General features: G+C 69.6%; 48 protein-coding genes (2 of these 48 running past the window's edge). 17 read left to right on the top strand and 31 right to left on the bottom strand.

What is annotated here, in order from left to right; translation table 11 throughout:
* The 4 genes from ACFY0T_RS13640 to atzF form a co-directional block, all read left to right on the top strand.
* On the top strand, positions 1–27 hold the 3' portion of the coding sequence (locus ACFY0T_RS13640; RefSeq protein ID WP_388868658.1) for an urea amidolyase associated protein UAAP1. The gene continues 798 nt to the left of window position 1, outside the view; the window shows 27 of its 825 coding nt (coding positions 799–825); its start codon lies off the left edge, out of view; it ends in the stop codon at positions 25–27.
* Positions 24–644, top strand: a complete 621-nt coding sequence (locus tag ACFY0T_RS13635; protein WP_388868655.1) for an urea amidolyase associated protein UAAP2 — start codon at positions 24–26, stop codon at positions 642–644. Before ACFY0T_RS13640 ends, ACFY0T_RS13635 begins: the two co-directional genes overlap by 4 nt.
* Complete coding sequence (locus ACFY0T_RS13630) at positions 641–4,165, top strand: 5-oxoprolinase/urea amidolyase family protein (protein ID WP_388868652.1); 3,525 nt, start codon at positions 641–643, stop codon at positions 4,163–4,165. The genes ACFY0T_RS13635 and ACFY0T_RS13630 overlap by 4 nt, the downstream gene beginning before the upstream one ends.
* Before the next feature lie 149 nt (positions 4,166–4,314).
* A complete protein-coding gene (gene atzF / locus ACFY0T_RS13625) occupies positions 4,315–5,991 on the top strand; it encodes an allophanate hydrolase (RefSeq protein ID WP_388868649.1) in 1,677 nt (558 codons plus the stop codon).
* 399 nt (positions 5,992–6,390) lie between these two features.
* On the opposite strand, the gene ACFY0T_RS13620 is transcribed toward atzF, so the two are convergent.
* From ACFY0T_RS13620 to ACFY0T_RS13565, 12 genes are all read right to left on the bottom strand, one after another.
* Positions 6,391–9,270, bottom strand: a complete 2,880-nt coding sequence (locus ACFY0T_RS13620) for a DEAD/DEAH box helicase (RefSeq protein ID WP_388868646.1) — start codon at positions 9,268–9,270, stop codon at positions 6,391–6,393.
* 40 nt (positions 9,271–9,310) lie between these two features.
* The gene (locus tag ACFY0T_RS13615; RefSeq protein WP_388868643.1) at positions 9,311–10,201 is read right to left on the bottom strand and encodes a diacylglycerol kinase; all 891 of its coding nucleotides are present in this window, start codon (positions 10,199–10,201) and stop codon (positions 9,311–9,313) included.
* Positions 10,202–10,232: 31 nt separating this feature from the next.
* Positions 10,233–11,177: a twin-arginine translocase subunit TatC gene (gene tatC, locus ACFY0T_RS13610; protein WP_388868641.1), complete on the bottom strand. Its 945-nt coding sequence runs from the start codon at positions 11,175–11,177 to the stop codon at positions 10,233–10,235.
* Between the two features lie 47 nt (positions 11,178–11,224).
* A complete protein-coding gene (gene tatA / locus ACFY0T_RS13605; protein WP_388868638.1) occupies positions 11,225–11,515 on the bottom strand; it encodes a Sec-independent protein translocase subunit TatA in 291 nt (96 codons plus the stop codon).
* A 238-nt stretch (positions 11,516–11,753) separates the two neighbouring features.
* Positions 11,754–11,948, bottom strand: coding sequence for a hypothetical protein (locus ACFY0T_RS13600; RefSeq protein ID WP_369245378.1), 195 nt, complete (start codon positions 11,946–11,948; stop codon positions 11,754–11,756).
* A 10-nt stretch (positions 11,949–11,958) separates the two neighbouring features.
* Positions 11,959–12,219, bottom strand: coding sequence for a hypothetical protein (locus ACFY0T_RS13595; protein ID WP_388868635.1), 261 nt, complete (start codon positions 12,217–12,219; stop codon positions 11,959–11,961).
* Between the two features lie 113 nt (positions 12,220–12,332).
* Positions 12,333–13,358: a helix-turn-helix transcriptional regulator gene (locus ACFY0T_RS13590; protein ID WP_388868633.1), complete on the bottom strand. Its 1,026-nt coding sequence runs from the start codon at positions 13,356–13,358 to the stop codon at positions 12,333–12,335.
* A 15-nt stretch (positions 13,359–13,373) separates the two neighbouring features.
* Positions 13,374–14,327 (bottom strand): helix-turn-helix transcriptional regulator, encoded by a 954-nt coding sequence (locus ACFY0T_RS13585; protein WP_388868630.1) that lies wholly within the window; start codon positions 14,325–14,327, stop codon positions 13,374–13,376.
* 199 nt (positions 14,328–14,526) lie between these two features.
* Complete coding sequence (locus ACFY0T_RS13580; protein ID WP_369245382.1) at positions 14,527–14,898, bottom strand: FKBP-type peptidyl-prolyl cis-trans isomerase; 372 nt, start codon at positions 14,896–14,898, stop codon at positions 14,527–14,529.
* Between the two features lie 55 nt (positions 14,899–14,953).
* Entirely contained in the window at positions 14,954–15,934 is a 981-nt protein-coding gene (locus ACFY0T_RS13575; protein WP_388868627.1) for an FKBP-type peptidyl-prolyl cis-trans isomerase, read from the bottom strand.
* Positions 15,935–16,164: 230 nt separating this feature from the next.
* The gene (gene pafA / locus ACFY0T_RS13570) at positions 16,165–17,526 is read right to left on the bottom strand and encodes a Pup--protein ligase (RefSeq protein WP_059196529.1); all 1,362 of its coding nucleotides are present in this window, start codon (positions 17,524–17,526) and stop codon (positions 16,165–16,167) included.
* 9 nt (positions 17,527–17,535) lie between these two features.
* Positions 17,536–18,795, bottom strand: a complete 1,260-nt coding sequence (locus ACFY0T_RS13565; RefSeq protein ID WP_388868624.1) for an MFS transporter — start codon at positions 18,793–18,795, stop codon at positions 17,536–17,538.
* A 121-nt stretch (positions 18,796–18,916) separates the two neighbouring features.
* On the opposite strand from ACFY0T_RS13565, the gene ACFY0T_RS13560 reads away from it, so the two are divergent.
* Positions 18,917–19,945: a LacI family DNA-binding transcriptional regulator gene (locus ACFY0T_RS13560; protein WP_388868622.1), complete on the top strand. Its 1,029-nt coding sequence runs from the start codon at positions 18,917–18,919 to the stop codon at positions 19,943–19,945.
* 375 nt (positions 19,946–20,320) lie between these two features.
* Here ACFY0T_RS13560 and prcA read toward each other — a convergent pair whose 3' ends face one another.
* From prcA to arc, 6 genes are all read right to left on the bottom strand, one after another.
* On the bottom strand, positions 20,321–21,079 hold the full coding sequence (prcA, locus tag ACFY0T_RS13555; RefSeq protein ID WP_388868620.1) for a proteasome subunit alpha: 759 nt from the start codon (positions 21,077–21,079) through the stop codon (positions 20,321–20,323).
* A 56-nt stretch (positions 21,080–21,135) separates the two neighbouring features.
* On the bottom strand, positions 21,136–21,981 hold the full coding sequence (gene prcB / locus ACFY0T_RS13550) for a proteasome subunit beta (RefSeq protein ID WP_388868617.1): 846 nt from the start codon (positions 21,979–21,981) through the stop codon (positions 21,136–21,138).
* Complete coding sequence (locus tag ACFY0T_RS13545; RefSeq protein WP_388869381.1) at positions 21,933–22,151, bottom strand: endonuclease VII domain-containing protein; 219 nt, start codon at positions 22,149–22,151, stop codon at positions 21,933–21,935. The genes prcB and ACFY0T_RS13545 overlap by 49 nt, the downstream gene beginning before the upstream one ends.
* A gap of 160 nt (positions 22,152–22,311) precedes the next feature.
* Complete coding sequence (locus tag ACFY0T_RS13540; RefSeq protein WP_060902297.1) at positions 22,312–22,530, bottom strand: ubiquitin-like protein Pup; 219 nt, start codon at positions 22,528–22,530, stop codon at positions 22,312–22,314.
* 156 nt (positions 22,531–22,686) lie between these two features.
* Positions 22,687–24,198, bottom strand: coding sequence for a depupylase/deamidase Dop (gene dop, locus ACFY0T_RS13535; protein WP_388868615.1), 1,512 nt, complete (start codon positions 24,196–24,198; stop codon positions 22,687–22,689).
* A gap of 234 nt (positions 24,199–24,432) precedes the next feature.
* Positions 24,433–26,199 carry a proteasome ATPase gene (gene arc / locus ACFY0T_RS13530; RefSeq protein WP_388868612.1) on the bottom strand — a complete coding sequence of 589 codons (1,767 nt, stop codon included), beginning with the start codon at positions 26,197–26,199 and terminating at the stop codon, positions 24,433–24,435.
* A 253-nt stretch (positions 26,200–26,452) separates the two neighbouring features.
* Here arc and ACFY0T_RS13525 point away from each other — a divergent pair, with 253 nt between their 5' ends.
* Positions 26,453–26,758 (top strand): ferredoxin, encoded by a 306-nt coding sequence (locus tag ACFY0T_RS13525; RefSeq protein ID WP_388868610.1) that lies wholly within the window; start codon positions 26,453–26,455, stop codon positions 26,756–26,758.
* A 94-nt stretch (positions 26,759–26,852) separates the two neighbouring features.
* Here ACFY0T_RS13525 and ACFY0T_RS13520 read toward each other — a convergent pair whose 3' ends face one another.
* The 3 genes from ACFY0T_RS13520 to ACFY0T_RS13510 form a co-directional block, all read right to left on the bottom strand.
* Positions 26,853–27,425, bottom strand: a complete 573-nt coding sequence (locus ACFY0T_RS13520) for a hypothetical protein (RefSeq protein WP_388868607.1) — start codon at positions 27,423–27,425, stop codon at positions 26,853–26,855.
* Between the two features lie 206 nt (positions 27,426–27,631).
* Positions 27,632–28,534: a tRNA (adenine-N1)-methyltransferase gene (locus tag ACFY0T_RS13515; protein WP_388868605.1), complete on the bottom strand. Its 903-nt coding sequence runs from the start codon at positions 28,532–28,534 to the stop codon at positions 27,632–27,634.
* 62 nt (positions 28,535–28,596) lie between these two features.
* On the bottom strand, positions 28,597–30,168 hold the full coding sequence (locus ACFY0T_RS13510) for a site-2 protease family protein (RefSeq protein WP_388868602.1): 1,572 nt from the start codon (positions 30,166–30,168) through the stop codon (positions 28,597–28,599).
* A gap of 175 nt (positions 30,169–30,343) precedes the next feature.
* On the opposite strand from ACFY0T_RS13510, the gene ACFY0T_RS13505 reads away from it, so the two are divergent.
* Positions 30,344–31,414 (top strand): RecB family exonuclease, encoded by a 1,071-nt coding sequence (locus ACFY0T_RS13505; RefSeq protein ID WP_388868600.1) that lies wholly within the window; start codon positions 30,344–30,346, stop codon positions 31,412–31,414.
* 83 nt (positions 31,415–31,497) lie between these two features.
* Complete coding sequence (locus ACFY0T_RS13500; protein WP_010988071.1) at positions 31,498–32,169, top strand: response regulator transcription factor; 672 nt, start codon at positions 31,498–31,500, stop codon at positions 32,167–32,169.
* Between the two features lie 71 nt (positions 32,170–32,240).
* Here the strand turns inward: ACFY0T_RS13500 and ACFY0T_RS13495 are convergent, their stop codons facing one another.
* From ACFY0T_RS13495 to metH, 4 genes are all read right to left on the bottom strand, one after another.
* Positions 32,241–33,824 (bottom strand): ABC transporter substrate-binding protein, encoded by a 1,584-nt coding sequence (locus ACFY0T_RS13495; protein WP_388869379.1) that lies wholly within the window; start codon positions 33,822–33,824, stop codon positions 32,241–32,243.
* Between the two features lie 67 nt (positions 33,825–33,891).
* Positions 33,892–35,496, bottom strand: a complete 1,605-nt coding sequence (locus tag ACFY0T_RS13490; RefSeq protein WP_388868597.1) for an ABC transporter substrate-binding protein — start codon at positions 35,494–35,496, stop codon at positions 33,892–33,894.
* Between the two features lie 420 nt (positions 35,497–35,916).
* Complete coding sequence (locus ACFY0T_RS13485; protein WP_388868594.1) at positions 35,917–36,618, bottom strand: HAD family hydrolase; 702 nt, start codon at positions 36,616–36,618, stop codon at positions 35,917–35,919.
* Positions 36,619–36,781: 163 nt separating this feature from the next.
* The gene (gene metH / locus ACFY0T_RS13480) at positions 36,782–40,309 is read right to left on the bottom strand and encodes a methionine synthase (RefSeq protein ID WP_388868591.1); all 3,528 of its coding nucleotides are present in this window, start codon (positions 40,307–40,309) and stop codon (positions 36,782–36,784) included.
* A gap of 268 nt (positions 40,310–40,577) precedes the next feature.
* Between metH and ACFY0T_RS13475 the strand changes: the two genes are divergently transcribed.
* From ACFY0T_RS13475 to ACFY0T_RS13450, 6 genes are all read left to right on the top strand, one after another.
* Entirely contained in the window at positions 40,578–41,342 is a 765-nt protein-coding gene (locus tag ACFY0T_RS13475) for an IclR family transcriptional regulator (RefSeq protein WP_388868588.1), read from the top strand.
* A 326-nt stretch (positions 41,343–41,668) separates the two neighbouring features.
* Positions 41,669–42,463, top strand: a complete 795-nt coding sequence (locus tag ACFY0T_RS13470; RefSeq protein WP_388868585.1) for an MIP/aquaporin family protein — start codon at positions 41,669–41,671, stop codon at positions 42,461–42,463.
* Between the two features lie 112 nt (positions 42,464–42,575).
* Positions 42,576–44,114, top strand: a complete 1,539-nt coding sequence (glpK, locus tag ACFY0T_RS13465) for a glycerol kinase GlpK (protein ID WP_388868582.1) — start codon at positions 42,576–42,578, stop codon at positions 44,112–44,114.
* A gap of 8 nt (positions 44,115–44,122) precedes the next feature.
* Positions 44,123–45,739 carry an FAD-dependent oxidoreductase gene (locus ACFY0T_RS13460; RefSeq protein WP_388868579.1) on the top strand — a complete coding sequence of 539 codons (1,617 nt, stop codon included), beginning with the start codon at positions 44,123–44,125 and terminating at the stop codon, positions 45,737–45,739.
* A 165-nt stretch (positions 45,740–45,904) separates the two neighbouring features.
* Positions 45,905–46,576, top strand: a complete 672-nt coding sequence (locus ACFY0T_RS13455) for a FadR/GntR family transcriptional regulator (protein ID WP_388868576.1) — start codon at positions 45,905–45,907, stop codon at positions 46,574–46,576.
* Positions 46,577–46,933: 357 nt separating this feature from the next.
* A complete protein-coding gene (locus ACFY0T_RS13450) occupies positions 46,934–48,112 on the top strand; it encodes a PAC2 family protein (RefSeq protein ID WP_388868573.1) in 1,179 nt (392 codons plus the stop codon).
* A 42-nt stretch (positions 48,113–48,154) separates the two neighbouring features.
* Here the strand turns inward: ACFY0T_RS13450 and ACFY0T_RS13445 are convergent, their stop codons facing one another.
* Positions 48,155–49,090, bottom strand: coding sequence for an SMP-30/gluconolactonase/LRE family protein (locus tag ACFY0T_RS13445; RefSeq protein ID WP_388868570.1), 936 nt, complete (start codon positions 49,088–49,090; stop codon positions 48,155–48,157).
* A gap of 377 nt (positions 49,091–49,467) precedes the next feature.
* Between ACFY0T_RS13445 and ACFY0T_RS13440 the strand changes: the two genes are divergently transcribed.
* Together ACFY0T_RS13440 and ACFY0T_RS13435 are read left to right on the top strand one after the other, a co-directional pair.
* Entirely contained in the window at positions 49,468–51,207 is a 1,740-nt protein-coding gene (locus ACFY0T_RS13440) for a S8 family peptidase (protein ID WP_388868567.1), read from the top strand.
* Between the two features lie 60 nt (positions 51,208–51,267).
* Complete coding sequence (locus tag ACFY0T_RS13435) at positions 51,268–51,846, top strand: hypothetical protein (protein ID WP_388868564.1); 579 nt, start codon at positions 51,268–51,270, stop codon at positions 51,844–51,846.
* A gap of 76 nt (positions 51,847–51,922) precedes the next feature.
* On the opposite strand, the gene mshC is transcribed toward ACFY0T_RS13435, so the two are convergent.
* From mshC to ACFY0T_RS13415, 4 genes are all read right to left on the bottom strand, one after another.
* Positions 51,923–53,152, bottom strand: a complete 1,230-nt coding sequence (gene mshC, locus ACFY0T_RS13430) for a cysteine--1-D-myo-inosityl 2-amino-2-deoxy-alpha-D-glucopyranoside ligase (RefSeq protein WP_388868562.1) — start codon at positions 53,150–53,152, stop codon at positions 51,923–51,925.
* Positions 53,153–53,615: 463 nt separating this feature from the next.
* The gene (locus ACFY0T_RS13425) at positions 53,616–54,434 is read right to left on the bottom strand and encodes an SCO1664 family protein (protein ID WP_388868559.1); all 819 of its coding nucleotides are present in this window, start codon (positions 54,432–54,434) and stop codon (positions 53,616–53,618) included.
* A complete protein-coding gene (locus tag ACFY0T_RS13420; protein ID WP_388868557.1) occupies positions 54,398–54,988 on the bottom strand; it encodes a DUF3090 domain-containing protein in 591 nt (196 codons plus the stop codon). Before ACFY0T_RS13420 ends, ACFY0T_RS13425 begins: the two co-directional genes overlap by 37 nt.
* A gap of 120 nt (positions 54,989–55,108) precedes the next feature.
* Positions 55,109–55,795 carry a histidine phosphatase family protein gene (locus tag ACFY0T_RS13415; RefSeq protein ID WP_388868554.1) on the bottom strand — a complete coding sequence of 229 codons (687 nt, stop codon included), beginning with the start codon at positions 55,793–55,795 and terminating at the stop codon, positions 55,109–55,111.
* A gap of 62 nt (positions 55,796–55,857) precedes the next feature.
* Between ACFY0T_RS13415 and corA the strand changes: the two genes are divergently transcribed.
* The gene (gene corA, locus ACFY0T_RS13410) at positions 55,858–56,856 is read left to right on the top strand and encodes a magnesium/cobalt transporter CorA (RefSeq protein ID WP_388868551.1); all 999 of its coding nucleotides are present in this window, start codon (positions 55,858–55,860) and stop codon (positions 56,854–56,856) included.
* Positions 56,857–56,899: 43 nt separating this feature from the next.
* Here corA and ACFY0T_RS13405 read toward each other — a convergent pair whose 3' ends face one another.
* Positions 56,900–57,671 carry the 3' portion of a ferritin-like domain-containing protein gene (locus ACFY0T_RS13405; protein ID WP_388868548.1) on the bottom strand. 17 nt of this gene lie beyond the right edge of the window, so 772 of the gene's 789 nt are visible here — the last part of the coding sequence; its start codon lies beyond the right edge, outside the window — the gene reads right to left on this strand; it ends in the stop codon at positions 56,900–56,902.

Genomic DNA, 57,671 nt, shown 5'->3' with positions numbered 1-57,671 from the left:
TTCCTTGCCGCGAGGGGGATCGCATGAGCACGACCACCAGCACGAGCACGACTGTCGTACCCGCCCGCGCCGCCTGGTCGGCCGTCGTCCGCGCCGGCGAGACGCTCACGCTCACCGATCTGCACGGCAACCAGGCCGTCGACTTCCTGGTGTACGACGCCCACGACACGTCCGTCCGCTACAGCGCGCCCGACACCATCCACGCGCAGGGCAACCTCTTCCTGACCACGGGCAGCGTGCTGATGTCGAACGAGCACACCCCGCTGATGACCGTCCTGGAGGACGAGGTCGGCCGGCACGACACGGTCGGCGGCGCCTGCTCCAAGGAGTCGAACACGCTGCGGTACGGGCACCACACCTGGTCCCAGCACGCCTGCGTGGACAACTTCCTAGCGGAGGGCGCCAAGTACGGCCTCGGCAAGCGGGATCTCGTCTCGAACATCAACTGGTACATGAACGTGCCGGTCGAGAAGGACGGCACCCTCGGCATCGTCGACGGCATCTCGGCCCCGGGGCTGAAGCTGACGCTGCGCGCCGAGCGCGATGTGCTCGTGCTGGTCTCCAACTGCCCGCAGATCAACAACCCCTGCAACGGCTTCGAACCGACGGCGGTCGAGATGACCATCCGCGGGGCGGGCGCATGAGCTTCGACACGCTGCTGGTCGCCAACCGGGGCGAGATCGCGGTACGGATCATCCGCACGGCCCGCGAACTCGGCCTGCGCACGGTCGCCGTGTACTCCGACCCCGACCGCTCCGCACCCCACGTCCGGCTCGCCGACGAGGCGGTACGGCTGGGCCCGGCGCCCGCCAAGGAGTCGTACCTCGACGCCGACCTCGTCCTCAAGGCGGCCAAGGACACCGGCGCCGGGGCGATCCACCCGGGCTACGGCTTCCTGTCCGAGGACGCGGCGTTCGCGCGGCGCTGCGAGGACGCCGGGATCGTGTTCGTGGGGCCGACGCCGCAGCAGCTGGAGCTGTTCGGCGCGAAGCACACGGCGCGGGCGGCGGCGGAGGCGGCGGGAGTGCCACTGGCGCCGGGTACGGGTCTGCTGGCCACCGTCGAGGAAGCGCTCGAAGCGGCCTCCCGTATCGGCTATCCCGTCATGCTCAAGGCCACCGGCGGTGGCGGCGGCATCGGTATGTCGGCATGTCGATCAGCCGATGAGTTGACCGAGGCCTGGGAGCGGGTGCAGCGCGTCGCCGCGGCCTCCTTCTCCTCGGCGGGGGTCTTCCTGGAGCGCCTTGTCGAGCATGCCCGCCATGTCGAGGTGCAGGTCTTCGGCGACGGCCGGGGCCGCGTGGTCACCTTCGGCGACCGCGACTGCTCGCTCCAGCGCCGCAACCAGAAGGTGCTGGAGGAGGCCCCGGCCCCCGGACTGCCCTCACGCGTGCGCGATCAACTCGCCTCCTCGGCCCGCGACTTGTGCGCCTCCGTGGACTACCGTTCGGCCGGAACCGTCGAGTTCGTCTACGACGCGGCGCGCGAGGAGGCGTACTTCCTGGAGGTCAACACCCGTCTCCAGGTGGAGCATCCGGTCACCGAGGAGATCTACGGGGTCGACCTCGTCGCCTGGATGCTGCGGCTGGCACGCGGGGAATCGGATGTCGTACGGGATCCGGGGGCGCCCCGCGGACACGCCGTCGAGGCCCGCGTGTACGCCGAGGATCCCTCGCGCGAACACCGGCCGAGCGCGGGCCTGTTGACGCGGGTCGAGTTCCCCGGAGGTGTCCGCGTGGACGGCTGGGTCGAGACGGGCACCGAGGTGACCACGTCGTACGACCCGATGCTCGCGAAGGTCATCGCCTACGGCCCGGACCGGGCGCACGCACTCGAACGTCTCGACGAGGCGCTGGCCAGGACCCGGGTCGACGGCATCGAGACGAACCTGGGGCTGGTGCGGGCGGCGCTCGGCTCCGACGACTTCCGGGCAGCGGTGCACTCCACGGCGACACTCGCGCAGGTCACCGACCCGACACCGCGTATCGAGGTCGTCGCCGGCGGGACCCTCACCACCGTCCAGGACTGGCCGGGCCGCACCGGCTACTGGCAGGTGGGCGTGCCACCGTGCGGCCCGATGGACGACCTGTCGTTCCGCCTCGGCAACCGCGCGCTCGGCAACCAGGAGGGCGCGCCGGGACTCGAATGCACCTTGCAGGGACCGACGTTGCGGTTCACCCATGCCACCACGGTGTGCGTCACGGGTGCGCCCGCGCCGGTCTCGGTGGACGGCGCCGCGGTCGCGCAGTGGGAGCCGGTGACGGTTCCGGCGGGGGCGGTGCTGGAGGTGGGCGCCCCCGCCGAGCATGGCTTGCGGACGTATGTGCTGTTCGCGGGCGGCGGCCTGGACGTGCCGGCGTTCCTGGGCAGCGCGGCCACCTTCACGCTGGGCCGGTTCGGCGGGCACGGAGGGCGGACGCTGCGGACCGGGGATGTGCTGCACGGGGGGTCGGTCGCCTCCGGTACTCCCGTGGCGATCGCCGACCGGCCGGTCTTCGGCTCGCGGTGGCACGTCGGCGCCCTCGAAGGCCCGCACGCGGCACCCGAGTTCTTCACCGAGGACGACATCCACGACTTCTACGCCGCCGACTGGAAGGTCCACTTCAACTCGGCGCGCACGGGTGTGCGGCTGATCGGGCCGAAGCCTCGCTGGGCGCGTACGGACGGCGGCGAGGCGGGCCTGCACCCGTCCAACATCCACGACACGCCCTACTCGGTGGGCGCGGTCGACTACACGGGCGACATGCCGGTACTGCTCGGCCCGGACGGCCCCTCGCTCGGCGGCTTCGTCTGCCCGGCGACAGTCATCAGCACCGAGCGCTGGAAGCTCGGGCAGTTCCGCCCGGGCGACACGGTGCGCTTCACCCCGCTCGCCGACGACGGCTCGGCGCGGGCCGCGATCGTGGACGGCGGGGTGCTCGCCCGGGACGGCGATGTGACCTTCCGCCGCAGCGGCGACGACAACCTGCTGGTCGAGTTCGGGCCCATGCAGCTCGACCTGGCGCTGCGGATGCGCGTCCACGCGCTGATGGAGGCGGTCGCCGAGGCCGCGCCGGACGGCGTCACGGATCTCACCCCGGGGATCCGTTCGCTGCAGATCCAGGCCGACCCGCACAGGCTGGAGCAGCGCGAACTCCTCGCCACGGTCAGGGAGATCGCCGCGGCGCTCCCCCCTTCCGACCAGTTGGTGGTCCCCTCCCGCACGGTCCACCTCCCGCTCTCCTGGGACGACCCGGCCACCCGCGAGGCGATCGCCCGCTACATGGCGGGCGTCCGCGACGACGCGCCCTGGTGCCCGTGGAACATCGAGTTCATCCGCCGGGTGAACGGCCTGGACTCGGTGGAGGACGTGTACCGCACGGTCTTCGACGCGGAGTACCTCGTTCTGGGCCTGGGCGACGTGTACCTGGGCGCCCCGGTGGCCACACCGCTGGACCCGCGCCACCGCCTGGTGACGACGAAGTACAACCCGGCGCGCACCTGGACCGCCGAGAACTCGGTCGGCATCGGCGGCGCGTACCTCTGCATCTACGGTATGGAGGGCCCCGGCGGCTACCAGTTCGTCGGCCGTACGACCCAGGTGTGGTCGGGCTGGCAGCAGCGCGGCGCGTTCGAGCCCGGCTCGCCGTGGCTGCTGCGCTTCTTCGACCGCATCAAGTGGTATCCGGTGGAGCCCGAGGAGCTGTTGGAACTGCGGGCGGACATCGTCTCGGGCCGCTTCGTCCCGCGGATCGAGGAGGGCGAGTTCTCACTGGCCGAGTACGAGGCCTTCCTCACCGAGAACGCCGCCTCGATCGAGGAGTTCCGGTCCCGGCAGGGCGCCGCCTTCTCGGCGGAGCGGGACGCCTGGGAGGCGGCGGGCGAGTTCACCCGGGCGGAGGCGGCGTCCGCGCCGACGGCTCCCGCGACCGAGGTGACCGTCCCGAAGGGCGGCCACTTGGTGGAGGCCGAATTCGCCGCATCCGTATGGCAGCTAAATGTCCGGCCGGGCGACGAGGTGACCGCCGGCCAGCCCCTCCTCGCCCTGGAGGCCATGAAGATGGAGTCCAGGGTCCCCGCCCCGATGAACGGCATAGTGAAGGAGATCCTCGCGAAACCGGGCGACCAGGTGGAGGCAGGCACAGCACTGCTGGTACTTGCGCCAGCGGGTCCAACAGAACCCTGAAACCACCCGGTGGTGTGTGGGCAGCCGTTCCGCAGGCCACCTGGAAACCCCCTTGGTGGTGTGTGGGCAGGCGTTCCGCAGGGCGGAACGGGTGGGCACACACCACCCACGGTCCGCAGTCGACGACCCACCCCAGGCAAGGAGCACCGATGTCGTCCCCCACTCTCACCCGAGCCCGCAGGGCATACGCCCGCATCGAGGCCGTAGACCGCCCCGAGGTCTGGATCGACCTGCGTCCCCAGGCGGAGGTCGAGGACGAAGCCCGCGCCATCGACGAGCGCGTCACCGCCGGCGAGCGCCTCCCCCTCGCCGGCAAGCTCTTCGCCGCGAAGGGCAACATCGACGTGCGCGGCCTGCCCACCACCGCCGGGTGCCCGGCGTACGCGTACGCGCCGGAGGCCGACGCCCCCGCAGTCGCCCGCCTCCGCGCGGCCGGCGCGATCGTCCTCGGCACCACGAACCTGGACCAGTTCGCCACCGGCCTGGTCGGCACCCGTTCCCCCCACGGCGCCGTCCGCAACGCCCTCGACCCGGCCAGGGTCAGCGGCGGCTCCAGCTCAGGATCGGCCGTGGCCGTAGCCCTCGGCATCGTCGACTTCGCCCTCGGCACGGACACCGCCGGCTCGGGCCGCGTCCCCGCCGCCTTCAACGGCATCGTCGGCCTGAAGCCGACCCGCGGCCTGGTGCCGACGACCGGCGTCGTCCCGGCCTGCGCCTCACTCGACTGCGTGACGGTCCTCGCCCGTACGCTCCCGGAGGCCGAGCAGGCCCTCGCGTACATGACGTCCCCGTCCGGCCGCGACCTGCCGGCGCTCCCCCAGCGCGCCCCCGGCCCGTGGCGCATCGCTGTCCCGCCGACAGTGCAGCTCGGTGAACTTGACGAGGGCTGGGCGGAGGCGTACGAGGCCGCCGTGGGCCACCTCGCGGCAGCCGGAGCCGAGGTGCGCACGATCGACCTCACCCCGTTCACCGAGGCCGCCGCGATGCTCTACGAGGGCGCGTTCGTCGCCGAGCGCTATACCGCCGTGGGGAGTTTTATCGACAAGTTGATCGCCGAGGGCGGTGCGGGGCTCGACCCGACCGTCGCCGGGATCATCACCCGCGCCCGGGACATCCCGGCCCACCAGCTGTACGCGGACCAGGACCGGCTGGCCGACCTCCGCGCCCGGGCGCTCGCCGAACTCGGCGACGCGGACGCGCTGTTGCTGCCGACCACGCCCGGCCATCCCACGCTCGCCGAGGTCGCCGCCGACCCGCTGGGCGCCAACGCCCGCCTGGGCCGCTTCACCAACTCCACGAACCTCTTCGACCTGGCCTCGGTCGCCGTCCCCGGGGGCACCGTGGACGGGCTGCCCTTCGGCGTGATGCTGCTCGGTCCCGCGTTCACCGACGAACGCCTCGCCCACATCGCCCGGCTGCTCCAGCCGCGGCTGCGGATCGCCGTGGTCGGTGCCCATCTGTCCGGCCAGCCGCTCAACCCCCAACTCCTCTCCCTGGGAGCCGAGTGGGAACGTACGACCACGACCGCGCCCGCCTACCGCCTGCACGCCCTGTCCACCACTCCCCCCAAGCCGGGCCTGGTCCACGTGGGGGCGGGCGGGAGAGCCGTCGAGGCGGAGGTGTGGCGGCTGCCCGCCGAAGGCCTCGGGCGCCTGCTCGCCGACCTGCCCCGGCCGATGACACTGGGCCGGGTCGAGCTGGCCGACGGCACGCACGTACCCGGGTTCCTGTGCGAGCCCGGTGCGCTCGAAGGGGCCGAGGACATCACGGAGTACGGCGGCTGGCGCGATTACCTCCGAGCGCGCTCCACGCAGCCGACGCTGTAGCCGCTCCCGCGACCATCGCAGTCCGCACACCCGGCCCGGACAGCTCCGCTCACCTGCCCGGGATCTGCGAACCACCGCTGCTGAGCCGTTCCGCGACGCCCCGCCCGAGCGGCACGGCGGCTGCGCTGAGCAGCCAGCAAGCCAGCGGCGCCGGCAACTCGACCGCCCAGGTCGGCACCCCGGAAACCGTGGCCCAAGCCCTCCTCGACGACGCCATCGACTTCGGCCGCCACGTCATCCCCCTCGTCCGTGAGGAGGTAAGGAGCGGGGTCTGGGGCGCTGCATCCATCAGCGGCTCCGCCGCGGGCCCAGGTACGGGACGGGAAGGGGCGGAGGGGGCGAAAAACCACCCCAACCACCCCACCCGCCCCCACAGAGCCCCTGCAAGGAGAGCTCGGCTCACCCCACAGACGAGTACGCCACGACCCCACGCAACAGCCCATCAACCGCCTTGCGCGCGTTCTTCGCCACCGTCGAGCCGTGGGAACCGTGGGAGCCGTGTCCGCCCGAGACGGGCGCGGCGGCCGCGATCTGGCCCAGTACGTCGATGACCTGCTTGCACCAGCGCACGAAGTCACCGGCGGGCATCTCGGCCTCGCGCAGCACCTCGTCGAGGCCCTTGCCGGAAGCCCACTCATGCGCGGCCCAGGCGAAGCCGAGATCCGGCTCGCGCTGGCCCACGCCCTCGGTCTGAGTGATCCGGAAGTCCTCCTCCAGGGCGTCGAGCCGGCCCCAGATGCGCACCATCTCGCCGAGCGCGGCCTTGGCCTTGCCGGACGGCACCTTCGGTGCCATGGCGTCGTCGGCGACCCGGGACTCGTACACCAACGCCGAGACGCAGGCGGCGAGTTCGGCGGGGGCGAGGCCCTCCCAGACTCCGGCGCGCAGGCATTCGCTGGCGAGCAGGTCGAGTTCGCCGTACAGCCGGGCGAGGCGCTTGCCGTGTTCGGTGACCTCGTCGCCGCGCAGGTAGTCCAGCTCGGTGAGGAGGGCGACGATGCGGTCGAAGGTGCGCGCGATGGTGTTCGTCCGGCCCTCGATGCGGCGCTCCAGCTGCGTGGTGTCGCGCTGCAGCCGGTGGTAGCGCTCGGCCCAACGGGCGTGGTCCTCACGGTCGTTGCACCCGTGGCAGGGGTGGGCCCGGATCGCCGTGCGCAGCCGGGCGATCTCGCGGTCGTCGGCGGCCTCGGACCGCCTCTTGCGGTGCCGGTCGGGGACGATGTGCCCGGCCTTGGTGCGCAGCGCGGACGCCAGGTCGCGACGCGACTGCGGCGAGCGCGGGTTGAAGGACTTGGGGATCCGCATCCGGTCCAGCGCTTCGACCGGCACCGGGAAGTCCATCGAGGCCAGCCGCTTGACCTGACGCTCGGATGTGAGCACCAGCGGGCGCGGGCCGTCGTGGTACTCGAAGCCACGGTGGCCGTTCGACCGGCCCGCGGGCAGCCCGGGGTCCAGCACCAGGGCAAGTCCGGCGTACTTTCCGGTCGGAACGTGGATCACATCGCCGGGCTTGAGCTTCTCCAGGGCGACGGCCGCTTCGGCAAGACGCTGCGACGCTCCCTGCCTGGCCAGCTCGGTCTCGCGCTCCTTGAGCTCGCGGCGCAGCCGCATGTACGCGTCGAAGTCGCCCAAGTGGCAGGTCATGGACTCCTTGTAGCCCTCAAGACCTTCCTCGTTGCGCTGCACCTGCCGGGAGATCCCGACGACCGACTTGTCGGCCTGGAACTGCGCGAAGGACGTCTCAAGGAGTTCGCGCGAGCGGTGCCGCCCGAACTGCTCGACCAGGTTCACCGCCATGTTGTACGACGGCTTGAAGCTGGAGCGCAGCGGATACGTACGGGTGCCCGCGAGTCCCGCCAGGTGCTCGGGGCTGAAGCCGCGCTGCCACAGCACGACCGCGTGGCCCTCGACATCGATGCCGCGGCGCCCGGCGCGGCCGGTCAGCTGGGTGTACTCGCCGGGGGTGATGTCGGCGTGCTGCTCGCCGTTCCACTTGACGAGCTTCTCCAACACCACCGAGCGGGCGGGCATGTTGATACCGAGCGCGAGGGTCTCCGTCGCGAACACGGCCTTGACCAGGCCGCGTACGAAGAGTTCCTCGACGACCTCCTTGAAGGTCGGCAGCATGCCCGCGTGGTGGGCCGCGATGCCGCGCTCCAGGCCCTCCAGCCACTCGTAGTAGCCCAGGACATGCAGGTCCTCGGTCGGGATGGAGGCCGTGCGCTCCTCGACGAGTTCGCGCACCTTCGCCCGCGACTCGTCGTCGTTCAGCCTGAGGCCCGCGTACAGGCACTGCTGGACGGCGGCCTCGCAGGCGGCGCGGCTGAAGATGAACGTGATGGCGGGCAGCAGCCCTTCGGCGTCGAGCCGCTCGATGACCTCGGGGCGGCCCGGTGTCCACACGCGCGAGCGCTGTCTGCGCTCACGCTCGCGGTCGGCATCGCGCATCGCGCGGCCGCGTCTGCGGTCCTGGTACGAGGGGCGGCTGGCCTCCATGCGCGCCATGCGCGTGAGGTCGGGGTTGACGGCCTTCTTCTGGCCCTCGCCCTCCTCGAAGAGGTCGTACATCCGGCGCCCGGCCAGCACGTGCTGGAACAGCGGCACGGGCCGGTGCTCGGAGACGATCACCTCGGTGTCACCGCGCACGGTGTCCAGCCAGTCGCCGAATTCCTCCGCGTTCGACACGGTCGCCGAGAGCGACACCAGGGTCACCGACTCGGGGAGGTGGATGATCACTTCCTCCCAGACGGCGCCGCGGAAACGGTCGGAGAGGTAGTGCACCTCGTCCATGACCACATAGCCGAGTCCTAGGAGTGTCTGCGACCCCGCGTAGAGCATGTTGCGCAGCACCTCGGTGGTCATCACGACCACCGGGGCTTCGGAGTTGACGCTGTTGTCGCCGGTGAGCAGGCCGACCTTGTCCGCGCCGTAACGGCGGCACAGATCGGAGTACTTCTGGTTCGAGAGCGCCTTGATCGGCGTCGTGTAGAAGCACTTCTTGCCCTGCTGGAGGGCGAGGTGGACGGCGAACTCGCCGACTACCGTCTTGCCCGAGCCGGTGGGCGCGGCCACAAGGACGCCCTTGCCCCCTTCAAGAGCTTCACAGGCCTCGATCTGGTAGGGGTCGAGGCCGAAGTCGTACATCTCGCGGAAGGAGGCGAGCGCGGTGGCCTGCTCGACAGCGCGCCTGCGTGCTGCCGCGTACCGCTCGGCCGGTGAGAGGTCCTCTGTCATCGTGCTTTCGAGACTACCGGGACGCACTGACAACAGGACGATCAATATCCGGATCCTTACCTGTGAAACGCGGGATCCCCGCAGCTCAGGGAACCGCCACCCGCACCGCCGCCCGTATGCAGTGCGCGGTCAGCGGCAACGACCCCAGCGGCTCACCGTCCGCGTACCCCGTGATGCCCTCAGCGACGAGTTCGACCTTCGCCGCCCGGTGCACGGTGACCTTGGGATGGTCGAGGTGGGTCCCCTTGTAGACCTTCGGGAACACCCTGAGCAGCGTCGTACGGCTGCAGTCCCCGACGACCGTGATGTCGAACAGCCCGTCTTCCACGTCCGCGCCCGCGCAGATCCTCATGCCCCCGCCGTACGACGATCCGTTGCCCACGGCCACGAGCGTCGCCTCGATCTCCTGAACCTCGCCGCCGTCCAGCGTGATCCGGTACGGGAAGGGGGTGAAGGCGGCCAGTTCGGCGAGCATGGCGAGGTCGTACTTGAAGCGCCCGGCGGGCCATCGCATGCGGTTGCCGCGGTCGTTGACCCGGGAGTCGAAGCCGGAGGCGAGGACGGTGCCGAACCAGGCGTCGCCCACGCGTCCCAGGTCGACGTCGCGCAGCCGCGCGCCCTTGAGGGACGCGGCGATCTGCCGTCCCGCGGCCGCGGGGTCGCGTACGGGCAGGCCCAGGGCCCGCGCGAAGTCGTTCCCGGTGCCGACGGCGACCAGGCCGAGCGGGGTGCGGGTTCCGGCGACGGCCTGCAGTGCCAGGTTCGCCATGCCGTCCCCGCCGACGGCGATGAGGGCGCCGGTGCCGCCCTCGACAGCGGCACGCGCGCGCGTGAGAGCGTCTTCCGCGTTCTGCCCGAGGATCGTTCGGACGGAGAATCCCGCGGCCCGCAATGCCGAAGCGGCCGGCTGCGCCGCGTGGGCGCCCCGGCCGCGTCCCGCGGTGGGATTGACGAAGAGGGTGATCTCGCTGGTCACGGCCCTGACCCTACGAGGTCCGAGCGCTTCGTCAGGTCACGTCGTCATAACCGTTGACCCGGTCCGAGCTCGCCTGCTCCGGCAGTGCCCGGCTGGCCGACACGGTCTCGACCGCCCCGATGTCCTCGGGCGTGAGGTCGAGGTCGGAGGCCTCGTCGTCGGCCGGGCCCTCGGCCTCGCGACGCCGCTTGCGGCGGTCGTTGAGGAGCGAGAAGGCGACGGCGCCGAAGTACAGGATCCAGATGGGTCCGGCGAGCGCCAGCATGGTCAGCGGGTCGGTGCTGGGCGTGGCGAGGGCGGCGAAGACCGTGATGCCCATGATCATGGCGCGCCACCAGCCGAGCATCCTCTTGCCGGTGATGGCACCAGTGAGGTTGAGCATGACGAGGAGCAGAGGCAGCTCGAAGGAGAGACCGAACACGAGGACCATGCGCGTGACGAGGTCGAGCAGGTCATCCAGCGGCAGCAGGTTGGAGACGCCCGACGGCGTGAAGCCGATCAGCACCTTCGCCGTGGTGGGCAGCACCGAGTAGGCAAAGTACGCGCCGGCGAGGAACAGCGGGGCGCCCGTGCCGACGAAGGCGTACGCGTACTTCCTCTCGTGCCGGTGCAGGCCGGGCGCGATGAACGCCCACAGCTGGTACAGCCAGACCGGCGAGGCGAATACGACACCAGCCATCAGCGAGACCTTGAGCGCCAGCGTGAAGGGTGTGAGCAGGCCGTTGACCGTGATCTGCGCACACTGGCCCTTGGAAGACTTCGCCAGTTCCTCGAAGGTCTTGTCGCAGCCGACCGAGTCGAGGATCGGTTTGGTGATGATGTTGATGATGTCGTTGTAGAAGAAGGCGGCCAGGACCGTGATGACGACGATGGCCAGCATCGCTTTCGCGAGCCGGTTCCGGAGCTCACGCAGGTGCTCCGCGAGGGGCATCCGCCCCTCGGGATCCTTCTCCTTGTTGCGGGCAGACTTGAGCAACCCACGTTCCCATCTCGTGCGGCGGGCCGGAGGTCACCGGCCCTGCGTCAGCGCTTGGTCGTGTCCGTCGGCTCGGTGACCGGGCGCGAGCTGGTCACGTCGCCGGGGGCGGCCTGGATGGTGCGCTGAGCCGGGGGCTGCTCGTCGGTGCTGGGCGGACCGGCCGGCGCGGCCGCGTTGTCCTGGCCCTCCGACTTCATCGCCTTGGCCTCGCTCTTGAGGATGCGCGCGGACTTGCCGAGGGAGCGAGCCATGTCCGGAAGCTTCTTCGCGCCGAACAGCAGGATGATGACGACGAGGATGAGAATGATCTCGGGAGCTCCGAGCCTTCCGAACATAAGTCTTTACCTTCTCACCGAGGCTGCATGGTCGGGGTGCTGTCCGATCGGTCGGACATGTGTCCGATCGTCGTGTTGACAGCGATCGTAACGCTCAGGGGTAAACGCGGGGCAATCCCTGTGCGTACTCCCAGTTCGCGACTCGCGCCTCGTTCTCCGGGCCGCGACCAGCAGCGTACCTGCCGTTGCCGGAAAGGTGACAGGGCGAAAGCCACTCAAGGCACAACGTGCCCGCGACTCACAGTGCATCCACAGAGCTCGCCGTACTCACGGCCGCCCGCTCCAGATCCTCCGCGGCCCTGCTGATGCGGCGCGCGGAGTCGGAAACCTGTCGACCCAAACGCTCCGCCTCCAAAAAGACACGGACGGCGAGCACTCCGAGTACGGCGATTCCCAGGAATCCCACAGCGATCGCAAACATCGGCCAGAACATGACGTCGACCCTAGAGGGTGGAGTGCAGACGCAGGGTCCGCACCCCGCCCCCGGTGAGCAGCTCGACGACGCGCTCGCCCGCGGGCTTGCGCACGGCCGAGCCGCACTCGGGACAGGTGAAGGAGTAGAAGGTGGTGCGACTGCTGGCACCGATGGCCAGCCGCAGGGCGCTCGCCTTGAGCTCGAAGCCGGCCCGGCAGTCGGGACAGGCGGCCTTGAACATCACATCGACCACCCTTCTCATCCCGGCGAAGGCCGTCACGACCGACATCTCCGGCGCACCCGAGGGCGCACCCGCCTTCCCCGGCGTGGCAGCCTTCCCCGGCGTAGCAGCCTTCTCCGCCGCACCGGCTTTCTCCGGCGCACCAGACATCGACGACGTGCTCAAAGCCCCTGCTCCTGCCTGTCGTACGGCCCGTCCTGATCCCCTTGAAGCCCGTCGAGCCCGTCGTAGGCCGCGAGCGCCTTGCGGGCCGCCTGCCGGGCGCTGTCCGCGAGGTCCTGCGGCGACACGATCCGGCCGTCGCCACCGAGGCGCAGCGCCAGCCGCCGCAGCGACGTCGGGTCGGGGGTCCGCAGAGTGATACGCAGCCCGCCGTCCGGCAGCTCATCCGCGCTGTCGTGCGGGTAGTACTCGGCGACCCAGCGCCCGCCCGGCCCGACCTCGACGACCACCTCGGGGTCCTCCGCGGCGGGCTGCACGAGCCCTTCGGAGAGGTCCCGCAGTTCGATCTCGGGCGGCGCGGACGGCTCGTCCAGGATGCGGATCTCGGCGACCCGGTCGAGCCGGAAGGTGCGGCGCGCCTCTGAGCGGCGGCACCAGGCCTCCACATACGTGTGCCCGACGCTGACCAGGCGGATCGGGTCGATCTCGCGCTCGGTGAGCTCATCGCGCGAGGGCGAGTAGTAGCGGATCCACAGCCGGCGCCGCTCGGAGATCGCCCGGTCGACGTCCGCGAAGACCCCGCCCTCGGACTCGAAGGTCACGGAGAGGCGGGAGCTGGCGCCCGCCGCCTCGCCCGAGGCTGCCTCCACCTTGGCGGTGGCCCGCAGCAGCGCCTGCCGGTCGCCCTCGCGCAGCCCGGGCAGCGTGGACACCGCGCGGGCGGCCACGAGCAGCGCGGTCGCCTCGTCGGCCGCGATACGCAGCGGCTCCGCGACGTCATCCGGGTTGTGCCACCAGATCCGGTCGCCGTCGGTGTCGATGTCGAGCAGATCGCCGCCGCGGAAGCTGGTCCCGCACAGCGGCAGCACGTCGAGGTCGGAGATCAGCTCGTCCTCGCTGATCCCGAAGGCCCGGGCGACATCCTCGACGCGCGCGCCGGGGCGCTCCCGCAGATACGTCACCAGCGAGAGCATCCGCCGGGTCTGGTCGATCGCGTTCGTGGGCCTGGCCGGTTTTCCTACCACTTTCTTACGTCCCCCTCAGCCCTTGGCCACGGCGCGCAGCCGCTCGACCACGTCGGCCCGCAGCTCGGCGGGCTCGAGGACCACCACGTCGGGCCCGAACTCGACGAGCCAGGCGTCCAGGCCGTGCCCGTACGGAATCTCCAACTCGTCCCAGCCGTCGCCCAGTTCCCGTACGGAGACGGCCTTGGCCCGCAGCGGATAGCCCGAGCCCGAACGCAGCCGGATGATCGCGGAGCGGTCCGCGATCTCCCCGGCCCAGCCGGCGACCGTCTCGCGCACGGTGACGACGTCGGGCACCTCGGCCGTGTAGCGCCCCGCGCGGGTGCGGACCTTGCCGGTGATCCGGGAGAGCCGGAAGACGCGCTCGGCGCCGCGGTCGCGGTCCCAGCCGGCCAGGTACCAGTGGCCACGCCAGCACTCCAGGGCCCACGGCTCGACATGCCGGGTCTCGGGGTGCGCGGCGGTGGCCTTGCGGTAGTCGAAGACAACCGGGCGGCGGTCGCGGCAGGCGAGCATCAGCGGTTCGAAGGCCGCCTCGTGGACGGGGATGTGCGGCTCCAGGGCGCCATGGGCCTCGTACGGGTCCACGTCCTCGGGCAGGCCTGCGGCGCGCAGCTTCTGCAGGGCGCCGCTCGCCGCTCCGGCGAGGCGCGCCTGCTGCCAGACCTTGGCGGCCAGACCGAGGGCGGCGGCCTCCTCGGCGTCGAGCGTGATGGGCGGCAGCCGGTTGCTGTCGCGGCGGGCGAGATAGCCGACCTCGCCGTCGAGGTTCTCCACCGTCTCGATGACCAGGCCGAGTTCGCGCAGATCGTCCTTGTCGCGCTCGAACATCCGGTTGAAGGAGTCGTCCGAGCCGGCTTCGAGGTAGGCCTCGATGGACTCTCGCAGCTCGCGCTTGCTGAGCGGCCGCCGTGTCCCGAGCAGACACAGCGCCAGGTTCATCAGCCGCTCGGCCTTGGCAATGGCCATCGACGCCCTTCCCTATGGTGCTTCCGACCGATGACCGTACCGCTCCGGAGTGGCGCGGCAAAAGCCGAGGGCCCATGCCCGGACAGGCATGGGCCCCAGGTGATCGGGTCCGGTCAGACCGTGATCACACGGCATACGAAGATCGGACCGAAGTCCGTCCTTCACGATGATCGGACCAAAGCCCGATCGCGGTGGCGGATCAGACCGACACGAGGTCGCAGACGAAGATCAGCGTCTCGCCCGGGGCGATACGGCCGCCGGCGCCGCGGTCGCCGTACGCGAGGTGCGCCGGGATGATCAGCTGGCGGCGGCCGCCGACCTTCATGCCCTGCACGCCCTGGTCCCAGCCGCTGATGACCTGGCCGACGCCGAGCTGGAACTCGAGCGGGGTGCCACGGTTCCAGGAGGCGTCGAACTCCTCGCCGGTGGAGAAGGCCACACCCACGTAGTGGACCTTGACGAAGTCACCGGCCTTGGCGACCGGGCCGTCGCCCTCCCAGATGTCCTTGATCTCGAGGTCCGCCGGGGGCTCGCCGCCCGGGAAGTCGATCTCGGGCTTCTCGATGCTCACTTCATTACTCCTTGTTGCACGGCATGCGTCCCGGACAGTCTCACAGACTCTGTGGTCATACCGTGCCGAGGATATCGACGACGAACACGAGCGTGTTCTTGGCCAGCTCGCTCTGGGGGTTGGAGCCGTAGGCGAGGGACGGCGGGATCACCAGCAGGACCCGGTCGCCCACGTTCTTGCCGACGAGGCCCTTGTCCCAGCCGACGATCACGGAACCGGTGCCGATCTGGAAGGCGGTGGCGCCACCGTGGTCCCAGGAGGAGTCGAACTTCTTGCCGTCCTCCCACTTCACCCCGGTGTACTGGGCGATGATGCCCTGGCCGGCCTCCACCTTCTTGCCGCTGCCCTTGATCAGCACCTGCTCCTTGAGGTCCTTGGGCGGCTTGGTGTCCTTGGGGATGGTGATGGTCGCCGCCTTCTGCGAGGTGACCGACACCGTGGGCATGCCCGCCTCAGGTGCCGCCTGCGTCCCCTTGACCTCGTCCTTGGCGTCGACGGTGGCGGCGCCGACCGCGTCGACCACCCAGATCAGCACATCCTTGGCGGTGATGCCGGAGGAGGTGTTCAGGCCCGCGCCGATCAGGTCGCCCGCGGTGCCTTGCACCAGGATCCGGCTGCCCGTCTTCTGCCCCTTCACGGCGTCCAGGACCTTGGCGGGCAGCTGCTGGCTCTGCTTGCCGATCTGGTCGACGGACTGCTGCCGCGGCGTATTGGCGCTCGCGGTCGCCGAGGCCCAGGTGCCACCGAGCGCCTGATCGCTCCCCCACTTCTCGACGGTCCAGTCCAGCCGGACGAAGTCGGAGGCCTTGATCACGGTTCCCTTGCCCGTCGAGACCGTCTTGATCACGGTCTTGTCGGACGGCTTCCCGCTCTTGGGGACGGAGATCTCGGGCTTGGCCCCGAACTCCCCCTTGACCTGAGCGACGCTTCCCGCCGCCTCGTTGTCGTTCTTGTCGTCCGATCCGCACGCGGCGGTGAACAACAGGGCGGGAACGGCCAGCAGCATCGCGGCACGTCGTTTCACGTTGTAGTTCATCAGTCCAACTGGGAGTCGGGGGTGGGGGGCAATGGCCGCCACTCTACGACCTGCACCCGTCCCGCACGGACTGACGCGAGACACGCCGTCCTGAACGGCCGACGGACGGTCCGTCAGGAGACCGTCTTCGCGGACAGCGGGCGGGAAAAAGAACGCCCGATGCCCGGAGGCGTCACCTCCGGGCATCGGGCATCCGGCACCGACCGGCCCACGAGCGGGCCGCAGCCGACTCACATTCCGGCGATCAGCTTCTCCACCCGGTCGTCGACGGAACGGAACGGGTCCTTGCACAACACGGTGCGCTGCGCCTGGTCGTTCAGCTTGAGATGGACCCAGTCGACGGTGAAATCGCGACGCTGTTCCTGAGCGCGCCGGATGAAGTCGCCGCGCAGCCGCGCCCGAGTGGTCTGCGGGGGCACGGACTTGCCCTCGAAGATCTTCAAGTCGTTGCAGATCCGGGCGGCTTGCCCCTTCCGCTCCAACAGGTAGTACAGGCCGCGGCGACGGTGGATGTCGTGATAGGCGAGGTCTATCTGCGCGACCCGCGGGTGCGACATCGTCATGTTGTGCTTGGCGCGGTACCGCTCGATGAGCTTGTACTTCATGACCCAGTCGATCTCGGTGCCGATCCGGTCGAGGTCCTCGGCCTCGATCGCGTCGAGGGTACGGCCCCACAGTTCGAGGACCTGCTCGACCGTTCCGGTGCGGATGCCGCGGCGCTCGCAGAAGTCCACGGCCTTCTCGTAGTACTCGCGCTGCACCTCGAGCGCGGAGGCCTCGCGGCCGCTGGCCAGACGCACCTTGCGGCGGCCCGTGATGTCATGGCTGACCTCGCGGATCGCCCGGATCGGGTTCTCCAGGGTGAGGTCGCGCATGACCGTGCCCGCCTCGATCATGCGCAGCACGAGGTCGGTGGCACCGACCTTGAGGAGCATGGTCGTCTCGGACATGTTCGAGTCACCGACGATGACGTGCAGCCGGCGGTAGCGCTCGGCGTCCGCGTGCGGCTCGTCCCGCGTGTTGATGATGGGCCGGGAGCGGGTCGTCGCGGAGCTGACGCCCTCCCAGATGTGCTCGGCGCGCTGACTGACGCAGTACACGGCGCCGCGCGGAGTCTGCAGCACCTTGCCGGCACCGCACAGCAGCTGCCGCGTGACGAGGAACGGAATGAGGATGTCCGCGAGCCGGGAGAACTCCCCGTGCCGGGCCACCAGATAGTTCTCGTGGCACCCGTAGGAGTTACCCGCCGAGTCGGTGTTGTTCTTGAACAGGTAGACGTCGCCCGCGATTCCTTCCTCGTGCAGGCGTCGTTCGGCGTCCACCAGGAGTCCTTCGAGAATGCGCTCGCCGGCCTTGTCGTGGGTGACGAGTTCCGTCACGTTGTCACATTCGGGTGTCGCGTATTCCGGATGTGATCCCACGTCGAGATAGAGGCGGGCACCGTTCCGCAGAAAGACATTGCTGCTGCGGCCCCATGACACGACACGGCGGAAGAGGTACCGCGCCACCTCGTCGGGAGACAGGCGGCGCTGTCCCCTGAACGTACACGTGACGCCGTACTCGTTCTCCAGCCCGAAAATGCGGCGGTCCATGACTGAACATTACGCCCGATCCCCTGAGCTGAAACGGGGTTCGGCGGCACGGTTTGGATCATTTTCCGATGAAGCCGCAACCACCGCACCCTTCCCGGTAGCTGCGAGGACCCGCCCCGTGGCCAGCAGAACCAGCAGCGCGGCGGCCCCCGCGGCACCCGGCACGGCGAAGCCCCACACCGCCCCGCCCCACTCGACTACGGGACCCGCGAGGCCCGTTCCCACGGACGCACCCACGGTGAACGTCGTCACAAGCCAGGAGAACGCCTCGGTGACCGTACCGCGCGGTGCGTGCCGGTCGACGAGGACGAACGCACAGGCGATGCACGGCGCCAGGAAGACTCCGGCGAGCGTGGTGAGCGCCGTCATGGCGACCGGCCCCGGCACCAGCGTCAGGGGCACATAACACACCGCCAGAAGCGCGACGAGCACCCGCAGTCGCCGCTCGGGCGCACCAGTCCACTGCCGCATGCCGTACACCGCGCCACCGACCAGCGCGCCGAGCCCGATACCCGCCATCAGCCAGCCGTACACCGCGTCCCCGCCGTGGCCGTCCGCATACGACACCGCGGCGACCGTGATCGAGCCGAGCGCGATCCCCACGAACAGGAAGGCACCCAGCAGAGCCAGCAGCCCGGACGAGCGCAGCGCACCGAGCCAGTGCGCCTCGCGCGGCGCCGAGCGCCACGCGCGCGAGGGCGGCGAGACGACCACGGAGAGGGCACCCAGCACACCGATGACGTTCAGGACGAGCAGCGCGGCCTGCGCGGACCAGAGCGACGCGCACAGCGTCACGAGCAACGGCCCGACGGTGAACATGACCTCCTGCGCCACCGCGTCCATCGCGTACGCGGTGTGCACCTGGTCCTCCTTACGGAGGACGGAGGGCCACAGTGCACGCAGACCACCCTCCAGGGGCGGCGTGAAGAGCCCGGCGACAGCCATGGAGACATACGCGAGCGGCAGCGGATCCGTGCCCGAGAAGGCGAAAACAGCCATGCCCAGGGCGGCGACCAGCGCGGCGGGCAGCTGCACACGCGGCTGCCCGCAGAGATCCACGAGCCGCCCGAGCAGCGGCTGCCCCACCGCATTGGCCACGCCGTACACGGCGGCCAGCACGCCCGCCAGGCTGTACGTGCCGCCCTCCGCGCGGATGAACAGCACGACGGCGATGGCGGCGGTGGCGTTCGGCAGCCGCCCTACGAGCGTGCCGACGAGCAGCCGGGCGGCGTGCCTTGCCCTGAGGATCTCCAGGTATCCCGCAGCCATGTCCCGCCTTCTCTCAGAACCGCCCCAGCTGACCCGGCAAGCTCAAGTTTTACGTATAACGCCCTCTGTCATACGTACCATGTGCGCTGTCCGCGAGTCCAGACGAGGGAGCAGGTCCACGGTGGCACGAGGTAGTACGCGCCCCACGAGCCGCGACGTCGCCCAGGCCGCCGGGGTGTCCCAGGCCGCCGTCTCACTGGTACTCGGCGAGAAATGGCGCGGCCGGGTCTCCGAAGCCACGGCCGAACGCGTCCGCGAAGCCGCCCAGGAGCTCGGCTACCGCCCGAACCTCGCCGCCCGCAACCTGCGCCTCGGCCGCACCCGCACGGTCCTCCTGGTCGTCCCCGCACTCACCACGGAGTTCTTCGCCGGCGTCTACACCGGCGCCGCCCGGGTGGCGTCCGCACACGGCTTCGGAGTCGTCCTCTACCCCTCCCCTGAAGGCATCGGCCCCGCCCGCAACCCCTTCGGCTCCGCGACAGCCGCCCTCGACGGCGTGATCGCCTCCTCCATGGCCGCCGACGCCCTCACCGCGATCCGCGGCGACCAGCTTCCCCTCGTCATGCTCGACAGCGACCCGGAGGGCAGCCTCGGCGCGGCCACGGTCAACCTCGACATCAAGGACGGCGTACGCCAGGTCGCCGAACACCTCCTCGCCCTGGGCCACCGCCGCTTCCTGCACCTCGCGGCCGACATCGCCTCCTGGACCTTCGAAGTACGCGCCCGCGAGCTCGCCACCCGCCTCGCCGAGGTCCCCGGCACCGAGCTCCGCACCACCCGCGCCCCCATCTCCATCGACGACGCCCTCGCCGCCGCGGCAGCCGCCCTCTCCGCCCCCGGCCCCCGCCCCACCGCCCTGGTCTGCGACGACGACAAACTCGCGGCCGGCGCCTACAAGGCGGCCCGCCGCCTGGGCCTGCACATCCCCGACGACATCTCCATCACCGGCCTCGACGACCTGGCCCTCGCCCGAGCCATCGACCCCGAACTGACCACCGTCCGCCTGGACGCCGAGCTCTTCGGCGAACGCGGCATGCAAGCCCTCCTGGCCGTCCTGGACGGCCGCACGCCCCCAGAGGGCGACATCCCGGTCCACCTGGTCATACGGGGCTCCACAGCCCCACCACGCCCCCCTCTACCCCTCGCCTGACCACCGCTCCGGTGCGAGTGCCGTTCGCGGGTGGAATGTTTTCGCCACCTGCGCCCCTACCCGTCCCCGATGCGGGGGGGTCTGGGGGCGGCGCCGGACGGGCTAAAAGATCGCCGGCCGGGCCGACAGACCCGCCCCCACCCGCAGTCGCCGACGCACGGGAGGGGCCGTGCCGGTACATCACATGCCCCGCCGCTTACGTGGTGGTCAGCGGGCCGAGCCGTGGCAGCGCCCCGCACTGCGACCGGCGACGGGGCGGATGTACCGGCACGCCCCCGACCCACCCACCGGCGGAAAGCGCACCCAAAACGCCGCGTGCCCCGGCCAACACAAGGCCAGGGCACGCGATGGGCAAGGCCGAAGCCGAGCCCGAGGTCACTCCTCGTCGTCGGCGTCCGCGTCCTCCGCCTCCGCCTCCGTAGCGGTCGACGCGCCCCCCGCCTCCAGCAGGCGGGCCAGCTGACGCCCCACAATCCGCTTGAACTTCCGCTGCTGCGGCCGCGTACGGTCCAACACCGCAACCTCCAGCCGCTCCGCGGGAATCTCCCGCTCACCACCGTTCGGCTCCCGCGACAGCGACTGCACCGCCAGCTTCAGCGCCTCCGCCAGAGACATCCCGTCCTGGTGACGCTGATCCAGATAGCTACTGATCTGCTCGGCATTACCACCGACCGCGACCGAACCGTGCTCATCCACGATCGACCCGTCATGCGGCAACCGGTAGATCTGATCACCCTCGGGGGTCTCCCCCACCTCGGCGACCACAAGCTCAACCTCATACGGCTTCTCGGCCGCCGAGGAGAAGATCGTGCCCAGAGTCTGCGCGTACACATTGGCGAGACCACGCGCGGTCACGTCATCACGGTCATAGGTGTAACCACGAAGATCGGCGTACCGCACACCACCGATCCGCAGGTTCTCGTACTCGTTGTACTTGCCGGCGGCCGCAAAGCCGATCCGGTCATAGATCTCGCTGAACTTGTGCAGCGCCCGGGACGGGTTCTCGCCGACGAACACGATGCCGTCGGCATACTGCAGCACGACCAGGCTGCGGCCACGGGCGATGCCCTTGCGGGCGTACTCGGCCCGATCGGCCATGGCCTGCTGAGGTGAGACATAGAACGGCGTCGACACCGGTTATCCGTCCCTTTCTGTCGAAGTCACTGGATCACCTTGCTAAAGAGCCGGGCTCAGAGCAGCGCGGCCCGCGGACCGTCGGGCTGCTCAAGGCGCCGCTCCAGGATCGAGCGGGCGATCTCGGAGGACTCCTCATCGGTGACACGACGGAATCCCTCTTCGGTGATCACAGTGACGATCGGGTAGATCCGGCGGGCGACATCGGGACCACCGGTCGCCGAGTCGTCGTCGGCCGCGTCGTACAGGGCCTGAACGACGAGAGTCGTGGCCTGCTGTTCGGTCAGGTCGGAGCTGTAGAGCTTCTTCATGGCGCCGCGCGCGAAGAGCGAGCCGGAGCCCGTGGCCGCGAAGCCGTGCTCCTCGGAGCGGCCGCCGGTGACGTCGTAGGAGAAGATACGGCCCTTGCCACGGTCCACGTCGAACCCGGCGAAGAGCGGCACCACGGCCAGGCCCTGCATGGCCATGCCGAGGTTGGAACGGATCATCGTGGACAGGCGGTTCGCCTTGCCCTCCAGGGAGAGTTGAGCACCCTCCACCTTCTCGAAGTGCTCCAGCTCCAGCTGGAACAGCTTCACCATCTCGACGGCCAGACCCGCCGTACCGGCGATACCCACCGCCGAGTACTCATCTGCCGGGAAGACCTTCTCGATGTCGCGCTGCGCGATGACATTCCCCATGGTCGCCCGCCGGTCACCGGCGAGCACGACGCCATCGGGGAACGTGACGGCGACGATGGTCGTGCCGTGCGGGGCCTCGATCACGCCCTGGATCGGCGGCAGCTGCCGCTTGCCCGGGAGCAGCTCCGGCTGGTGCTCGGACAGGAAGTCCATGAAGGACGACGATCCAGGCGTCAGGAAGGCAGCTGGTAGACGCCCGGTGCTACGAGTGTTGGCTTCCACGAGGATCCTTCCAAGTAGGCGGCAGCCCGACGAACAGCGTCGGGATCATCTCCCAACTTGCCGATGGCCGAATTGCAGTTGAAGCACAGTACGCCACGGACCCTACCCGTCTCATGGCAGTGATCCACATGAACAGCGGGAGCTTTCAAACAGATCACACAGAGCCCCATTTGAGAGGCAACCATCTCGTCTCGCTCAGTACTCGGCAGCGCACTCACGACGGTTGGCCTGAAGATCATCAGGCCGTGACCTGTTAGCCGCGAATGCGCTGACCGGAAGCATCTCCTGGCAGCCCGAGCACTTCTTCAAGCTGCTTGTTCGCGTATGTGGCTACTGTCCGCCCTTTTGAACGAAGGAGCGCACGAAGTCCTCCGCATTCTCCTCGAGGACATCGTCAATCTCGTCCAGCACGGAGTCGACGTCGTCGCTCAGCTTCTCCTGGCGTTCCTTGAGGTCGTCCGATACCTGCGCGTCCTGCGCCTGCTCCTCGACCTCCTCGGTGGAACGCGTCGCCTTCTGCTGTCCGCCGCCGGTGTCCTTGGTCGCCATAAACCTTCACCCCGCTCGGTTCGACGTTCTTGATCAGACCCTACAAGCAGGGTCCGACATCGGCCCCGCAGTTGCTACAACGTCCGGGAGCCACCTCGATGATTCCCGGACGCCGCCTTTTTCCACCCCGACCGGCCCTGGTACCCAGGGGCCCGCTCAGCCGCCCGACAGGACCCTGACCAGGTCTTCCGCCGTCCGGCAGCGGTCGAGGAGCTCCTTGACGTGATTACGCGTTCCGCGAAGCGGCTCGAGGGTTGGGACGCGCTGGAGCGAGTCCCGGCCGGGCAGATCGAAGATCACCGAGTCCCAGGAGGCCGCCGCGACGTCGTCCGCGTACTGCTCCAGGCAGCGCCCGCGGAAGTACGCGCGGGTGTCCTCCGGAGGCTTGGTGCGGGCCCGGTCCACGTCCGCCTCGTCCAGGAGGCGCTTCATCTTGCCGCGCGCCGCGAGGCGGTTGTAGAGGCCCTTCTCGGCCCGTACGTCGGCGTACTGGAGGTCCACCAGGTGCAGCCGGGCGGCGTCCCAGTCGAGGCTGTCGCGGCGCCGGTAGCCCTCCATGAGCTCCCGCTTGGCAACCCAGTCCAGCTCTCCGGAGAGGCTCATCGGATCGTTTTCCAGGCGGTTCAGGGTGTCCTCCCAGCGCAGCAGGACGTCCTTGGTCTGCTCGTCGGCGTCGGCCCCGAACCGTTCCTCCACGTACTTGCGCGAGAGCTCGAAGTACTCCATCTGTAGTTGTACGGCCGTCAGCGTCCGCCCACTACGGAGCGTGACGAGTCGCTTCAGCGTGGGGTCGTGCGAGACCTGGTGCAGGGTGCGTACGGGCTGGTCGACCGCCAGGTCGACGGCGATGAAGCCGTCCTCGATCATGGACAGGACCAGGGCCGTGGTGCCCAGCTTCAGATAGGTCGAGATCTCGGAGAGGTTCGCGTCGCCGATGATGACGTGGAGCCTGCGGTATTTCTCGGCGTCGGCGTGCGGCTCGTCGCGGGTGTTGATGATGGGCCGCTTGAGGGTGGTTTCGAGGCCGACCTCGACTTCGAAGTAGTCGGCGCGCTGGCTGAGCTGGAAGCCGTGCTCGTGGCCGTCCTGGCCGATACCGACGCGGCCCGCTCCGGTGACGACCTGGCGTGAGACGAAGAACGGCGTGAGGTGGCGCACGATGTCCGAGAAGGGGGTTTCCCGCTTCATCAGGTAGTTCTCGTGCGTGCCGTACGAGGCGCCTTTGTTGTCGGTGTTGTTCTTGTAGAGGTGGATCGGCTGGGCTCCGGGGAGCTGGGCGGCGCGCTCCGCGGCCTCCGCCATGATGCGTTCGCCGGCCTTGTCCCACAGGACGGCGTCCCGCGGGTTGGTGACCTCCGGGGCGCTGTATTCGGGGTGCGCGTGGTCCACGTAGAGCCGTGCACCGTTGGTGAGGATGACGTTGGCCAGGCCGATGTCCTCGTCGGTGAGCTGGCTGGCGTCGGCGGCCTCGCGGGCGAGGTCGAAGCCTCGCGCGTCCCGCAGCGGGTTCTCCTCCTCGAAGTCCCAGCGGGCGCGGCGCGCCCGGTGCATCGCCGCCGCGTACGCGTTGACGATCTGGGATGAGGTGAGCATGGCATTGGCGTTGGGGTGGCCGGGGACGGAGATCCCGTACTCCGTCTCGATGCCCATTACTCGCCGTACGGTCATGCGGCCCTCCTTGCCCGGCGGCGCCCTCGGTCGGGGGCGCTGCTCAAGTACCGCTGGTGCTCCGGTGCGTGTGCGGTGCCCGTCCCCGCAACGCGCGACTCGGCGGTACGAAAGAGCCTAGAACGCCTTTGCGCTGGTGGGGAGATCATTTGCGTCATTGCTCTGCTCCAGCCGTGACCCGGAAAACAGTCGGCTGCGGGTACCCGGTGAGGGCACCCGCAGCCGCCCTGTCTTTTACAGGTACTGACCGGTGTTCGCCACCGTGTCGATGGAGCGTCCGGTGTCCGCGCCCTGCTTTCCGGTCACCAGGGTACGGATGTACACGATCCGTTCGCCCTTCTTGCCGGAGATGCGGGCCCAGTCGTCCGGGTTGGTGGTGTTCGGCAGGTCCTCGTTCTCCTTGAACTCGTCCACGCAGGCCTGGAGGAGGTGGGAGACCCGAAGGCCCTTCTGGTTCTGTTCGAGGAAGGCCTTGATGGCCGCCTTTTTGGCGCGGCCGACGATGTTCTCGATCATGGCGCCGGAGTTGAAGTCCTTGAAGTACAGGACTTCCTTGTCACCGTTGGCGTAGGTGACCTCGAGGAAGCGGTTTTCCTCGGACTCGGCGTACATCTGCTCCACGGCGGTCTGGATCATGCCGTGGACGGTGGCCGACCGGTCCCCGCCGTGCTCGCCGAGGTCGTCGGAGTGCAGCGGGAGGCGCTCGGTGAGGTACTTCGCGAAGATGTCCTTCGCGGCCTCGGCGTCCGGGCGCTCGATCTTGATCTTCACATCGAGGCGTCCAGGGCGCAGGATCGCGGGGTCGATCATGTCCTCACGGTTCGAGGCACCGATCACGACCACGTTCTCCAGGCCCTCCACGCCGTCGATCTCGGCGAGCAGCTGGGGGACGATGGTGTTCTCCACGTCCGAGCTGACGCCCGATCCACGGGTGCGGAACAGGGACTCCATCTCGTCGAAGAAGACGATGACGGGCGTGCCCTCGCTGGCCTTCTCACGCGCACGCTGGAAGACGAGGCGGATCTGCCGCTCGGTCTCGCCGACGTACTTGTTCAGGAGCTCGGGGCCCTTGATATTGAGGAAGAAGCTCTTGCCCGCGGCCTGTCCGGTCACCTCGGCGACCTTCTTGGCCAGCGAGTTGGCGACGGCCTTGGCGATGAGCGTCTTGCCGCATCCGGGGGGCCCGTAGAGCAGCACGCCCTTGGGCGGCCGCAGTTCGTGCTCCTTGAAGAGGTCGGGGTAGAGGTAGGGGAGCTCGACGGCGTCGCGGATCATCTCGATCTGGTTTCCCAGGCCGCCGATCTGCTCGTAGCCGATGTCCGGGACCTCTTCGAGGACGAGTTCCTCGACTTCGCTCTTCGGGACAACTTCGTAGACATAGCCGGAACGGGGTTCGAGCAGCAGAGCGTCGCCGGGGCGGATGGTGACGTCCAGCAGCGGCTCGGCGAGCCGTACCACCCGTTCCTCGTCGGTGTGCCCCACCACGAGGGCGCGTTCGCCGTCCTCGAGGATCTCCTTGAGGGTGACGATGTCGCCGACGCTCTCGTACTCCATGGCCTCGACCACGTTGAGGGCTTCGTTGAGCATCACTTCCTGGCCGCGCCGGAGCTCGTCGAGCTCGACGCTGGGGCTGACGTTCACCCGAAGCTTGCGGCCCCCGGTGAAGATGTCGGCCGTGCCGTCCTCGTTCGCCGTGAGGAAGACACCGAAGCCTGCCGGCGGCTGTGCGAGCCGGTCGACTTCTTCCTTGAGGGCCACGATCTGGTCGCGGGCCTCACGGAGCGTGTTGGCGAGCCGCTCGTTCTGTGCGGATACGCCGGCCAGGTTGGTCTGCAGCTCGACGATCCGCTCTTCGAGAATCCTCGTGTGACGCGGAGAGTCGGCGAGCTTGCGTCGCAGGACGGCGATCTCCTGCTCAAGGTAGGCAATCTGCCCGGCGGGGTCATCGGACCCTCGTCCCGGGCGGATGCCGCGGTTCATGTCGTCGTCGTGGGCTGCCACGGTCCTCACCTCCTCCAAGGGGAGCTGGACGCTTCCAGACCCTACCTGGGTGGGTGTCGATTGAAACCCCTAGATCACAAAGACTGTCGGGGTGTGTCCGATCTTCACCCTTGCGCTCTCCCTCACGCCAGGGGAATACCCACCGAACATGATTGGGAAGCCGCCGGAGGTAGGGTCGAAGTGTTCAACACCCGTCAGAGCTGGCCCGATTCCCCAGTCTTCGGATCACTCGGCGCAGAAAACGGCAGGAGAAATGACCGTGCAGCAGGAGGCCGCAGTCGACGGCGAGGCGCTCGAGGTCTGGATCGATCAGGATCTGTGTACGGGCGACGGGATCTGCGCCCAGTACGCGCCCGAGGTCTTTGAGCTGGACATCGACGGCCTGGCCTATGTGAAGAGCCCCGACGACGAGCTGCTGCAGGCCCCGGGCGCCACAACGCCCGTACCGCTTCCGCTTCTGAGCGATGTGCGGGACTCGGCGAAGGAGTGCCCGGGCGACTGCATTCATGTGCGTCGGGTTTCGGACAAGGTCGAGGTCTACGGCCCTGACGCGGAGTGACTTGAGGCGCACTCCGCGTCACGAATGTCTGGTTTCTCACACCCTCCGCGAAGCGGAGGGTGTTTTCTTATGGTCCGGACTTCAGAAGGTCGGCTCACACACTCCGTGCTTCGGAGGGGGTGGAGCGGATGAACGTGCCGTCCTTCCACTGCCACTTGGCGCGGTCCTTCACGTCGGGGCAGCAACTCGGTACGTCGGCCGACGAGTAGCCGAGGAGGGTGGCGGTGACGGCTCCGTCGCGCAGCGCGAAGTCCGTGACGCTCAGGCGGTCCTTGGGGTCGATCAGGGTGGCGACGACGCGGGGTTTCTTCGCGCCGACGGCCTGGGTGAGGACGTAGACGCCGTTGGGCGGGGTGCCCGAGCCCGCGTCGCAGCGGACGACGGCGACGGTTTCGGGGCGGCCGTCGCGGTCGAGGTCTCCGGAGGCCTTCTTCTGTACGAGGGCTTTGGTGGGCCCGCATTCGATCGGGAAGTCGACCAGGGCGGGGTCGGGTGCCGTCACGGCGGCCGCGGAGTTCGCCTCGGGGCCGGGCTGGGCGGCCCGCGCCGGGTCTGGCTGCAGGACGGAGGACAGCGCGACGACTCCGGCGATGGCGGTGGCCGTGGCGACCCACTGGATGGGGCTGGTGTGCGTGTGTGCCAGTTCCGGGACGGCGGATTGCTGCACGAGAGATGTGTCTCCTGTGAGGGCTGTGCCGGTGGGGGTGTCCCGCATAGTGCCACACGTCACAGTGGGGCGGAACGGCGGGGTCCGGACTTCTGGCGGCGCGTCAACAGAAAAGTACTGTGGCCGAGTTCCCGGGCGGTTTCGGGAACTCGGCCACATTTGTGGTGCGTTGGGTACGTCAGCGGCGGTTTTGTCCGCCGCTTGCGTCAGCGGGCGGCGCCACCGTCGGCGTTGGGGCCGGCGTAGTCCTCGCCGTACGCGCCCTTGGCGGGGCGGCGGCGGCGCATGGGCGGCTCGACGCCGTCCGCGAGGCGGCGGGCGGTGAGCAGGAAGCCGGTGTGGCCGATCATCCGGTGGTCCGGGCGGACGGCCAGGCCTTCGATGTGCCAGTTGCGGATCATCGACTCCCAGGCGGTCGGCTCGTTGAAGCAGCCGATCTCGCGGATGGACTCGACGGTCCGCGCGAGCTGGGTGGTGGTCGCCACGTAGCAGCAGACGATGCCGCCGGGGACGAGCGCCTTGGAGACGGCCTCCAGGCACTCCCAGGGGGCGAGCATGTCGAGGATGACGCGGTCGACGTCGGTGTCGCTCAGGTTGTCCTGGAGGTCGCCGACGGTGAGCTGCCAGGCGGGGTGCGGGCCGCCGAAGTAGCGCTCCACGTTCTGCTGGGCGATCTCGGCGAAGTCCTCGCGGCGCTCGTAGGAGTGCAGCATGCCCTGGTCGCCGATGGCGCGCAGCAGGAAGCTGCTGAGCGAGCCGGAGCCGACGCCCGCCTCCACGACGCGTGCGCCGGGGAAGATGTCGGCGAAGGCCAGGATCTGCCCCGCGTCCTTGGGGTAGACCACGGCGGCGCCGCGGGGCATGGACAGGACGTAGTCGGGGAGCAGGGGGCGCAGCGCGAGATAGGCGACGTTCCCCGTGGTGCGGACAACGCTGCCCTCGGGAGCGCCGATCAGCTCGTCGTGCGGGAAGGAACCCTTGTGGGTGTGGAAGTTCTTCCCCGCTTCGAGCGTGAACGTGTAGTGGCGGCCCTTGGGGTCGGTCAGCTGAACCTGGTCCCCGACCTTGAAGGGCCCGCGCCTGCGGGCGGCACCGGTCGGTTCGGACATGTGACCAGCCTACCGGTCCTGGGAGGGGCCGTAGACCACGCGCGCGTGCGGGTTCGCTGGGCTCAGCTGGGCCGGGCCATGGCCTTCACGAAGGCGCGCTCCACGTCCGCCGCCGAGAGGACGCCGTAGATCTCTCCGGATTCCTCCACCACCAGATACTCGGTCGCGGGGGTGGCCCGCAGGACGTCCAGGAGCTCCTCACCCGCCAGCTCCGCGGAGACCCGCATGCCGTCGGTGAGGTCCTGGGCGAGGCCGCTGACCGCGACCCAGGGGCGACGGTGCTCCGGTACGCCGACGATGGCGGCCTCGCGGACGAGGGAGAGAGGTTCGCCGTCGGCGTCGACGACGACCAGGGCGCGGGCGCCGGCGGCGTTGGCGCGGCGCAGGGCTTCGGAGAGCGGGGTGTTGGTCTCGACGGGGACCGCGCGCCGGGTGAGTGAGCGGGCACGCAGCTCCGGGAGGTGTTCGCGCAGGCGGGCCATGCGGAGACTGTTGCCGGCGCCGGTCCAGATGATCGCGGCGAGGATGGCGGCGAGCAGGGCGTCCGTGACGGTGTCCATGCCGCCCATGTCGTCCGGGGTGTCGCCGATTGCTCCGGACTGGGTGAGCAGGGGGAGCCCGATCAGTACGGAGACGGCGAGGGCACGGCCGACCCAGGCGGCGGCGATGGTGCCGCTCATGGGCTTGCCGGTGATCTTCCAGACGACGGCGCGGAGCATACGGCCGCCGTCGAGGGGCAGTCCGGGCAGCAGGTTGAAGGCGGCCACGATGAGGTTGGAGATCATCAGGCCGGCCAGCAGGACGCCCGGGACCGTGCCCGCCTCGACGGTCTGCATGGCGAGGTAGAAGAGGCCGGACAGGATGAGCGAGAGCAGCGGGCCGACGAAGGCCAGCACGAACTCCCGGCCCGGGGTCTCGGTCTCTTTCTCGATCTCCGAGACTCCGCCGAAGAACTGCAGCTGGATCCGGCGCACCGGCAGTTTGAAGCGCAGGGCGGCGACGGTGTGGGCCAGTTCGTGGACGAGTACGGAGGCGTAGAAGGCCACCGCGAAGAAGAGGGACACCAGGTAGCGGGCGGCGCCGAGTTCCGGGAGCACGCGGTCGAGCTGACCGCCGAAGACCCAGGTGATCAGCGCGGCCACGAGGAACCAGCTGGGCGCGACGTAGACGGGCACGCCGAAGGGGCGCCCCATGAGCAGTCCGCCGCCGGGTTCCTTGCCGCGGCGCGGTGGCCGTCCCCGGACCCCCGCCGACCGGGCGGGGGTCCGGGCGGGCTCGGTTCCCGTGGGCCGGGGAGCGGCCGTCACCAGGGTTTCGTCGGAGGCGCCGGGGTCGGCCGGGGGCTCGTCCGGGCTGCCCGTGTGCGCCTCGGGATCGTTCGGGCTGCCCGCGTGCGCCTCGGGCTCGTTCGAGGCGTCGCCGGCCGCCCCGGGCTGGGCCTCGTCCGAGGTGTCGGGCTGGGGCTCGGGTTCGCTCGGCGCCGTGGGCGTCGGCCCGGTGGGGCGATCGTGTCGGGCCGGTCCGGGGCGCGTGGTGTCCGCGGCCGGGCCCGTGGGGGCCTGGGGCCCCTCGTCGCGCTCGGTCGCTTCGTCTGTACCGGACCGCGGCTGCCCGCTCCCGCCGCTCTCGTCCACGATGTCCCCTCGTTCGAAGCGTCTCCCGCCCCGAATCATGCGGAGCAGGAGGGTCTGTGGTCGATGGTATGCGGCCGTCGCGGCGCGTTCCGCCCCGGCACCCCCTCCGTTTCCCGTGCCGTCGCCCGCGCCGCGGCTGGGTCACTGTCAGTGGCGGGCCGTAAGGTCTGTCGTCATGGAGACCAGCACCGAGGGCGTCGCAGAGACGGGCCCCGACGACGGCGTCGGGGCCGCCGTACCGGCTGAGCGGGCCGAGGCCGTCGCGGCCGAACCGACGGGAGCCGTTGCGACCGAAGCCGCCGCGGCGGAGCCGACGGGAACCGTGGCGACCGAAGCCGTCCCCGCCGAGCCGATCGGAGCCGTCACAGCGGAAGCGGCGGAAGCGGCAGAAGCCGTCGTGGCCGTGCCGGCCATACCGGCGGTGCCGCCCGCCTCGCTCTCGCCCTCACGTGCCAGTGACTTCATGCAGTGCCCGCTGCTCTACCGGTTCCGGGTGATCGACAAGCTGCCCGAGAAGCCGAGCGAGGCGGCGACGCGCGGCACGCTGGTGCACGCGGTGCTGGAGCGGCTCTTCGACGCGCCGGCGACGGAGCGGACGGCGCCGCGCGCCAAGGCGCTGATCCCCGGGCAGTGGGACCGCCTGCGGGAGACCAGGCCGGAGGTCGTGGAGCTGTTCGCCGACGACCCCGAGGGCGAGCGGCTGGCGCGTTGGCTCGGTGAGGCCGAGCAGTTGGTGGAGCGCTGGTTCACGCTGGAGGACCCGACCCGGCTCGAGCCCGCCGAGCGGGAGCTGTTCGTCGAGGCGCAGTTGGACTCCGGGCTCAAGCTGCGCGGCATCATCGACCGGGTCGACGTGGCGCCGACGGGCGAGGTCCGGATCGTCGACTACAAGACCGGTAAGGCGCCGCGGCCCGAGTACGCCGAAGGCGCCCTGTTCCAGATGAAGTTCTACGCCCTGGTGGTGTGGCGGCTGAAGCAGGTCGTCCCGCGCAGGCTCCAGCTGGTCTATCTCGGCAGCGGTGATGTGCTGACGTACGACCCGGTGATCGCGGACCTGGAGCGCGTCGAGCGCAAGCTGCTCGCCCTGTGGGACGCGATCCGGCAGGCGACCGAGACGGGTGACTGGCGGCCCCGGCCAACCAAGCTCTGCGGCTGGTGCGACCACCAGGCGGTATGCCCGGAATTCGGCGGTACTCCCCCGCCCTACCCGCTGGCAGTCAGGGCGCCCGAGCCGGGCGGCGCCTGAGCCGAAGGGGCTGGAGCGCCCCGAAGGCGAACCGGACAACACGCGCAGGGCAGAATGGGGCCGGACTAGCGAAGGAGACTTACGTGGCCATCCGCGTCCTACTGGTCGACGACCAGCCGCTGCTGCGTACCGGCTTCCGGATGATCCTGGAAGCGGAGCAGGACCTTGCGGTCGTCGGCGAGGCCGGTGACGGTCTCCAGGCACTCGACCAAGTACGTGCCCTGCAGCCCGATGTGGTTCTGATGGACATCCGTATGCCGCGGATGGACGGTGTCGAGGCGACCCGGCAGATCACCGGCCCCGGCCGGGACGGTCCGGCGAAGGTTCTGGTGCTGACGACGTTCGACCTCGACGAGTACGTGGTGGAGGCGCTGCGCGCGGGCGCCAGCGGCTTCCTCCTCAAGGACGCGCCCGCGAATGAGCTGGTGCAGGCGATCCGGGTGGTCGCGGCAGGCGAGGCGATGCTCGCGCCGAGTATCACGCGTCGGCTGCTCGACAAGTACGCGGGCCATCTGCCCTCCGGCGACGAGCCGGTTCCGGACACGCTGCACACGCTGACCGAGCGTGAGGTCGAGGTGCTGAAGCTGGTGGCGCGCGGCCTGTCGAACGCGGAGATCGCGGCCGACCTGTTCGTCAGCGAGACCACGGTCAAGACGCATGTGGGCCATGTCCTGACCAAGCTGGGGCTGCGCGACCGGGTGCAGGCAGCGGTGTACGCGTACGAGAGCGGGTTGGTGCGCCCCGGCGCGCAGTAGCCCATCACAGCACAGACGTTGAGGGCGCCCCCTTCTGGAAGGGGGCGCCCTCACTGCACGTATACCGGTTGTCAGCCCTTGCTGATCTCCCAGAAGCGGAACACGGTCGAGGCGTCGAGGCAGTACTCCAGGCCGTAGACGTTGTCGCGGACGACGGCGTACTGCTTGGCCTGCCAGATCGGGATGACCGGCAGTTCGTCGGCCACGAGGTCCTGGAGCTTGCCGTAGTCGGCGTCGGTCGAGGAGCGGTCGCTCTCGGCGGCCGTCTTCGGGATGAGCTGGCCGGTGATCGTGCTGTTGGTGAAGTTGTTGCTCAGCACGTTGCCCTTGCCGAAGAAGGGGGCCGTGAAGTTGTCCGGGTCCGGGTAGTCGGGCACCCAACCCTTCACGTACACGCCGTACTTGCCCTCGGCGATGTCCTTCTCGTACTGGTCGAAGGCGACGGACTTGACGGCCGCGTCGAACAGCCCGCTGGCGTTGAGCTGCTTGGCGATCGCCTTGAACTCCGCGTCGGTGGAGGGGCCGTAGCGCGACGGCGTCGACCACAGGGTCAGCTTGACCTTGCCGGTGATGCCCTCGGAGCGCAGCGCGGCCTCGGCCTTGGACGTGGAGGGGCGGGCGCCGTAGGTGTCGAAGAAGGACGTGTTGTGGCCGGTGATGCCGGCCGGGATGATCGAGTAGAGCGGCGTGGCCGTGTCCTCGTAGACCTCGTCGACCAGGGCCTCGCGGTCGAGCAGATAGGCGATGGCCTTGCGCACGCCGAGCTTGCCGGCGACCGGGTCGTCCATGTTGAAGACGAGGTGCTGCACTTCGGCGCTGCTGCCTTCGACGACGTTGATGCCCAGGCCGGTGGAGGCGCTGTTCTCGATGTCCGCGATGTCGTCGGCGGCGAGGCCTCGGTAGGCGAGGTCGATCTGGTCGCTGACCAGCGCGTTCTTGAGGGCGGCCTGGTCACCGTGGAAGAACTTCAGCGTCACGCCGGAGTTCTGCACCTTGGCGGTGCCCTGGTAGCTGTCATTGACCGAGAAGACGGCCTTGTCCTTGCTGAAGGAATCCAGCTTGTACGGGCCCGAGCCGACGGCCTGGTCGTCCTTGCGCAGTCCGTCCGCGGAGTACTGCTGGTGGTCCACGATCGAGCCGGCGCCGGAGGCTATCTTGCTCGGGAAGGTGGCGTCGGCGTACTTGAGGTGGAAGACGACGGTCTTTTCGTCCGGGGTCTCCACCGAGCCGAGCATGGGGAACATGATCGCGGGACCGGCGCCGTCGTTGATCTTCAGCATGCGGTCGAAGGAGAACTTCACGTCCTTCGAGGTGAGCGCGTCACCATTGCTGAACTTCACCCCGTCCTGCAGCGTGCACTTGTACACCTTGGTCTCGGTGTCCGCGAACGCGCACTCCTTGGCGGCTTCGGGCTCCGGCTCGGTGCCGCCCTTGGGGAAGCTCAGCAGCGACTGGAAGACGTTGTTGAACAACAGCCAGGAGCCGGGGTCGTAGCCGGACGCCGGGTCGGTGGACAGGACGTCGTCGGACATCCCCATGACCACGGAGGAGCCGCTGCCGCCGGAGTCGCCCGTCTCGGAGCCGCATCCGGTGAGCAGGCCGGAGGCCAGCCCCGCCACGATCGGCAGAACTGGCCACTGGTTGCGCATGTTCACGTGCATGTGCCTTGTCGTCGGGTCTCGAGTGCCCGGGGCCGTCCCGGCCCCGGGTCGGGAAGGTCGATCAGCCGCTCACACCGCGGCCGAGCTCCCACAACTGCAGGGTAGAGGAGGGGTTGAGCGCCCACTCCGAGCCGGTGATGTCGTCCCGCGCTGCGATGTACTGCTTGCCCTGCCACAGCGGCAGCAGCGGGACGTCGTCGGCCACGATGTCCTGGATGTCGGTGAGGCTCTTCGACGCGGTGAGGCGGTCGGCCTCACGCCGCGAATCCGGGATCAGGGTGTTGATGATCTCGTTGTTCGTGTACGGCGACTTGAGGAAGTTGTCCTTGTCGAGGAAGGGCGCCAGGTAGTTGTCGGCGTCCGGGAAGTCCGGGAACCAGCCCATGCCCCAGACGTCGTAGTCGCCGGCCCGCTCGGCCGGGACGAACTTGTCCCAGGTCGTGCCCGTGATGCTGACGTCGAACAGACCGCTGGCGTTGAGCTGCTTCTTCAGCACCTCGAACTCCTGCTTGGTGGCCGCGCCGTAGTGGTCGGTCGTGTAGTGCAGGGTGACCTTGACCGGGGTGGTGATATTGGCCCTGGCCAGCAGCGACTTGGCCTTGCTGACGCTCGGTTCCCCGTACTTGTTGAAGAACGAGTTGGAGTGGCCGGTGATGGTGGCCGGGACCATCGAGTAGAGCGGCTCGGCCTGGGAGCCGTACACCTTGGCGACGAGTTCGCCGCGATTGACGATCTGGGCCATGGCCTGGCGGACGGCCCGGGTCTTCACCGTCGGGGCGTCGGTGTTGAAGGCCAGGTAGCGGATCTCCAGGCCGGGCATCTCGTGCAGGTCGATGTTGCCGTCCGAGGCGTTGCCGAGCTTGGTGATCTGAGCCGGCGTCATCGAGCGGGTCATCAGGTCGATGTCGCCCTTTTCGAGCGCGGTGCCCATGGCGTCGGCACTTTCGAAGGAGCGCAACTCGACCTTGCTGTTCTTCACCTTCAACTGCCCCTGGTAGTTGGGGTTCTTGGTGAAGACTGCCTTGACGACCGCGTTGTCCTTGACCTCGGTCTCGAGGGTGTACGGGCCGGAACCGTCCACCGAGAAGCCGTCGCGCAGCTTGCCCTTCTCGTAGTCGTCAGGGTTGACGATGCCGGCGACCGGGGTCGACAGCTTGAACGGGAAGGTGGCGTCCGCGGTCTTGAGGTGGAAGATCACCTCGCGGTCGCCCTGCGTCTCAACGGTGTCGATGGTGGACAGCAGCGCGAACACACCACTGTCGGCCTTGAGCGACAGCGCGCGGTCGATGGAGAACTTGACGTCCTTGGCCGTGACGGGGTCGCCGTTGGAGAACTTCAGGTCCTTGCGCAGCGTGCAGGCGTAGCGCTCGTTGCCGGTGTCGCTGAAGCCGCACTTCTCGGCAGCCTCGGGCTGCGGCTCGCCGTCGCCGCGCGGCTGGACCATCAGTGTCTGCACGGTCTGGCGGAGAACGTTCCAGGTGCCGACGTCGTACGCGTACGCCGGGTCGAGGGGAGCCGGGGCATCCCTCGACGCCGTGAACCGGTCCGTGGTGCCGACAACGATGGCATCGCCGCTATTGCTCCCGCTGTCCGACCCACCACACGCGGCGAGCACGGGGGCGAGCAGGCCGACCACGGCCGGCAGCACCAAAGTCTTGCGGTTCATGCTCGAGTTTCTCCAGAGCTGTCGAGTCCGTGTACCCGGCAAGCAGGGGTGTCGCTGCGGATCACGGGGGTAGTGGCGATGTTCTCGCGACGAGATTAGTCCGCACCACCAGGACGGTTCGCAGGGACCGGAGTTGAGTTTCCATCACGCTACGAAACCGGGCGCGGACGCACCGATAACCCGACAGCGGAAGGATTCGTACAGCGTTCCACCAATCGGGACACAAGGGCACGTCAACCACCCCCGAAAGGGGGGTAACTGCACACGTCGGCCCCGATGTCGACCCCTCATTGAGTGATGAACGTCACACCTTCAACTGGGTTGGCGAGTACCGGAATTCAGCCATCCGGCGACGATCGAATTCCCCGGGGCAGGCCTCTCCCGCTTTTCGCGCATTCGTGATGCACGCTGGGTGAACGCCTAGCGCATTTCCGTCATCAAGCCGCGGAGAAAAGTCAGGTCGACCTCTTCGAGAGACGTCACCACGGTGCGCCGGGCGGCCGGGGCGATGGGCGCGACCGAGGGGACGGCGACCACCTGGCAGCCCGCGGCCTCGGCGGCGGCGACGCCCGTGGCGGTGTCCTCGATGACGGCGCATCGCGCCGGATCCGCGCCGAGCCCGGAGGCCGCGAGCAGATACGGGTCGGGGAACGGCTTGGTCCGCGTCACCTCGTCGCCCGCGACGGTCAGCGCGAAGTACTGGGGTCCGAGCGAGCTCAGGATGCGGTCGATGATCCGCCGGTGCGAGGCGGAGACCAGGGCGGTGGGGATCTCGTGCGCCGCCAGCTCGGCGAGGAGTCTGGCCGCGCCCGGCATCAGCGGCAACGAACGGCCGATACGGGCCTCGAACCCGTCGTTGAGCAGCACGGTCAGCTCGGCGAGGGTGATGTCGGCCCCGGTGGCCTCGATGAGGAATCCGGCACTGCGGGTCATGGGGCCGCCGACCACCACATGACGCCAGGTCTCGTCGAGCGTGTGACCGAGGGCCGCGAAGACCTCGACCTCCACGTCCCACCAGAAGCCCTCGGTGTCCACCAGAGTGCCGTCCATGTCGAGGAGCACGGCTTCCAGAGCAGAGCCTTCGGCCGTACGGGTTCCGAGCGCGGGGACCGTAGTGGTCATCCGGGCGCACCTCCTTGAGGGACGATCAGGCCGGCTGCCCTTTTTCACAAAGGGGCAACCGGCCTGCGGTGGACCGACCAGTGTACGACTTATCCGGTCAGCGTGCGTTGTCATACACGCGGGCGTGCGATGACGTACGTCTCAGTCTCCCGGAGCATTGCTCTCAGCGCGCGTTGAAGTACTTCGCCTCGGGGTGGTGGATCACGATCGCGTCCGTGGACTGCTCCGGGTGGAGCTGGAACTCCTCGGAGAGGTGGACGCCGATGCGCTCCGGTTCGAGGAGCTGGGCGATCTTGGCGCGGTCCTCCAGGTCGGGGCAGGCGCCGTAGCCGAGCGAGAAGCGGGCGCCGCGGTACTTGAGGGCGAACATGTCCTCGATGGCGGCCGGGTCCTCACCGGCGAAGCCCAGCTCGGAACGCACGCGCGCGTGCCAGTACTCGGCCAGCGCCTCGGCCAACTGCACGGACAGGCCGTGCAGTTCGAGGTAGTCGCGGTATGAGTTGGACTCGAAGAGCTTGGCGGTCTCCTCGCCGATCCGCGAGCCGACGGTGACGACCTGGAGGCCGACGACGTCCTGCTCGCCGGACTCCTCCGGCCGGAAGAAGTCGGCCAGGCACAGCCGGCGGCCGCGGCGCTGGCGCGGGAAGGTGAAGCGGGTGCGTTCGTTGCCCTGCTCGTCCAGGATGATCAGGTCGTCGTCCTTGGACACGCACGGGAAGTAGCCGTAGACCACGGCCGCTTCCAGCAGGTTCTCCGTCTGCAGCTTGTCCAGCAGCCCGCGCAGCCGGGGACGGCCCTCGGTCTCGACGAGCTCCTCGTACGTCGGCCCGTCGCCCGCGCGGGCCTGCTTGAGGCCCCACTGGCCCTTGAACAGGGCGCCCTCGTCCAGCCAGGAGGCGTACTCCTTGAGCTGGATGCCCTTGATGACGCGGGTGCCCCAGAACGGCGGCTTGGGTACGGGGTTGTCGACGGCGACGTCGGAGCGGACGTGGCCCTCTTCGGGGCGCTCCTCGACCACCGTGGCGGACGAGGCGCGCACGCGGCGCTGCTTCAGCTCGGGCAGCACCGCTCCGGGCACCCCGCGCTTGACGCCGATGAGCGCGTCCATCAGCCGCAGGCCCTCGAAGGCGTCCCGGGCGTAGCGGACTTCGCCCTGGTAGATCTCGTGCAGGTCCTGCTCGACGTACGCCCGGGTCAGCGCCGCTCCACCGAGGATGACCGGGTAGTCGGCGGACAGGCCGCGCTGGTTGAGCTCCTCCAGGTTCTCCTTCATGATCACCGTGGACTTGACCAGGAGCCCGGACATGCCGATGACGTCGGCCTTGTGCTCCTCGGCGGCGTCCAGGATCGCGGAGACCGGCTGCTTGATACCGAGGTTGACGACGTTGTAGCCGTTGTTGGACAGGATGATGTCGACGAGGTTCTTGCCGATGTCGTGGACGTCGCCGCGGACGGTGGCGAGGACGATGGTGCCCTTGCCCTCCGCGTCCGACTTCTCCATGTGCGGTTCGAGGTAGGCGACGGCCGCCTTCATGACCTCGGCGGACTGGAGCACGAACGGCAGCTGCATCTGGCCGGAGCCGAAGAGTTCGCCGACGACCTTCATGCCGTCCAGCAGCGTCGCGTTGACGATGTCGAGCGCGGGGCGCGTCTGGAGCGCCTCGTCGAGGTCGGCATCCAGGCCGTTCTTCTCGCCGTCGATGATGCGTCGCTTGAGGCGCTCGTCCAGGGGCAGCGCGGCCAACTCCTCGGCCTTGCCCGCCTTCAGGGACTTGGTGGTGGCGCCCTCGAACAGGGCCATCAGCTTCTGCAGCGGGTCATAGCCGTCGGAGCGACGGTCGTAGATCAGGTCGAGCGCGGTCTTGACCTGTTCCTCGTCGAAGCGGGCGATCGGCAGGATCTTCGAGGCGTGCACGATCGCCGAGTCCAGGCCCGCCTTGACGCACTCGTCGAGGAAGACCGAGTTGAGCAGGATGCGGGCGGCCGGGTTGAGGCCGAAGGAGATGTTGGACAGGCCGAGCGTGGTCTGCACGTCCGGGCGGCGGCGCTTGAGCTCGCGGATCGCCTCGATGGTGGCGATGCCGTCGCCCCGGGACTCCTCCTGGCCGGTGCAGATGGTGAAGGTCAGGGTGTCGATGAGGATGTCCGACTCGTGGATGCCCCAGTTCGTCGTCAGGTCCTCGATCAGCCGCTCGGCGATGGCCACCTTCGTCTCGACGGTACGGGCCTGGCCCTCCTCGTCGATGGTCAGCGCGATCAGCGCGGCGCCGTGCTCCTGCGCCAGGCGGGTGACCTTGGCGAAGCGGGACTCGGGGCCGTCGCCGTCCTCGTAGTTGACGGAGTTGATGACCGCGCGGCCGCCGAGCTTCTCCAGGCCCGCCCGGATGACGTCGACCTCGGTGGAGTCGAGGACGATCGGCAGCGTGGAGGCGGTGGCGAAGCGTCCGGCCAGCTCCTCCATGTCGGCGACGCCGTCGCGGCCCACGTAGTCGACGCACAGGTCGAGCATGTGCGCGCCCTCGCGGATCTGGTCGCGGGCCATCTCCACGCAGTCGTCCCAGCGGCCGTCGAGCATGGCCTCGCGGAACTTCTTCGACCCGTTGGCGTTGGTGCGCTCGCCGATCGCCATGTAGGCGGTGTCCTGGCGGAACGGGACGGTCTGGTACAGGGAGGCGGCACCGGGCTCGGGCTGCGGATTGCGCTCGGTGGGCGCGACCCCGTTGACCCGCTCGACCAGCTGGCGCAGGTGCTCGGGGGTGGTGCCGCAGCAGCCGCCGACCAGGGACAGGCCGTAGTCGCGTACGAAGTTCTCCTGGGCGTCGGCCAGTCCCTCGGGGCCGAGCGGGAAGTGGGCGCCGTCCTTGGTGAGGACCGGCAGGCCGGCGTTCGGCATGCACAACAGGGGGATGCGGGAGTGGCGGGTGAGGTAGCGCAGGTGCTCGCTCATCTCCGCGGGGCCCGTCGAGCAGTTCAGCCCGATCATGTCGATGCCGAGGGGCTCGAGGGCGGTGAGCGCGGCGCCGATCTCGGAGCCGAGGAGCATCGTGCCGGTCGTCTCGAAGGCCATCGAGACCAGCAGGGGGATCTCGACGCCGATCGCCTCCATGGCGCGCCGGGCGCCGAGGACCGAGGACTTCGTCTGGAGCAGGTCCTGGGTGGTCTCGACGATCAGGGCGTCGGCGCCGCCGGCGATCAGGCCCTCGGCGTTCGCCTGAAAGCCGTCGCGCAGGGTTCCGTAGCCAACGTGGCCGAGGGTCGGCAGCTTGGTGCCGGGGCCGATGGAGCCCAGCACCCAGCGCTGGCGGCCGTCGCGGGCACCGAACTCGTCGGCGACCTCACGGGCGAGGCGGGCCCCCGCCTCGGACAGCTCGTAGACGCGGTCGGCGATGTCGTACTCGGCCATCGCCGAGTGGTTCGCCCCGAACGTGTTCGTCTCGACACAGTCGACGCCCACCGCGAAGTACGCCTCGTGGACGGAGCGGACGATGTCGGGCCGGGTGACGTTGAGGATCTCGTTGCAGCCTTCGAGGTCCTCGAAGTCCTCCAGCGTCGGATCCTGCGCCTGGAGCATCGTGCCCATCGCGCCGTCGGCCACCACGACGCGGGTGGCGAGGGCCTGGCGGAGTGCGTCGGTTCGCGCCCGGCTCTCGGAGAGTTCGGACGAAAGGGACGGGTTCGGCAACGAGGCCATGAAGGTGCTCCCTGGAGTGCGACGGCTGTCGGCTTTGCGCTTCCCATGGAAGGCGCACGCCGTCAGGGTAGCCCGGGGCAGCGCGAAGGGTCGGGGGCGTCCACGGGGCGGACGGGCGTGGCGTATGCGACGGCGGTGTGAGGAAGGTCGGAACATGTGGCGACCACCCATTGGCGGGAGCTCGGTCACGACCGGTAGTGTTCGACATTGCCGAACGGTGGCGTCAAGTCGCACACCGACGGTCGAAGGGGACGGAGGCAGCACGGCGATGGCACGGAACATCCAGTCGCTCGAACGGGCGGCGGCGATGCTGCGGCTGCTCGCGGGCGGGGAGCGACAGCTCGGCCTGTCGGACATCGCCTCCTCGTTGGGCCTGGCCAAGGGTACGGCCCACGGGATACTGCGCACCCTCCAGCAGGAGGGGTTCGTCGAGCAGGACACGGCCTCCGGGCGCTATCAGCTCGGCGCCGAGCTGCTGCGGCTGGGCACCACCTACCTGGATGTGCACGAGCTGCGGGCGCGGGCCCTGGTGTGGACCGACGACCTGGCCCGCTCCAGCGGCGAGAGCGTCTATCTGGGTGTGCTGCACCAGCAGGGCGTGCTGATCGTGCATCACGTGTTCCGGCCGGACGACAGCCGCCAGGTCCTGGAGGTCGGGGCCATGCAGCCGCTGCACTCCACGGCGCTGGGCAAGGTGTTGTCGGCGTACGACCCGGTGGCGCACAGCGAGGTCCTGGAGATCGAGCGGAAGTCGTTCACGCCCCGCACGATCAGCGAGCTGGAGCAGTTCGAGGGCGTGCTCGACATGACCCGCGCGCGCGGGTACGCGGAGGACGTCGAGGAAACCTGGACGGGTGTCGCCTCGGTCGCCGCGCCCATCCACAACCGGCGGCGGATGCCGGTCGGCGCCGTGGGCATCACCGGGGCCGTGGAGCGGGTCTGCAAGGACGGGGAGCTGCGCCCGGACCTGATCGCGGCGGTACGGGACTGTGCTCGCGCGGTGTCGCGGGATCTGGGCGCCGGGCGCTTCTGAGGCGCGAGAAGTTCTGAGGTTCGTACGAGAAAAGGCCGGGATGCCAAGGGCGTCCCGGCCTTCGTCGTGCTGTCTGAAGATCGACGGCTCACCGATAGCACACAGCGATCAATAACGATCGGGTTTTCGATGACAGAGCCCTTGACGAGCTCGTAACGCGGAAGCAAGACTCCCGTCCATCGGTCGACATTGTCGAACACCTACCGGCAATACGCGCTAGAGTGTGCAACGCCAAGGGCCGATATCGCTCTCACTCCCCGAGAGCACGAACCACCGGAGGGACCCGGGGTTCGGCTTCCCCTGGACGAAGGACAAAGGAGTCGCGGGTGTCCAGCTCCGACATCTTCATCGGCGAGACCATCGGTACCGCCGTACTCATCCTGCTGGGCGGTGGCGTGTGCGCCGCCGTCACACTGAAGGCCTCCAAGGCGCGCAACGCCGGATGGCTCGCCATCACCTTCGGGTGGGGCTTCGCGGTACTGACCGCGGTCTACATCTCGGCGCCCCTTTCCGGCGCGCACCTCAACCCGGCCGTGACGCTCGCGCTCGCGATCAAGGACAACGACTTCAGCAACGTCGCCACCTACGTGGGCGGGCAGCTGCTCGGCGCCATGATCGGTGCCACGCTGGTCTGGGTCGCCTACTACGGCCAGTTCCACGCGCACCTCACCGACCACGAGATCGTCGGCGGTCCGGGCGCACAGGCCACCAAGACCCCGGTCGTCGAGGCCCAGGAGACCGGCGCGGGCCCCGTGCTCGGCATCTTCTCCACCGGCCCGGAGATCCGGAACGTGGTGCAGAACCTCGCCACCGAGATCATCGGCACCGTCGTGCTCGTTCTCGCGGTCCTCACCCAGGGCCTGAACGACAACGGCAACGGCCTCGGCCCCATCGGCGCCCTGATCACCGCCCTCGTGGTGGTCGGCATCGGCCTCTCTCTCGGTGGCCCCACCGGCTACGCGATCAACCCGGCCCGTGACCTCGGACCGCGTCTCGTGCACGCCCTGCTCCCCCTGCCCAACAAGGGTGGTTCCGACTGGAGCTACGCCTGGATTCCGGTCGTCGGTCCGCTGGTCGGCGCCGCGATCGCAGCAGGCATATATAACGTCGCCTTCGCCTGAGAGCAACCGCTGAGAGCAAGGCCTCCCCAAGCCGTACGCCTCACAGCACCACTCCTCATAGCACAGCGCCGTACATAGAGCCCCTTTCATACGGAACTACCAGGAGCACACCGTGACCGACGCACACACCGCCGGCCCCTTCATCGCCGCGATCGACCAGGGCACCACCTCGTCCCGCTGCATCGTCTTCGACCGCGACGGACGCATCGTCTCCGTCGACCAGAAGGAGCACGAGCAGATCTTCCCGAAGCCGGGCTGGGTCGAGCACAACGCCGCCGAGATCTGGACCAACGTCCAGGAGGTCGTCGCCGGAGCCATCGAGAAGGCCGGCATCACCCGCGCCGACATCAAGGCCATCGGCATCACCAACCAGCGCGAGACCACCGTGCTGTGGGACAAGAACACCGGTGAGCCCGTCCACAACGCCATCGTCTGGCAGGACACCCGCACCGACGCGCTCTGCAAGGAACTCGGCCGCAACGTCGGCCAGGACCGCTTCCGCCGCGAGACCGGTCTGCCGCTCGCGTCGTACTTCGCAGGTCCCAAGGCCCGCTGGCTGCTCGACAACGTCGAGGGCCTGCGTGAGCGCGCCGAGGCGGGCGACATCCTCTTCGGCACCATGGACACCTGGGTCATCTGGAACCTGACCGGTGGTGTCAACGGCGGTCACCACGTCACCGACGTGACCAACGCCTCCCGCACCATGCTGATGAACCTGCACACCATGCAGTGGGACGAGAAGATCGCCGAGTCCATCGGTGTCCCGCTGGCGATGCTGCCCGAGATCCGTTCCTCCGCCGAGGTCTACGGTGAGATCACCGGCGGCAAGCTCGGCGACCTGCTCGGCGGCATCCCGGTCGCCTCGGCGCTCGGCGACCAGCAGGCGGCCCTGTTCGGCCAGACCTGTTTCGCCGAGGGCGAGGCCAAGTCCACGTACGGCACCGGCACCTTCATGCTGATGAACACCGGTGACAAGGTCATCAACTCCTACAGCGGACTGCTGACCACCGTGGGCTACCAGATCGGCGACGAGGCGCCGGTGTACGCCCTGGAGGGCTCCATCGCCGTCACCGGCTCGCTCGTCCAGTGGATGCGCGACCAGATGGGCCTGATCAAGTCCGCCGCCGAGATCGAGACCCTCGCGTCGTCGGTCGAGGACAACGGCGGCGCCTACTTCGTACCGGCCTTCTCCGGTCTGTTCGCCCCGTACTGGCGCTCCGACGCCCGCGGTGTGATCGCCGGTCTGACCCGGTACGTCACCAAGGCGCACATCGCGCGCGCCGTCCTGGAGGCCACCGCCTGGCAGACCCGTGAGATCACCGACGCCATGACGAAGGACTCCGGCGTCGAGCTCACGGCCCTCAAGGTCGACGGCGGCATGACCTCCAACAACCTGCTGATGCAGACCCTGGCCGACGTCCTGGACGCCCCCGTGGTGCGCCCGATGGTCGCCGAGACCACCTGCCTCGGCGCCGCCTACGCCGCCGGTCTCGCCGTCGGCTTCTGGTCCAACACCGAGGACCTGCGCGCCAACTGGCGCCGGGCCGCGGAGTGGACCCCGAACATGGCCGCGGAGACCCGCGACCGTGAGTACAAGAGCTGGCTCAAGGCCGTCGAGCGGACCATGGGCTGGATCGAGGACGAGGAGTAAGAACCCGCATGACCAGTCAGTCCACCCTGCAGACCGTGCCTGCCCTCGGTACGCACCCGGCCTCCGGCTCCAACCCGAGCCGCGCCGAGACCCGGGAGCAGCTTTCCAAGGCGACGTACGACCTTCTCGTGATCGGCGGCGGCATCCTGGGCATCTCCACCGCCTGGCACGCCGCGCAGTCCGGTCTGCGGGTGGCGCTGGTCGACGCCGGCGACTTCGCCGGCGCCACCTCCTCCGCCTCCTCCAAGCTTCTCCACGGCGGTCTGCGCTACCTGCAGACCGGCGCGGTGAAGCTGGTGGCGGAGAACCACTTCGAGCGCCGTGCGGTCTCCCGCCAGGTGGCCCCCCACCTGGCGAACCCGCTCACGTTCTACCTCCCCGTGTACAAGGGCGGGCCGCACGGCGCCGCGAAGCTCGGGGCGGGCGTCTTCGCCTACTCCGCTCTGTCGGCGTTCGGCGACGGCGTGGGTCACCTGCTGAGCCCGTCGAAGGCCGCGCAGGACGTGCCCGAGCTGCGCACCGACAACCTCAAGGCCGTGGCCGTGTACGGCGACGACCAGATGAACGACTCCCGGATGGCCCTGATGACGGTCCGCGCGGCCGTCGAGTCCGGTGCCGTCGTCCTCAACCACGCCGAGGTCACCGGCCTGCGCTTCACCAAGGGCCGGGTCACCGGCGCGGACCTCAAGGACCGTACGAACGGCGAGGAGTTCGGTGTCAACGCGCGCCTCGTGCTCAACGCCACCGGCCCGTGGGTCGACCACCTGCGCACGATGGAGGACCCGAATGCCGCGCCGTCCATCCGTCTGTCGAAGGGCGCGCATCTGGTGCTGAAGCGCACCTCGCCGTGGAAGGCCGCGCTCGCCACCCCGATCGACAAGTACCGCATCACCTTCGCCCTCCCCTGGGAGGACATGCTGCTGCTCGGCACGACCGACGAGGAGTACGAGGGCGACCCGGCGGACGTCGCGGTCAACGAGAAGGACATAGCCCAGATCCTGGACGAGGCCGCGTTCTCGATCCGGGACCAGCAGCTGTCCCGTGACCTGATCACGTACTCCTTCGCGGGTCTGCGGGTGCTCCCGGGTGGCCCCGGTGACACGTCGAAGGCCAAGCGCGAGACGGTCGTCACGGAAGGCCGCGGCGGCATGCTGTCCGTCGCGGGCGGCAAGTGGACCACCTTCCGGCACATCGGCCGTACGGTCATGAAGAAGCTGGAGTCGCTGCCGGGCCAGCCGCTGGGCGAGGACTTCGAGCCGATCTCCGAGCTGCCGAAGAAGCTTCCGCTCCCCGGTGTCGCCAACCCGCGCGCGGTCGCCCACCGGCTGCTCGTCGACGGCCCGGCGCCCGGCCCGCGCATGGCGGCGGACACCGCCAAGCACCTGGCCACCCACTACGGTTCGCTGGCCTTCGACATCGCCCGCCTGGCGAACGAGAACCCGGAGCTGGGCGAGCGCGTCCACCCGGACGCCCCGGAGATCTGGGCGCAGGTCGTCTACGCCCGGGACAACGAGTGGGCCCAGACGGCGGACGACGTGCTGCGCCGCCGTACGACGCTGACGATCCGCGGCCTCGCCACGGACGAGGTGCGGGGCAAGGTGCAGGACCTGCTCGACAAGAAGTAGAACGCGGCGTTCAGAGGGGCGGCTTCCACGGAGGGAAGCCGCCCCTCTCGTGTCCGCCGCCCTGCCGCCTGGCGGAGCTGACATCGGGTTTCTCGCCCCGTTCAGCCTGGTGAACCCCCATAATGACGTGAGACATCGGATGTCTGAACGACAGGGAGGCCCGCCATGGCAGTCACCGATGAGGCGATCGAGAAGATCAAGGGAATGATCGTCTCCGGCGCGCTGCGTCCCGGCGACCGGCTCCCCAAGGAGAGCGAACTCGCCGCCGAACTGGGGCTGTCCCGCAACTCCCTCCGGGAGGCCGTACGCGCCCTCTCGCTCATCCGCATCCTGGACGTACGCCAGGGCGACGGCACGTACGTCACCAGCCTGGATCCCCAACTCCTGCTGGAGGCGCTGAGTTTCGTCGTCGACTTCCACCGCGACGACACCGTGCTCGAGTTCCTCGCGGTGCGCCGGATCCTGGAGCCCGCCGCCACGGCGATGGCGGCCGTCCGCATCAGCGAGCAGCAACTGGACGCGCTCACCGCCCAGTTGGACGCGCTCGGCGCCGCACCCTCGGTGGAGGAACTCGTCGCCTGCGACCTGGAGTTCCACCGGGGCATCGTGCAGAGCTCCGGCAACTCGGTGCTCTGCTCCCTCCTCGACGGCCTGTCCGGTCCGACGACCCGGGCCCGCATCTGGCGCGGTCTGACCCAGGAGGACGCGGTCAGCCGCACCCTGCGCGAGCACCGCGCGATCCTGTCCGCCCTGCGCGACCGGGACGCGGAGGCGGCCCGTTCCTGGGCGACGGTGCACATCGCGAGCGTGGAACAGTGGCTGCGCTCGACGCTGTAGCCCCCGGGGGCAGCCGGGGGCGCTCGGCGCCCGGTAGCGGCCCGCCGCGACGACCGCCGGGTCAGCGCAGCTGCGAGCCGTGCGTGACCGCGAGATGGACGGCGGCGAGATCGGCGGACCTCTCGCGGTCATCCGACGTATAGCGCGGACTCCGGCAACGTCCAGGGCCCTCGGGGAAGTTGACCAAGAACAGCTCGGATGACTGGGGGGGTGGCTCGGGGTGGCGATCAAGGGTGTTCCCGGGCCTTCGGCGGGGCAGTGATCCGTTCACTCCCCCGTGCGAGGGGGCTGCGGAGGCACCCTCGGCACGCCGTAAGGTTGGGGCGTACGCGAGGGCACGTCGGAAGGAGGCGCTGGGTGATCGAGCTGGAGGGGGTTCCCGAGCTGATCGACCCAGTCATGGTGGCCGCGTTCGAAGGCTGGAACGACGCCGGCGACGCCGCCTCCACCGCGGTCGCGCATCTGGACAGGGAGTGGAAGGGCGAGGTGTTCGCGGCGCTCGACGCCGAGGACTACTACGACTTCCAGGTGAACCGCCCCACCGTGTGGCTGGACGGCGGCGTACGCAAGATCACCTGGCCCACCACGCGTCTGTCGGTGGTCCGGGTCGGCGGCGAGAAGCCGCGCGACCTGGTGCTGGTCCGCGGCATCGAGCCGTCGATGCGGTGGCGCTCGTTCTGCAACGAGCTCCTCGGCTTCGCACATGAGCTGGGCGTCGAGCTGGTGGTGATCCTGGGCGCGCTGCTCGGCGACACCCCGCACACGCGTCCGGTGCCGGTCAGCGGGGTCACCTCCGATCCCGACCTGGCCCGCACGATGGACCTGGAGGAGACCAAGTACGAGGGCCCGACGGGCATCGTGGGCATCCTCCAGGAGGCGTGCACGCACGCGGGCGTACCGGCCGTGTCGCTGTGGGCGGCCGTACCGCACTACGTGTCGCAGCCGCCCAACCCGAAGGCGACGCTGGCCCTCCTCAACCGCCTGGAGGACCTCATCGACCTGCGCATTCCGCTGGGCGAGCTGCCCGAGGACGCGCGGGCCTGGCAGCTCGGCGTGGACCAGCTTGCCGCCGAGGACAGCGAGGTCGCCGAGTACGTACAGACGCTGGAGGAGGCCCGGGACACCGCCGAGCTGCCGGAGGCGTCGGGCGAGGCGATCGCCCGCGAGTTCGAGCGCTATCTGCGACGCCGGGACGGCAGCGGTCCGGCGGCGGGAGCCGGGGGCCACGCGACGGAGAGCGGCGACTCCCCCTCGTACCTCCGCGACAGCCCGAGCGGCCGCACCCGGCCGCCGATGCCGCAGCGCCCCGAGACGGACGCCGAGGCCGGGACGGAGCCCGAGGCCGAGGCCGAGGCCGGAACCGAGACGGATGCCGAGGCCGGAACCAAGCCCGAGACCAAGCCCGAGACCAAGCGCGGGACCGAGCCCGGGACCGACGACGGCTCTGAGGGTTCCCCGGACTCGGACTCTCCCGGGTCTTCGGAGTCGTCGGACTCCACGGACTCCACGGATTCCTCGGACTCCTCGGAGGACTGAACCAGCGGGGCGGTGCGCCGGATGCGCACCGCCCCTCAGTCGTCAGACCTGTGGCACGGCCACCACGTCGTACTCCGTGTCCGGCGTCGGCTCGACGTCGAAGCGGGCGTTCGGCAGGTAGAGCCGGTCGCCCCACGCCGCGACCGTGGTCGGGATCCTGAAGCGCGGGTCGGTGATCCGGGCGATCGCCGTGCCCTTGGTGGCGGAGGCGTTCAGGCGGAAGACGTCGATCAGGTTCTGTTGCTGCTGGACGGCGTAAAGGGTGCGGCCGAGGAGCAACAGGCCGTCGCCGTTGGGGAGTTGGGACGTACCGAGGTCCACGGCGGTGGCCGCTCCCGTACGCGGATCGACCCGCATCAGTGAGCCGCCGCCCGCGACCGTGTTCACCACGAGCAGTGCGCGGCCGTCGGGTGTGCGCTCGATGCCGTTGGCGGTGAAGTCGGGACCCTGCTCCCAGTCTCCGGTGAGCGGCACGGTCGTGACGGCTCCGGGCTCGCCGTGCCTGCCGAGCGCGAGCCGGTAGAGCTTCGCCTGGTAGGAGTCGGTGAACCAGGCGGCGTCCGGTGTGAGGATCACGTCGTTCACGAAGGTGCCCCCGACGGCGTACACCTTCTCGATCTCGCCGCTGCGGGCGTCGACCGTACGCAGCTCGCCGCTCGTGCCGCCGGCGAGGAAGAGCCTGCCGTGGCGGTCGATCTTGAGGCCCACGGTGGGGTGTTCGGCGCCGAGGCCCTTGCTGACGACGGCCCCGCTCCCGGTGATCAGGTTCGCGCGGTAGATGTCGCCGTTCGCGAGCGATCCGAAGTACGCGTACGGGGCGGAGCCGATGGTGATGCCCTCGGGCTGGAAGCCGTTGGGCAAGGGGAATCGGGTGGGCCGACGTTGTTCGGCCGCGTGGGCGGTGCCGCCCAGCAGTGCCGCTCCTCCCAGCGCGACGGTCGCGGTGAGCAGTCTTCGACGTGCGAAGGAACGGTGCATGGAGCGTCCTTCCGCAGGGGGCCGGCTCGGGCCGGCCCAGGGGTCAACAGCCGCTGCCACCCCATCACATGACATACGCCTCCGCAGCCTTTGGCCGGATTGCTACGTGACATCTGTTTCAAGACGGATTGCACAGGGTTCCCCATTCAACTTGTTTTCAAACCAAGTTGGCGAAGGCGGGGTGGACGAGTCGCCGTGGGCGTGCCAGGTTGTGCCCCGAAGGCGCGGCCCGGGGACGGGACATGGCACCGCGCCGTCCCGCGACAGAGCACGGCAGAGGAACACAGCACGGCAGAGACCAGGCACGGCACAGGACAGGGCACGGCAGAGCACACGCATGGACCGGCACCCGCAGGGATCGAAGGGAGCGGTACGCGATGACCGACCAGGTACAGCCGGCGCAGGGCCCGGGAACGTCCGGGCCGGGGCCCGACGGAGCGGGATTCACCTACCGAGGAGCCGAGCAGGAGCTGATCGTCGTCGCACGCCCCGAGGCCCGGCTTCGCGCCCAGGCCGAGGGCGTCCGCTCGGCGGTGGGCGCCGACGTATCGGCCCTCAACATGTTCCTCAGCGACGAACAGCTCGCCCTGGAACCGCTGTTCGGCAGCGAGGAGCGACTCCAGCAGTCCGCGGCGCCGGGCACCGAGAGCGGCCCCGACCTCGCGCTCTTCTACCGGGTGCGCGGTGTCGAGAGCCGCGCCCAGGAACTGCGCTCACGGATCGCCGCGCTGCCGGAGATCGACACGGCGTATGTGAAGCCCGGCGCCGTCCCCGCCTCGGTGGGCTCGGTCGGGCAGAGTTCGGACGACAGCCGGCGGCTGAAGGAAGGGGCGCCCGTCACCCCCGACTTCACCAGCCGCCAGGGCTATCTGCGTCCGGCCCCCGAGGGCATCGACGCGTACTGGTCCTGGCAGCGGCCGGGCGGCACCGGCCAGGGCGTGACCGTCATCGACGTCGAGGGGGCCTGGCAGCTCGGGCACGAGGACCTGGCCGCGAAACTCGCCGGCGTCGTTGTGGGCACCCCGCTGACGGACCTCGCCTGGCGCAACCACGGCACCGCAGTCATCGGGGTGATCGGCGGCGACCGCAACGAGTACGGGATCACCGGCATCGTGCCGGACACCGTGACCGCGGCCGCGTCCTTCCAGGGCATCGGCTCGGCGGCCGCGATCCACGCGGCGGCCGAACGGCTCGGCCCCGGCGACATCATCCTGATCGAACTGCACGCTCCAGGGCCGCGGTTCGACTTCGAACAGCGCGACGACCAGCAGGGCTATATAGCGATCGAGTGGTGGCCGGACAACTTCGCGGCCATCCGGTACGCGACCGCCAAGGGCATCCTCGTCGTGGCGGCCGCGGGCAACGGCGCCGAGTCGCTCGACGACGCGGTGTACGAGCGCCGCCCCGCCGAGTTCCCCGAGTGGTGGCGCAACCCCTTCAACCCCTCCAACCAGTCCTCCGGGGCGGTCCTGGTCGGCGCGGGCGCACCGCCGCCCGGCACGCACGGCCGCGACCACGGCCCGGACCGTTCACGCCTCGCGTTCTCCAACTACGGGGCACGCGTGGACGCGCAGGGCTGGGGACGCGAGGTCACGACCACCGGCGGCTTCTGGGACCGGCCCGGCGATCTGCAGGGCGGTGCCGAGGAGATCGGCTGGTACACGGACACGTTCTCCGGGACCTCCTCCGCCTCCCCGGTGGTGGTCGGCGCCCTGGCCGCGCTGCAAGGCATGCTCAAGGCGGCGGGCCAGGAACCGATGTCCCCGGAGCGTGCCCGCGCGGTGCTGCGGGCGACGGGCTCCCCGCAGCAGGACGCGCCGGGCCGGCCCGCATCCCAGCGGATCGGCAACCGGCCGGACATCAAGGCGGCGGTCACCCATCTGCTGCCGGAGGCGGTGGGCTCGGGCCAGGCCGAGCGGTACTGGGACGAGCTGCTGCCGTACCCGCGCGAACTCCCGCCCAGGCTCCGGCTGTACGTGGCCGGCGGCTGGCGCAACCTCAACAACCCGTCCCCCGAGATCCGCCAGGCGGTGCACTCCGCCTTCGCTGGGGGACGGCCCGACGTACGTGTCTGGTTCTCGGACGACGAGATCGTCGGCCTGGTGGTCACGGGCTGAGGACCTGGTCGTCACGGACCGACGGAACGCAACCAACCATTGATGGAAGGTGGCACCCGCATGAGCACGATCCCGCAGATGAGCCAACTGGGCCAACTGGGCCAGCAGCAGGGCCAGCAGGGCCCGAGCACGGCGCCCCCGCAGCAGTTCGGTCAGCAGCAGGGCATCGGGCAGCAGCAGCCGTTCGGCCAGCAGATGCAGCAGCCGCCCTTCGGCCAGCAGGCCGGGCCGCAGATGCAGCAGCCGTACGGGCAGCAGAACATCGGTCAGCAGCAGATCCCGCAGCACCTGCAGCAGCAGCTCCAGCAGCTCGGTCAGCAGCAGCCCTTCCAGCAGCTGCTCCAGCAGCTCGGTGGGCAGCAGCAACAGCAGATGGGTCAGCCGCTGGTCCTCCCGAGCGCCGTCGAGAGCCAGGCACTCGTGAGTGGTGTGGCCACGCGCTTCTGGGACGTCGTCACGCCGCTCCCGGGCCAGCCGTCGATTCTCTACCTGCTCATCAACAACGTGTGGCACGGCCTGGTCAACCCCAACCAGGTGACGCATGACGAGGTCCAGGAGGCCTTCGCCTACGGGCAGCAGGTCATCGGGATCTACGACTCCACCAGCGGCGCCATCCAGGCCGTCATCGTGAACAAGTAACGGCGGACGGCTCCCCGCACAGAGGGCGCCGGGCGGGTGATCCCGCCCGGCGCCCGGCTGCGTACAGGGCTGGTTGTTACAGCGCCACTCCGAGGAGGGCGTCCACGGCGCGCGACACGACGCCGGGGGCGCCTTCGTCCGTGCCACCGCTCGAGTGCTGCAGCGCGGCCCAGCGGTCGACCGCGGCGAGCGCCGCCGGTGCGTCGAGGTCGTTCGCCAGGGCGTCGCGGACCTCCTCGACGAGCGCGTCGGCGGACGGCCCGTCCGGCCGTGACACCGCCGACCGCCAGTTCTCCAGGCGCGCGACCGCCTCGTCGAGGACGGAGTCCGTCCACTCCCAGTCGGCCCGGTAGTGGTGCGCGAGCAGCGCGAGCCGGATGGCGGCCGGGTCGACCCCCTCGCGCCGGAGCGTGGACACGAAGACCAGGTTGCCCTTGGACTTCGACATCTTCTCGCCGTTGAGCGCGACCATGCCGGCGTGGACATACGCCTTGGCCATCGGGAACTCGCCGGTCAGCACCTGGGCGTGGGACGCGCCCATCTCGTGGTGCGGGAAGGCGAGGTCGGAGCCGCCGCCCTGGACGTCGAAGCCCATCCCGAGGTGGTCGAGGGCGATGGCGACGCACTCGATGTGCCAGCCGGGCCGCCCGCGCCCGAGCGAGCCCCCCTCCCAGCTGGGCTCGCCCTCCCGCGCGGCCATCCAGAGCATCGGGTCGAGCGGGTTCTTCTTGCCCGGACGGTCCGGGTCGCCGCCCCGCTCGGCGGAGAGCAGCCGCATCGCGGCGGCGTCCAGGTGGGACACCTTGCCGAAGTGGGGGTCGGACTCGACGGAGAAGTACACATCCCCTTCGAGCTCGTACGCCGCTCCCGCGTCCCGCAGCCGCTCGACGAGCGGCACGATGCCGGGTATCGCCTCGACGGCGCCTATGTAGTGCTGCGGCGGCAGCATCCGCAGGGCGGTCATGTCCTCACGGAAGAGGGCGGTCTCCTTCTCGGCGAGTCCCACCCAGTCGACGCCGTCGCGCTCCGCCCGCTCCAGGAGCGGGTCGTCGACGTCGGTCACGTTCTGGACGTAGTGAACCTGCCGCTTGGTGTCGAGCCACACGCGCTGAACGAGGTCGAACGCGTTGTAGGTCGCCGCGTGACCGATGTGGGTCGCGTCGTACGGCGTGATGCCGCAGACGTAGATACGGGCGACGGGACCGGGGGCAAGGGGGACAAGCCCACCGGTCGCGGTGTCGTGGATCCGGAGGTCGCGGCCCTCACCAGGCAGGGCGGGGACCTCAGAAGCGGGCCAGGCATGCATGTCATGAGCCTAACCGGACGGAACTTCCGTATACGAACCGGCCAGCCCCGTTGGCCGGGAAGGCCCTCTTGCGCGACGCCGAGTGGTGTGCGTGCGGGTCGCTGGCGCGCGAACTGCGGGCAGTCGTGCCGCTGGGGCGGCGACCCACCCTCGCAGCCGCGGGAAATCATGCCGCCAGGGCAGCGACCCACCCTTCGTAGCTGCGGGCAGTCGTGCCTCCCCCACTCCTTAACGGCGTGGGGGGACCCCCAGGCGGCACGGGTGGGCGCAGCGGCACCCTGCGAGCGCCGGTAAGCGCACCACCCCGACGGCAACCCCCACGCCGGAGCTCACCACCCCGACGGCAACCCCCACGCCGGAGCTCACCACCCCGACGGCAACCCCCACGCCCGGGCGCACCACTCCGGCGGCAACCCCCACGCCCGGGCGCACCACCCCGACGGCAACCCCACGCGGGGTCACCTCACACCGGCGGCCACGGAATCGCAGGCCACTCCCCGCTCGGCTCCGGGTGCTTCCCCGAGACGAGCATCGCCTCGACACGCGCGCGCGTGGCATCGATCTCGGCGGCGGTGATGAGTTCGCCCAGCCGAGTGGCCAGCGCAGCGCCCGGCACCAAGCCGTCCCGCAGGGACGCGAGCACCGACACCGACTCCGAAGTCAGCGACTCCCCCGCCCATCCCCACAGCAACGTCCGCAGCTTGTTCTCGGCGTTGAACGTGACCCCGTGGTCGATCCCGTACAGCCGCCCGTCCCCGTCGGGCAGCAGATGCCCGCCCTTGCGGTCCGCGTTGTTGATCACGGCGTCGAGCACGGCAAGCCGCCGCAACCGCACATCGTCGGCGTGCACCAGCAGCGCCGTCTTCCCCTCACCGACCTCCGCGAACCCGATCGCCTTCCAGCCCTCGTCGGGCTCCTCCCCGTCCACCAGGGCGAGCAGCTCGGACTCCGGCGAGGCCTCGATCCACAGCTGGCACATGCCCTCGCCGTAGGGCCCGTCCCGCAGCACGGTGGTCGGCACGAGCCCCCACCCGGTCGCCTCGGACACCTCGTACGCGGCGACCTCGCGCTGCGCCAGCGTGCCGTCCGGGAAGTCCCACAGCGGCCGCTCCCCGGCGATGGGTTTGTAGACGCAGAACGCGTCACGGCCCTCGTACGACACGGAGCAGTACAGCACCGCGTTCGAGGCCTCACGGATCCGTCCGCGCACCTTCAGCTCGCCCTTGGCTAGCAACTCGGCCGTGGTCACGCTCCGCGGCGGTATCCGTTCTGGCGCGGACATACGTGTCCTTCCGGGTCGAGCGGGAGGCTGCACAGCGGGCAGGGCGGCCGGCCCGCGTTGACGACGTCGAGGGCGCGCTTGGCGAAGGCCCGGGCCTGCGCGCCGGTGAGCCGGACCCGGAGCATCGGCGGACCGTTCTCCTCGTCCTGGAGCAGCCGCTCCTCGGCCTCGGCGAGGTCCTCCTCGGAGTCCGCGTCGAGCTCCACGAGGGCCTGCGCCTCGACGATCATGCGCTGCTCCTCACCGTCCCAGGCCAGCGCCATGGTGCCGACCCGGAACTCCTCCTCCACGGGGGTCTCGAGGGGCGCGGTGTCGGACACCTCGGTCGGGGCCATGGCCGGGACGGGCGCGCTGCCACCGGTGCGCCGTACGACCTCGTCGAGGAGTTCGTCCATGCGCTCGGCGAGCGCGGCGACCTGGGTCTTCTCCAGGGCCACGCTGGTCACCCGGGGTCCTGAGGAGGCCTGCAGGAAGAAGGTACGGCGCCCGGGCAACCCGACCGTACCGGCCACGAAACGGTCCGGGGGGTCGTAGAGGAACACCTGACGGGACACGTCCTGTCTCCATTGATTCGACATGAGGACCGGCTGACTGCGTCGGCCCGCATCGGCTGCTGAAAACCTGCTGACAACTACTGTGCTGCTTCGACCGCTTCACCCTACTGCGGCCGACGATCACGGTGCGCCCGCACCGCCCCCGACCGGGGCCTCGTCGCCCGGGGGTTCCTCTCGCGGCACCAGGGACGCGAAATCACCGGTGTCCCCGAGGCGTACGAGAAACGGCCTCAAGCGTGTGTAACGGATCGCGGTGATGGAACACGGTTCAACAGAGATCCGCTGGAAGAGGTCGAGATGAAGTCCGAGTGCGTCCGCGACGAGGGACTTGATGATGTCGCCGTGGGAGCACATGAGATACACGGCGTCTCCGCCGTGATCGCGCTCCACGCGCGCGTTCCACTCGCGTACCGCCTCGGCGGCCCGCGTCTGCATGGCCCGCATCGACTCGCCGCCGGGGAACGCGGCCGCGGACGGATGCGCCTGGACGACCTCCATCAGCGGCTCGTCCTTCAGTTCGGCGAGCTTGCGGCCGGACCAGTCGCCGTAGTGCGCCTCCCCGATGCGCTCGTCGGTGTGCGCCCGCAGCTCGGGCCGGGCGTCGAGCAGCGGACGGACGGTCTCCTGACAGCGCTGCAGGGGGCTGGTGACGACCTCGGAGATCGGCAGCCCGGCGAGCCGCCCGGGCAGGGCCGCGGCCTGCTCGGCGCCGCGCTCGTCGAGGGCGACGCCGGGCGTCCAGCCGGCGAGCAGTCCCGCGGTATTGGCGGTGGAACGTCCGTGCCGGACGAGGATCAGGGTGGGCATGCGGCCCAGCCTAGGCTCCCGCTGGGGTGCGTCCCCGAGCGGACGGCGGGAAAATACTCTCCGTGATCGTCGACTGCGCCATCTACCGATTCGGGCAGCGGACGGAGGGGCCCGAAGATCTCTCGGATGCGCTGGCGCAGTGTCGCGCCGAGGGCGACGCCTTCGTGTGGATTGGTCTGTACGAGCCCTCGGAGAAGGAGTTCGATCTGGTCACGGAGGAGTTCGCGCTGCATCCGCTGGCCGTCGAGGACGCGCTCAAGGCACATCAGCGCCCCAAGCTGGAGGTGTACGAGGACTCGCTGTTCATGGTCCTCAAGCCGGTGGCGTACGAGCCGAAGAGCGATGCCGTCTCCTCCGGCGAGGTCATGGTCTTCGTCGGCGACTCGTTCGTGGTGACCGTGCGGCACGGTGAGGAATCGCCGCTCGCGACCGTGCGGCACCGTCTGGAGGCGGACCCCGAGATGCTCCGGCACGGTCCCACGGCGGTGCTGTACTCGATCGCCGACGCCGTGGTCGACCACTATGTGGATGTCGCCAATGAGCTGGGGACCGACCTGGAGGAACTGGAGACGGAGGTCTTCTCGCCGACCGGCGGGGGCTCACGGCACACGGCGTCCCGCATCTACGCCTTCAAGCGGCAGATCCAGGAGTTCCGCAGGGCGACCGGTCCGCTGGCGCAGCCGCTGAGCCGGCTCGCGGGCGCGGGCCTCTTCCCCGCGGGGGTGCCCTTCGTCCACGAGAAGGCACAGCCCTTCTTCCGGGACGTGAACGACCATCTGACGCGTGTGAACGAGTTGGTCGACGGCCTGGACCGGCTGGTCTCGGACATCCTCTCGGCGCAACTCGCGCAGATGAGTGTGCGCCAGAACGACGACATGCGGAAGATCTCCGCTTGGGCGGCGATGGCGGCGATCCCCACGATGATCGCGGGGATCTACGGGATGAACTTCGACCACATGCCGGAGCTGCACTGGCTGTGGGCGTATCCGGCGGTGGTCCTGGGGATGGTCGCGCTGGAGGTGCTGCTGTTCCGGCTCTTCAAGCGGCGGGGGTGGCTGTAGCGGTGTGGGCCGTGAGCGTGCTCCACGCGCGCGTGGAGCACGCTCACGCGAATTCGGGCGCCGCAGTCGCGGGACCGCCGAGCGCGTCGCGCCGCTCGGGCATCCTCAGGGAGACCATCCGGCGCCAGCCCACGGCACGCTCGTACGCGTACACGGCGTGAATGCCCGCGGCGAGCACCGCCGCCTTGGCCCGGGGCCAGCCGAGGATGCGTCCCATGTGGGCCATGACGGCGAGGCTGACGTCCCGGTAGATGCGGATCTCGGCGAGTGCGCACTCGCGCAGCGTCTGCTGGATGGCGCGGCCGTGCCCGGCGTACGCGAAACGCAGCAGCTCCTCGTGGCAGTAGGCGAGGTGGTTGTCCTCGTCAGCCGAGATCATCTTCACCGCGCGGCCGATGTCGGAGTGGTCCGCGAAGTGCTTGCGCAACAGTTCCATCTGCTCGGAGGCGCGCTGCTCGGTGACCCGGCTGTGGGCGAGATAGGTGACGATGTCCTGCACGGTGAGCGGCTGGTCGCCCTTGAGCTTCTCGTGCGCGAGGCCGATACCGTGCCGCTCCAGGAGCATGGTGTAGTCGGTGTCGGGAGGGACCTCGACGGGTTCGAGACCGCGCTTCTTCATCAGGGCGTTGAAAATGCGCCCGTGTTTGTCCTCGTCGGCGCCGTGCCGGGTGATCTTGGGCGCGAGGGCGCGCTCGCTCTGCGGGACGAGCGCGGCGATCCGGGCGTTCTCCCAGCCCCCCTGCGTCTCCCCACTGGCGGCGATGGAGCAGAACAGCCGGAACGACTCGTCGTTGTCGAGGATCTCCTGGAACAGA

It is taken from the genome of Streptomyces sp. NPDC001530 (assembly GCF_042894545.1).
GTDB lineage: Bacteria > Actinomycetota > Actinomycetes > Streptomycetales > Streptomycetaceae > Streptomyces.
The sequence above is the reverse complement of the archived record's forward strand: the minus strand, read 5'-3'. Positions and strand labels throughout refer to the sequence as shown.

Bases quoted from the DNA above. Each gene is read 5' to 3' on its own strand.
- ACFY0T_RS13635 (WP_388868655.1), top strand. From the start codon at position 24: ATGAGCACGACCACCAGCACGAGCACGACTGTCGTACCCGCCCGCGCC.
- ACFY0T_RS13630 (WP_388868652.1), top strand. From the start codon at position 641: ATGAGCTTCGACACGCTGCTGGTCGCCAACCGGGGCGAGATCGCGGTA.
- atzF (WP_388868649.1), top strand. From the start codon at position 4,315: ATGTCGTCCCCCACTCTCACCCGAGCCCGCAGGGCATACGCCCGCATC.
- tatA (WP_388868638.1), bottom strand. From the start codon at position 11,515: ATGTTCGGAAGGCTCGGAGCTCCCGAGATCATTCTCATCCTCGTCGTC.
- ACFY0T_RS13600 (WP_369245378.1), bottom strand. From the start codon at position 11,948: ATGTTCTGGCCGATGTTTGCGATCGCTGTGGGATTCCTGGGAATCGCC.
- ACFY0T_RS13595 (WP_388868635.1), bottom strand. From the start codon at position 12,219: ATGTCGGTCGTGACGGCCTTCGCCGGGATGAGAAGGGTGGTCGATGTG.
- ACFY0T_RS13585 (WP_388868630.1), bottom strand. From the start codon at position 14,327: ATGGCCATTGCCAAGGCCGAGCGGCTGATGAACCTGGCGCTGTGTCTG.
- ACFY0T_RS13575 (WP_388868627.1), bottom strand. From the start codon at position 15,934: ATGAACTACAACGTGAAACGACGTGCCGCGATGCTGCTGGCCGTTCCC.
- pafA (WP_059196529.1), bottom strand. From the start codon at position 17,526: ATGGACCGCCGCATTTTCGGGCTGGAGAACGAGTACGGCGTCACGTGT.
- ACFY0T_RS13565 (WP_388868624.1), bottom strand. From the start codon at position 18,795: ATGGCTGCGGGATACCTGGAGATCCTCAGGGCAAGGCACGCCGCCCGG.
- ACFY0T_RS13545 (WP_388869381.1), bottom strand. From the start codon at position 22,151: ATGGGGCTCTGTGTGATCTGTTTGAAAGCTCCCGCTGTTCATGTGGAT.
- ACFY0T_RS13540 (WP_060902297.1), bottom strand. From the start codon at position 22,530: ATGGCGACCAAGGACACCGGCGGCGGACAGCAGAAGGCGACGCGTTCC.
- dop (WP_388868615.1), bottom strand. From the start codon at position 24,198: ATGACCGTACGGCGAGTAATGGGCATCGAGACGGAGTACGGGATCTCC.
- ACFY0T_RS13525 (WP_388868610.1), top strand. From the start codon at position 26,453: ATGACCGTGCAGCAGGAGGCCGCAGTCGACGGCGAGGCGCTCGAGGTC.
- ACFY0T_RS13515 (WP_388868605.1), bottom strand. From the start codon at position 28,534: ATGTCCGAACCGACCGGTGCCGCCCGCAGGCGCGGGCCCTTCAAGGTC.
- ACFY0T_RS13505 (WP_388868600.1), top strand. From the start codon at position 30,344: ATGGAGACCAGCACCGAGGGCGTCGCAGAGACGGGCCCCGACGACGGC.
- ACFY0T_RS13490 (WP_388868597.1), bottom strand. From the start codon at position 35,496: ATGAACCGCAAGACTTTGGTGCTGCCGGCCGTGGTCGGCCTGCTCGCC.
- ACFY0T_RS13485 (WP_388868594.1), bottom strand. From the start codon at position 36,618: ATGACCACTACGGTCCCCGCGCTCGGAACCCGTACGGCCGAAGGCTCT.
- metH (WP_388868591.1), bottom strand. From the start codon at position 40,309: ATGGCCTCGTTGCCGAACCCGTCCCTTTCGTCCGAACTCTCCGAGAGC.
- ACFY0T_RS13475 (WP_388868588.1), top strand. From the start codon at position 40,578: ATGGCACGGAACATCCAGTCGCTCGAACGGGCGGCGGCGATGCTGCGG.
- ACFY0T_RS13460 (WP_388868579.1), top strand. From the start codon at position 44,123: ATGACCAGTCAGTCCACCCTGCAGACCGTGCCTGCCCTCGGTACGCAC.
- ACFY0T_RS13455 (WP_388868576.1), top strand. From the start codon at position 45,905: ATGGCAGTCACCGATGAGGCGATCGAGAAGATCAAGGGAATGATCGTC.
- ACFY0T_RS13445 (WP_388868570.1), bottom strand. From the start codon at position 49,090: ATGCACCGTTCCTTCGCACGTCGAAGACTGCTCACCGCGACCGTCGCG.
- ACFY0T_RS13440 (WP_388868567.1), top strand. From the start codon at position 49,468: ATGACCGACCAGGTACAGCCGGCGCAGGGCCCGGGAACGTCCGGGCCG.
- ACFY0T_RS13435 (WP_388868564.1), top strand. From the start codon at position 51,268: ATGAGCACGATCCCGCAGATGAGCCAACTGGGCCAACTGGGCCAGCAG.
- mshC (WP_388868562.1), bottom strand. From the start codon at position 53,152: ATGCATGCCTGGCCCGCTTCTGAGGTCCCCGCCCTGCCTGGTGAGGGC.
- ACFY0T_RS13425 (WP_388868559.1), bottom strand. From the start codon at position 54,434: ATGTCCGCGCCAGAACGGATACCGCCGCGGAGCGTGACCACGGCCGAG.
- ACFY0T_RS13415 (WP_388868554.1), bottom strand. From the start codon at position 55,795: ATGCCCACCCTGATCCTCGTCCGGCACGGACGTTCCACCGCCAATACC.